Source organism: Lysinibacillus sp. HST-98 (assembly GCF_016757845.1).
Lineage (GTDB): Bacteria > Bacillota > Bacilli > Bacillales_A > Planococcaceae > Lysinibacillus > Lysinibacillus capsici.
Genome location: NZ_JAENHX010000001.1, coordinates 633,317 through 690,987, shown reverse-complemented (window position 1 = coordinate 690,987; position 57,671 = coordinate 633,317). Strand labels below are relative to the sequence as shown.

Genomic DNA, 57,671 nt, shown 5'->3' with positions numbered 1-57,671 from the left:
AAGTTCGTCACCACGATGTAGATGTCACAATCTTTGGCTATGAAATTGGACAAATGGCTGGTATGCCAGCAGCATATAAATCAGATGAGAAATTGATGAAGGTAGCTGAGGAGGCTGTGAAGGCAGTTGGAGAGCATCAGTATGGCGTTGGTTTAATTTGCTCTGGAGATGCTTTTATGAATGATCCTGAACGTGTAGAGGCTGTTCGTCGTCATTTTCCTCAAATGAAAGCTGTAGAGATGGAAGCAGCCGCAGTTGCACAAGTTTGTTATCAATTTGCTACACCTTTTGTAGTCATTCGTGCATTATCAGATATTGCAGGTAAAGAATCGAATATTAGCTTCGATGAATTTTTACCAGTTGCTGCAAAACATTCGACACAAGTCGTATTAAAAGCAATTTCCTCACTATAAACTACACAGAATGGTCAAAATGTGTGGTTTATTCTGTGAGAAAAATCACAGTTAATACAAAAAACAAATGCTACACTGACATTAATAAATCTCTTCATAATAGAATGGGAGGCATTCATGATGTTATTTTTAACAGCAGGTGTAGTCATTATTACAACTTTAATAGGTACATTGATTTCAGCAGAACTCTCTGAATCAGCACATTAGTATGACGGGAAAGCTTCCCTGCGACATAGACATGTTGCAGGGGAGCTTTTTATATGCCATAAAATAGGCATATTCTTCCGCCATTGAAGGATTGAATTTTTTTCATAACCATTTTACAATATATTATTCAATAGTTTTTTGGTCTCGTTTATATAGTTGATAGAGTTTAATAAGTGCCCGTTTTTCAATGCGAGATACATAGCTACGTGAAATATTTAAGCGTGCTGCAATTTCCTTTTGCGTAAGTGCATCCTGTTGATTTAATCCATAACGGAGTGTCACAATTTCGAGCTCACGTTCATCGAGCATATGCAAATAGTGGTATAGTTGTGCTACATGCTCTTTATGTTCTAGCTTCTCTGTGGCACTTTCTTCATCACACTGAAGTAAATCGCGAATTTGCAGTGCGTTCCCATCTTTATCAGTTCCAATCGGCTCAAATAGCGAAACGTCTTTTTGCACTTTCTTTTGGGTGCGTAGATGCATTAAAATCTCATTTTCAATGCAACGAGCTGCATATGTGGCAAGTCTAGTTTTTTTATCAGGGGTATAGCTCTCAACGGCTTTCATTAGTCCAATTGTTCCAATGGAAATATAATCATCGAGTTGCTCATGTTTTGGATGGAATTTTTTAACGACATGCGCGACAAGCCTCATATTACGTTCTATTAGATCAAGACGTGCTTGCTCATCGCCACCTAAAAATCGTTCAATACAAGCAGCTTCCTCTTCTTTTGAAAAGGGTTTATGGAATGTTTGCCCCTTTAAATAGCCAAGCAATGCAGGGATTTCAAGCCATAACTGCAACATCGATGTAAAAATTCCGCTCATTGAATGATTTCATCCTTTCCCCATTTTTCGACAGTATATGTTTAAAAGCAGTGGGAAATGAAAAAAGTGCAACAGCAAATGTGCTGTTACACTTTTTTTAACGTAAATGTACTAATCATGAGTAAAGCTAAAATGGGGAAAAGGAAAAGATAAAATGCCGGATGGAACGTATAAGCTGCGAAATACGTTAAAGTTAAGAACGTACCTGCGGCTGTAATTGGTAAACCTGTGAAATAACCGTTCGCTTCGCTAATATTGAAGCGAGCTAAACGCATAGCGCCACAGACGATAAATAATACGGCCATCATCATGCCGACAAAACCAAAATCAACTAGAACAACTTCATACATTAATAATGCAGGCGCTACACCAAATGATATAATATCACTCATAGAATCTAATTGTTTACCTAATTCTGACACTTGTCCGAGCGCTCTCGCTACCTTACCATCGTAGCGATCAAGAAGAGCTGCTATAAAGATAAACAAGACACTATAGCTATAGTATTCATGTAGAGTGGCCATAATAGCCGCGCCTCCAAAGGACATATTACTAATTGTTATGAAGTTAGCTGCGTGCGATTTCATTTTCTTAACCGTGGTATCCACCAACTTGTGATAAAAAAACAAGGGGGATCACTCCTTTGCACTTAAGATATTGTACCATTATACTTCGAATGCGAAAAAATTGACAGTCTAAATTAATGGATAGGGGTTTTACTGTATGAAAGAAAAACTATATCAACGCTTGATAGAACTAACGAATGGTAAGCAATCTTCCCATCTTTTGCAGACAATTGCAAAAGCGAAGTGGAGTAAACGTATAATTCCAAGCTACATGAAGTTATACGATATTAACCTTGAAGAAGTTTCAAAAAAACAACAACAATTTTCGTGTTTACATGATTTTTTTACAAGAGAACTTATTGAAGAAGCTCGCCCTATTGAAAAAAATCCAACTATATATGCCAGCCCAGTAGATGCAAAAGTGGAGTCCTTTGGACGTATTGAATGGGATATGACATTTCTTGTGAAGGGTAAGCCTTATGCATTACAAGATTTACTCGGCAATACAGAACGAGCTGCACAATATGCAGACGGACATTATATCGTTTTTTATTTAAGTCCGGCTGATTACCATCGTATCCATAGCCCGATAGATGGAGAAGTCTTACGACAATATACACTTGGTCAGAAATCTTATCCTGTGAATCAGTTAGGTCTTACATACGGTAAAAAACCAATTTCTCATAATTATCGTTTAGTGACTGAGCTGAAAACAGCAAATAATCAGCATGTTGCATTTATCAAAGTAGGTGCGACCTTTGTGAATTCCATTGTGCTTACCAATACAACAACGAAATGGCAGAAAGGGCAAGAAGTTGGTTATTTCTCATTTGGTTCTACTGTTGTGATGCTGTTTGAAAAGGATACAATTAAATTTACGGATAATGTTGTAAAAGGAAGTCCAATTCGAATGGGTGAAGCCTTTGCAAATATGCTATAATGGTCGAATAATACGTTAAGATTAGGGGTCGCTATTTTGTATAATTTTTTATTACCGAACGAATTTGTGACGAATATTTTTGAAATTACGCCGGAAAAGTTACAGGAATTAGGGATTAGAGGAATCATTACGGATTTAGATAATACGCTTGTTGAATGGGATCGTCCAGATGCAACAGAAGAGCTAATCATATGGTTACGCATTATGAAAGAATCAGGTATTCGTGTTATTATTGCGTCAAACAACAAGGAAGCTCGTGTAAAGCATTTTGCTGAGCCGTTAGGTATCCCTTATATTCACAAGGCGAAAAAGCCACTTCGTAATGCTTTTTATAATGCACTGATTCAACTAGGCTTGCGTCCAAGTGAAGTAGTAATGGTAGGAGATCAACTCCTTACGGATGTTATGGGAGCAAATCGCTTAGGCTTACACACAGTGCTCGTGAAGCCTGTTGCACAATCAGATGGGCTTGTAACAAAATTAAATCGTTTTATTGAACGTCGCGTATTTAATGATTTGAAACGAAAAGGAATTATAACTTGGGAGGAACAAGAATGATTGAAATGCCAAATTGTATTGGCTGTGGTACAACAATTCAAACAGAAGATAAAACAGCAGTTGGGTATGCACCCCCATCATCATTAGAAAAGGATGTGGTCATTTGCCAGCGTTGCTTCCGTTTGAAAAATTACAATGAAATTCAACCAGTATCGTTAACAGATGATGATTTTTTACGTATTTTAAATGGTCTTGGTACACAGCAAGGCTTAATCGTAAAAATTGTTGATATATTTGATTTTAATGGAAGCTGGCTACCAGGGCTTCATCGTTTTGTAGGGAAGAATCCTGTCCTATTGATTGCCAACAAAGCTGATTTATTACCAAAGTCAGTGAAGCCCAAAAAAGTTATCAACTGGCTGAAACGTGAAGCAAAGGCTCTTGGACTACAGCCTGTCGATGTCCTATTAGTCAGTGCCCATAAAGGCAAAGGGATGGCAGAAGCAATGGAAGCCATCGACGAATATCGTAAAGGACAAAATGTATATGTTGTTGGCTGTACAAATGTTGGGAAATCTACGTTCATTAACCGAATTATTAAGCAGGCAACAGGTGAGGGTGAAGTGATTACAACCTCACACTTCCCAGGTACTACTTTAGACATGATTGACATTCCATTGGATGATGGTAGTGCATTATATGATACGCCAGGTATTATTAATCATCATCAAATGGCTCATCATATTGATTCCAGTGAATTAAAATATATTATGCCGAAAAAAGAAATTAAGCCGAAAGTCTATCAACAAAATGCAGGGCAAACTCTATTTATTGGTGCATTGGCAAGATTTGATTTTATTCAGGGTGACCGTTCTGCCTTTACAATCCATGTGGCAAATGATTTACCAATTCATCGTACAAAGCTTGAGAAGGCAGATGCGTTATATGAAGAGCATAAAGGAGAATTATTGGCACCCCCAACTGCGGACTTTATCGACCAGTTACCGCCATTGGTTCGTCACGAATTTTCCATCAAAGAAGCGAAAACAGATGTTGTATTTTCTGGGCTTGGCTGGATTACCGTTCAACATGCGAATGTAGTAGTAGCAGCTTACGCCCCAAAAGGTGTACAAGTTTCAATTCGTCCTTCGCTGATCTAAATGGAGGACATAGTAGAGAGAGGGACTAGAAAATGAAGAAGTGGTTTGCAGTTATGGGTGATCCAATTGAACATTCAAAATCACCTGCCATGCACAATGCTTGGTTTGAGGACATGTCAATTGATGCGACATATATTCCTTTACATGTAACGCCTGATCAATTAGAATCTGCTGTTGCTGGTTTGAAGACATTAGGGGCAAGTGGCTGGAACGTGACCATTCCTCATAAAACAGCAATCATTCCATATCTAGACGAGCTAGATGAGCTGGCCCAAAAAATGGGCGCAGTGAATACCGTCGTACGAACAACAAAAGGAAAGCTAAAAGGCTATAATACAGATGGTATTGGATTTGTTCGATCACTCGAAGAAGCCGTTGGGGTTTCTCACAAAGACAAGCCTGTATTACTTGTTGGTGCTGGAGGAGCAGCTCGAGGCATTGCCTTTGCTATGCAGCAACAAGGCTATTGTCATGTAACCATTGCCAATCGTACGGTGACGAATGCACAAATGATTATTGATGAAATGGGTATGGGACGTGCCATTTCATTACAACAAGCGGAAGAAACGCTAGCTGATTTCAGCATTATTGTGCAAATGACATCAGCTGGCCTCTCTACGGGCAATTTTTCAATGCCATTTTCATTAGATCGGCTGATGAAAGAAGCAATTGTTGCGGATATTGTGTATAATCCATTAATGACGCCTTTTTTACAAGCGGCTGAAGAAAAAGGAGCAACGATTGTCACTGGCTTAGGAATGTTTGTCCATCAAGGAGCCATCGCTTTTGAACACTGGTTAGGAAACTATCCAAATACAAATTCAATGATTGCGCAACTGAAGGCGCAATTAGGAGGAAACTAATTTTTATGTTAACAGGTAAACAGAAACGTTTTTTACGTGCAGAAGCACACCATTTAACACCTATTTTCCAAGTGGGAAAAGGTGGCGTTAATGATGAAATGACAAAGCAAATTCGCGAGGCATTAGAAGTACGTGAATTGATTAAAGTACGTATTTTAGATAACTGTGAAGATGATAAACATGAAGTCGCTGAAGCATTAGCCAAAGGCGCTCATGCGGAGCTTGTCCAATTAATCGGTCTGACAGTTGTTTTATATAAAGAGTCCCGCAATCATAAAAAGATTGTATTACCAAAAGTAACGAAATAAGGTGAGACGATGAAAAGGGTCGGTTTACTTGGAGGTACATTTAACCCACCACATATGGGTCATCTTTTAATGGCAAATGAAGTTTTTCATGCGCTAGAACTTGATGAAATCCGCTTTATGCCTAATGCCATCCCACCACATAAGCATGCACGTTTTGATGCTAGTAATGTTGAGCGACTTGAAATGGTAAAACGTGCGATTCGTCCATTTCCTTATTTTTCAGTAGAGTCGTATGAGCTTGAGAAGGGTGGCGTATCCTATTCCTATGAGACACTTTCTGCATTGTGTAGAAGAGAGCCGAATGTGAAATTTTACTTTATCATCGGTGGCGATATGATTGATTCGCTACATACATGGCATTGTATAGATGATTTAGTGAAACTTGTTCAGTTTGTTGGAGTAAAGCGTCCAGGGACAGCCGCGGCAACAGAGTACCCTATAAGTATGGTGGAAATACCTCAAATCGATTTATCGTCCACACTGATTCGTGAACGCCTGGCTACAGGAGGAACGGTGACATTTCTACTACCAGAAGCAGTAGAGACGTTCATACGAGAGGAAGGTCTTTATGGAACGCGAACAGTATTTAGCGGCGATTAAGCCAAGAATGCCTGAAAAACGTTATATTCATACAGTCGGAGTGATGGAAACGGCCATCAACCTAGCTTATAAGTATGGCGAGGACGTAAAAAAAGCTGAAACAGCAGCTATCCTCCATGATATTGCTAAATATGCTGACATTGAGTGGATGGAGAATATCGTTCGTGATGAAAAATTAGATGAAAGACTAATTGGATGGGGTAGTGAATTACTCCATGGTCCAGTAGGTGCATATATAGCACAAAGTGAGTTTGGCATCACAGACGAAGAGCTGTTGAATGCTATTCGTTTCCATACAACTGGGCGGGCTAATATGAGCCGTTTAGAAAAAATTATTTTTGTCGCAGATATGATTGAACCGAACCGTCGATTTGAGGGAGTTGATCGACTGCGCAAAAAAGCACAAAAAAATTTGGATAAGGCGATGAGTGCATGTGTACGCCATACTTTGGCATTTTTAATTGACACAAAGCAACCGATTTATCCTTTATCTATAGAATGTTATAACGATATGATGAACAGAGAGGATAGTGAAGGATGACTTCAACTTTATTACAAGCAGCGTACAAAGCAATTGACGACAAACATGGTGAGGATATTGTCGTTTTAAATATGCAAGGAATTTCCCTTTTAGCCGATTATTTTATCATTGCTCATGGTAACTCAGATCGCCAAGTGCAAGCCATTGCACGTGAATTACAGGATGTAGCTGAACAACAAGGTTATGAAATTCGCCGTGTCGAAGGATTCGATGGAGCTCGCTGGGTACTAGTTGACCTAGGCGATGTTGTGGCACATGTATTCCATAAGGATGAGCGTGCTTATTATAATTTAGAGCGTCTTTGGGGCGATGCACCGCAACTAGACATGCCAGAGGCCTAAGTGAGTTACGAACGCTTTGCTCATGTCTATGATGAGCTGCAAACGGATATTCCTTACAATCTTTATGTAGATTGGGTTGTACAGCATGCACCAAGCAACCAGTACCCAAAACTGTTGGATATTGGCTGTGGCACTGGTGTACTTAGCTTGTTATTTGCAAAATCTGGCTATCAAGTCAGTGGAATCGATTTATCTGAAGAGATGCTGTCCATTGCCGCAGAACGCTTTGCTGGTGCAGGCTATCATGCCCCATTATACTGTATGTCTATGGTCGAACTAGATGGCTTTGAGGAAATCGATGTTGTCACAATTACAATTGATTCCTTGAATTATGTGGTAGAGGAGCACTCTGTTTATACGACATTAGAACGTATCTATACGGCGTTGCGTGATGGAGGTCAGCTGTTTTTTGATGTCCATTCGTTATTTAAAATGAATGAGATTTTTTTAGATGGTCCGTTCACATATGATGATGGTGACATTAGTTATATATGGCATACGGAGCCTGCCGACTTTGAACATTCGGTTATTCATCAAATGACATTTTATGTACGAGATGACGCAAGTGAATTATATGAACGCTTTGATGAGGAGCACGTGCAACGTACTTACACTATCGAGCAGTATATGGCTTGGTTGCGTGCCATCGGTTTTAGTCATGTGGAAATTACAGCAGACTTTACAGATGATGCACCTGATGAGGAAAGTGAACGCATTTTTATTCGTGCAGTGAAATAAAGAAAAGGGAGCTACACTGTGTAATTGGCAGTGTGGCTTTTTTGATGGATAGAAAGGTTAAAGTAGCGGATAGAAAACTTGAATAGGCGGATAAAGAGGCTAAATTGTCGGATAAAACCTGTATAGAAGGATAAAAAACCTAAACTCCTGACGATTTTTTATCATTTTCAACCACCCATCCGTAGTGTAAAATATATATAACTCCATATGATGACCTTTCGCAAGGAAAGGATGGTACTGTGCTACAATCTTTATGGCAAAAGTACAAAAAAAGTATGTTATTCCCCAGCATACTAGTCGTCAGTGGACTTTGTTACTTCTATTTTTCGAGTTCTGACTCTTCACCTCCCCAAGAAGAGCTCATCGAAACAATCCAACCTATTGAAGAAAAAAATTTGAGTGAATCTGCTGAGGAAGCGGTTATGCAGCAGGTATTTGTGGAAATAAAGGGTGCTGTAATGTATCCAGGCGTTTATGAACTTGAGCAAGACCAACGTATAAAAGATGTTGTACAGCTTGCTGGTGGCTATACAGAGAATGCTGACACACAATTTATCAATCATGCCCAAAAGGTACAGGATGAAATGGTAATCTATATTCCTATCATGGGCGAACAGCTAGAGGAAGGATCCTCTTCTCTGTTAACGTTACCTACTGAGACGAATAAGGAGCAAAAGATTAATATCAATAAAGCTGATGTAGCAACGTTAGCAACATTGCCAGGAATCGGTCCTTCTAAAGCACAAAGTATCCTTACGTATCGAGAGGAAAATGGGCAGTTTCAATCCATAGATGACTTAAAAAATGTTAGTGGTATTGGTGATAAAACATTTGAAAAGCTAAAGGATGCGATTACTGTAAAGTAATGCTTTTACATGATGGTATATTGACGTCCCTTTTCTAAAAGGGCTACACTATAGTAGAAAAGCAAGAGAAAGTTAATTTGTTAGACAATTTTTGGAGGTAGTCATATGGAGCGAATTACTTGGGATCAATTTTTTATGGCACAAAGCCATTTACTCGCATTACGCAGTACATGTACAAGACTAGCTGTAGGAGCAACTGTTGTACGGGACAAACGCATCATTGCAGGTGGTTATAACGGTTCCATTACAGGGGACGAGCATTGTATCGAAAAAGGGTGCTATGTGGTTGATAATCATTGCGTCCGTACCGTGCATGCTGAAATGAATGCCTTACTGCAATGTGCTAAATATGGAACACCGACAAAAGGTGCTGATTTGTATGTAACACATTTTCCATGTTTACCATGTACAAAATCTATCATTCAAGCTGGCATAGAACGTGTGTATTACGCAACAGATTATAAAAATAATCCATATGCACAGGAGTTATTTGCAAAAGCTGGAGTGGAAGTAGTTCATGTACCCTTTGATGAACGTAAAATTGATTTTTTACGAGATGACAAGCTAGCTTTGTATACAAAAATGCTGCACGAGCTTCGCGAGAGTGGGGTATCTGCTGAAAAATTGCTCCCATATGAACAGAAGGTGAGTGCATTATTTGGCATCAAGCTTTAAAGCATAGATGGATTATGGTAGCTCTTGCTGTACTGATAGCTGCTATTGCAGTATACAAATCAGCATGGCTACTCATTTTTTTACTGCTACTAGTCCTGTGGCTCACCATAAAAGGTGAGTCACGTTTTCTTGCAATTTTTGTACTAACTAGTGGTCTACTAACTTATTTTTTCCTTTCTATCAATCATCTCACGGAACCTTCCCCTTTACCGTCAACCTTCCCTATAACTTGGTCAAGTGACTATAAAATAATCGGGCAAAAACTCCGTGGGTTTGCTACAACAACAAATGGTGAAAAACTTTACGTAGTTTATACCTTTTCTTCGGCACAAGAGAAAAAATTTTATGAAAATACCTCATTAACTGGAATGACGTATTCTGCAAAAGGTGAACTTGTGACTCCCTCTCCAGCTGCACATGCTTATGCTTTTTCCATGTCAAACTATTTAACGAGCAAAGGAGCAACAGGCGTCGTTGAAATCGCAAATTGGAACTATATAGGAAAACAAACCTCCATCTTCACTATTCTTGCCGAAGTAAGACACAATATGAAAAAGCATATAGAGAGAACTTTTCCCAAATCACTTGTAGCAGAGGCTCAAGCACTTTTAATAGGGGTGCAAGATCAGATGGAGGATGAACTGCAACGTGCCTATCAAAAGCTTGGTATTACCCATTTATTTGCGATTTCTGGGCTACATGTCGCGCTGATGTCTTGGCTCTTTTTTGAAGGATTGCTTAGAATAAGAGTTCGCAAGGAAATGGCTACTGTCGTGCTATTGATCCTCTTACCGGTTTATGGATTCATTGCAGGGGGAGCACCTTCCGTATGGCGTGCTGTTTCTGTAGTAGAATTGATGATGTTACTGCGCTTTTTTAAGTGGGTTCTTTCGATGGATGATGCATTAGCTATTAGCTTTATAGGCTTTGTTTTGCTTGAGCCAGGTGTTATTTTCCAAATTGGTTTCCAGCTATCCTATTTAGCAACTGTTAGTCTTCTTTATTCTGGTATTATTTTTAAGCAGACAAGAACTTGGCTAGGTCGTTCTTTTTTTATCACATTCGTGTGCCAACTGCTCGTTTACCCACTATTACTCCATCATTTTTATGAATTATCTTTATCCTCGTTTTTTGTCAATATTGTTTTTGTTCCACTGTTTTCATTTGTTATATTACCCTTTAACATGATTGCCTTTGTACTATCTTATCTTTCTTTACCACTTGCTAATGTCCTATTTGCTGGCTATGAACCACTGCGTAAATGGCTGACCGAAATAATCTTTTCTATGCAAGAGCTTCCTTGGCAATTATGGACACCAGGCAAACCAACTATTTGGCTGAGCTGTGTGGCGATGTTAAGTGTTTTAGTGAGCCTCTATTATTTGGAAATAAAACGATTCAGGAGAGCTATTTTGATCCTTGTCATCCCTGCTATTTGGATTCATTTAGCACCCATGTTGTATAACGAAACAAAGATTACCTTTTTAAATGTAGGACAAGGAGACAGTATTATCATTGAATTGCCTTTTAGACGGGCTGTCTATGTTATAGATACAGGTGGCGTATTGCGCTTTGAGCAGGAATTGTGGAAGAAAGCAGATAGTCCTTATAAGGTAGGGAAGCAAGTTGTCGTCCCATTTTTAAAAGGCAAGGGTATACGTACTATCGATATTTTTATTGCTTCTCATGCGGACGCAGATCATATTGAGGGAGCAGAGGAAGTATTACAAGAGATTAACATGAAGGAAATACACGTTACACCTGGTTCATTGTATGAGCCTTTAATGCATGATTTATTACGAGAAGCCAATAAGCGACATATTCCTATTAAAGAAAAAATGAAGGGGACTTCGTGGCATGTAGGGGAAACATATTTTTATTACTTATGGCCTGATGATGCCATTTATGAGGGAAATGATGATTCTCTTGTCCTGTACATGCAGCAAAAGGCGTTTACAGCGTTATTTACAGGGGATTTGGAGCAATATGGCGAACAACAGCTGATCAATCGTTATGGACCTTTATTGGCCAATCTCACATTACTAAAGGCAGGGCATCATGGGAGTAAGACATCGAGCACAGAAGCCTTTGTCGAGCTGCTACAGCCCCAATTAACGGTTTTTAGTGCAGGTCTCCATAATCGTTATGGTCATCCACATGAAGAAGTAGTACAACGATTTGTCAGTAGACATTTAGTGACATGGACAACAGGGGTGAATGGATCAATCGAAATAAGTATTCGTGATAATCGCTGGTCCGTTAACGGAAAGGAAAAGGGCCTTGTCCAATGACCAAGGCCCTTTTCCTGCATAAGTCCAATTACTGTGATACAAATTCTACTATAGTTGCAATAATAAACATAAGCGTGAAAACGCCAAATGATACACCGAAGCCAACACCAGAATCGATGGCATCGTTACGTCGACATTGTATGTTTTTTCCTTCAAATGGATTCATTGTTATCCCTCCAATTCTGTTATTTATTATAAGACAACATGGTCATAAAAGCTATATCGAAAAGGTGATTTCCCCGTCTGGAAAGGAATCGACACAATTCGGTCAAAGACACAAAGGACTATGAAATCATGTATACTAATAGTATTGCTAGATGGAGGGGAAATTATGATTTCAACGGTTTGGAATACAATAAAAAAAGGTGAGCTTGCACCAGTATATTTGCTTGTTGGTGAAGAAAGCTATTTTATAGATGAAACCATTAAACGTTTAAAAGAGGCAATGGGTCCAGAAGAAGATCTGGAGATGACCACATTTGATTTAGAAGAAGTACCAGTAGATGTGGTCATGGATGAAGCAGATACCATTCCTTTTTTCTCAGAACGTAAGCTTATTATTGCTAAAAATGCTTCGTTTTTAAAGGCAACCGAGAAAGGGAAGGAAAAAATCGATCATGATGTGAAACGATTGGAAACATGGTTGTCGAATCCTTCTGATTTTTCCGTAACGGTTTTTATTGCCCCTTATGAAAAATTGGATGAACGCAAAAAAGTGACTAAAATGATGAAAGAGCATGCATTATTTGTACAAGCAGAAACACCAAAAGAGCAGGATTTAGCCATATGGATTCAAGGCATTGTCAAAACACAAGGTAATAGCATTACACAAGATGCTATTGAATTGCTTGTTACGATGGTCGGAGCCAACATGCTACAATTACAGATGGAAATTGACAAGCTAACCCTTTATTTAGGTGATGGGGGCGAAATTACAACTTCTTTAGTGGAGGATTTGGTGGCAAAGACATTAGAGCAAGATGCCTTTAAAATGCTTAACGCATACTTGGCAAATGACTCTGTCGGAGCCTTGTCCATCTATCATGATTTATTGCGACAAAAACAAGAACCTATTATGTTAGTGGGCTTGCTAGCATCCAATGTTCGTACTATGTCAAATGTTTTTTATTTATTGAAAAAAGGTTATCACCCTCAACAAATTGCTAAAAATCTAAAAATTCATCCGTATCGTGTCAAACTTATGATTGAGCAACGGCATCGGCCTTCAGAAGAAAATTTGCTCCGGGCATTATATCAATTAGCAGAGGTTGATTTACAGCTTAAATCGTCTGGTGGAAATCGAGAGCGCTATCTAGAGCTATTTTTATTGCGCCAACTATAGGAAAAGAAAGCTGTCCAATAAGGGCAGCTTTCTATGTTCTCTATAAAATTAAAAAGATCAGCTACTCCTAATAGAGTATCTGATCCTTTAAACAATTACGCTTTTTTAGCAAGGCGAGACTTTTTACGAGCCGCCGCGTTTTTGTGGATAAGTCCTTTTGAAGCTGCTTTATCTAAAGATTTGAAAGCTGCTTGTAAAAGTTCTTGTTTGTTTTCAGCGTTAGCAGCAACAGCGTTTTCAGCTTTTTTCACTGTAGTACGCATTGCAGATTTAGCTTGAGAATTAGCAATGTTAGCTTTTTCGTTAACTTTTACGCGTTTAATCGCAGATTTAATGTTTGGCATATATTTCACCTCCTAAATTAGGTACGAGATGATATCTTCTCATTGATTTCTTGTGTCAATACAACAAAAATCATTTTAACAAACGCTTGGCCAAATTGCAATAGATAAATGCAAAGAATATTTACTTGACAGTTTGAACAAACTACAGCTTGAGGTGAACTGTATGCAAAATTTTAATTGGCAACGAACAGATTTAATTGATGAATCAGAAGAGGTAGTTGTCCATCAGACCAAAGAGCAAAAAGAAAAGCTTGAACAATCAAGTGGCATTCAAATTGAAGATCGGAATGCTGGTAGAGTAAAAATTACAGATGTTCTTGTAGACGCTGAAGGGGAAAAGCAAATTGGTAAAAAGGAAGGGCAGTATATTACCCTTTCTGTCCCGACACTAACATTAGAAGATCAAGAAGGCTTTGCACAACTTGAACAAGAATTGCTTGTAAATTTCAAAAAAATGCATGACGCACTTTCTTGGCAAGAAGACGATAAAATTTTAATAGTCGGTTTAGGAAATCGCACTATTACACCCGATGCAATAGGTCCCTATTTAATTGACCATTTGCATAGTTTAGATGTCATTGATGAAAAATTTGTTATGTATGCTCCTGGTGTAACAGGACAAACAGGCTACGAAACAGGTGAATTTGTGGCTGCTATTGCTGAACGTCTGCAACCGAAATTAATCATTGTAGTAGATGCACTTGCTACAAGAGCGAGTAATCGACTCTGTAAAACGATTCAATTAACAGATACAGGCATACATCCAGGTTCAGGCGTAGGTAATCAACGGCAAGAGATTTCCTATGAGATGCTTGGCATTCCCGTAACAGCAATAGGGATCCCTACTGTAGTAGATGCACCTGTACTAATTGCAGATGCGGTAGAAACTATGCTCCGTTCGATAGCTGCACGTGTGGCTGAACGCAGTAAACCGTCATCGAAGCTTTCATTATCCTCATGGCAACCAGATATTAACAAGGAACTGGATATGACATTAGTACAACCTATATTTGGAGAATGGGCGACATGGACGAAGGAGGAGCGGCAGCAGCTATTTGAGGAAACCTTCGCTGGCTCCCACACACAATTGATGGTTACACCAAAAGAAGCAGACTATTGGATTGATCGCTATGCAAAATTAGTGGCTTCTATGCTTATGGATTGGGCAAGTGATTTATAAAATAATGAAGAAACAACGGTTAGGGTAGTCCTTCTAAAACACGCTTTTTTATGCGTAAAACAAGAAATTTATTTTCGTTCTAATTAACATCCCCCCTCCATACGATATGGGGAGGAGGGTGTGACTTTGCTAAAAAAACTACAATGGTCATTTGGTATATTATTGTTCTTTTTCGTATTACCTGTCATTGCTGGGCAACTTCCGTTCAACAAGCAAGCATCGACTCCGATCAAACAATCAGAAGATAAGCAAGTCGTGTTTGCTGCTACCAATTTAGCTGAACAAAGTGTACTGGAACAAACGAAAGAACCTGAACCAGATCAAGCCCTAGACCCGGACCCATTTAAAGTGTTAGTGTTATTTACCCATACGCATGAAGCATATGAACCCATGGTGAAAGCAGTGAGTGGTAAGGTAGCGACTTCTCATGAAACGGTCAATATTATGAGCCTGAAGGATAAGATTGTGAATCATTTTAATGTAAATGGTTTAAAGACGGATGTTCTTGATGTAGATATTATGAAGAAACTACAAGAAGAGGGTAAAGGCTATCATGAATCTTATAATGTGATGAGGCCATATTTAAGTAAGCATTTAGAGACAAATAATTATGATCTAATAGTTGATTTACATCGTGACTCATTAAAACATGATCTTACAACGATCTCATATAATGGGGAAAATTATGCGAAAATCGCTATTGTTGTTGGGGCAGAACATGCTAATTACCGCTGGAATACAGCCTATGCTGAAAGTTTATCATCCACACTAAATGCCATCGTTCCCAAAATTTCTAAAGGGGTTATTTCTAAAAGTGGTGATGGGGTTGATGGGCGATACAATCAGGATTTAGCAAAGCAAATGATGATTATTGAGATTGGTGGAATTGGTAATACTGAGGAAGAGGTTAATCGTACGATTGCTGTAATTGGTAAGGCTATTTCAAAAGCGTTTGTCAATGATTCAACAAAATAGACCAATCATATTAAAAAGTGGGACTCTTGTGGGCTCACTTTTTTAATATTGTATGATAATAAAATTTCCAGAAATAATTCTCATTAATTGTCTTTCCATTGCTCCATTCTTGTCTTATAATTTTCAAGTTGGCTCGCGAATTTCATGATAAAACGTTAAATGAAGGCATATGCAAATAAAGCAAACATACTTTTGAAGTATATCCCACTTTTGGGAATGCCTTTTTAAGTCTATAGCAAATATACATATGAATTTTTAGAAGACAAAAAGTGATAACGTTTCATTTTTCTCTCAAACTTTTATCGTATTTCAATCGTCAAACATTTAAGTGAATAAGCAAAAATAATAGAGAGGGGATGGTTATCAATCAAAAGGTTCTATTACGTGACAACAGGTTTTATCTTGATGCAGAAGGGAATACCTTCAAAAAGCGTTACTCCTTGTAGCATTTGGATGTAACTATCATCTATCCATAGCCGTGGGCGGTTATTAGAGATTGTGACAGCGCTTTTAGATTAACTTCTCATTGTATAGCTAGAAAATACCAAAACATTATACCGAAACGAAATTGAGAGATTATTGAAGGAAGGAATAGTATGTCAGGTAAGTCATTAAATCATCGTTATATTCCTGGACTAGACGGGATTCGAGCATTGGCTGTGTTAGCAGTTATTGCTTATCATTTTAACTTTAGTTGGGCTAGAGGTGGCTTTTTAGGAGTAGATATCTTCTTTGTATTATCGGGCTATTTAATCACCTCTACCATCTTACCTTTAAAGGGCAATCAATTAACAGTCAGCCTAAAGAAATTTTGGGTGGGACGATTTAGAAGGCTACTACCAGCGGCCTACGTTATGATTGTTACATCATTTGTTTGGGCAATGCTCTTTCATAAAGAGCTTCTCCATACTTTGCGCGGGGATGCACTGTCCTCCATTTTTTATTCAAGTAATTGGTGGTTCATTTTTCATAAACTCTCTTATTTTGATAGTTTCGGTTCTCCATCACCTTTAAAAAACCTATGGTCATTAGCCATTGAAGAACAATTTTACTTGATTTGGCCATTGCTCTTAATGATTGGACTTTTTGTTGTTAAAAAGCAAAATAAACTAGCAAATATCGTCTTTTGTGGTGCCCTTTGTTCAGCATTCGTAATGGCCTTACTTTATCAGCCTGGCGCTGATCCTAGTCGTGTCTATTATGGAACGGACACACGTTGTTTTGAATTATTAATAGGCTGTTGGCTAGCCCTTGTTTGGCCAATGAAAAGACTATCTTCTCAAAAATTATCAGCGAACCATGTGAAGAAACTAAATACTATGAGTTTCATTGCACTTACTATTTTTTTAGTAAGCATAGTGTATGTGGATGAATATCAATCCTTTCTTTATAGAGGAGGTATGTTTTTATTTTGCTTGAATGCTGCCGTTTTGATTGCATGTATTTCTCATCCAGTTAGCATACTAGGAAAAATATTAGCATGGAAGCCATTATGTTGGATAGGCTCTCGTTCCTACGGCATTTATCTATGGCATTATCCTGTCATGGTTTTAGGGACACCCATTCATGAAATTGGTAATCCCTCCTATTGGCGAATCTTCCTGCAGCTTTTACTAATCCTGATGATTGCAGAGCTATCCTATCGCTTCATTGAAATGCCCATCCGGAAAGAAGGGTTCCGAGTCTATTGTCAAAAATATCTGATTTGTAATAAAAATAAATGGGGAAGCCTTACTTTTCCACGAAAAATATCAACGGTTATGGTTCCACTCTTCCTGCTTGTATTTTTCACAGGCATGACAGGTGTAGTGGGTGAAAGTCAGCAAAACCCATCTAAAATGTTGCCAACAACGATAAAAATTAATGGCGATGACAAGCAGGACAAACAAGCTGAAGCCTCAACCGACAAACCTTCTCAAAGCAAGGATGAGGGAGTAGAGGATGTTCAGGAGATAGAAACGACTAAGCAAGAAGAAAATAACCCCATTATTGAGCCTGAAAAGAATGAGTTTTATCGTGGCATACTAGCCATTGGCGATTCCCTAATGATTGATATTGCACCGAGCTTACATAATATGTATCCGACTATTACAATCGATGGAAAAATAGGGCGTCAAGTTTCACAAGCTGTAAAACTTGCACCAAATTATGCAAGTTTTAATCAACCTAATCATGCAGTCATTCTACAATTGGGGACAAATGGTTATTTTACGACTGACCAAATGGATGCACTCCTTGAAGCTTTTTCAAATGCCGATATTTATTTAGTGAATACACGTGTGCCGCGTTCATGGGAAGCAAAGGTGAATGAAGCTTTACTGCAAAAAGCACAGGAACATGAGCGAATAACACTAATTGACTGGCATGCAGCAGCAATCAATCACCCTGAATACTTTGCCCCAGACGGTGTACATTTAGAGAAAAAAGGGGTAGAAGTTTTAACAAAGCTCATTCAACAATCCTTAAACAAATAAAATAATAAAGTCAGTATACACAGTTTTGTCTGCGTAGCTGACTTTTTCTATATCTTAGAAAGGGAACTATTTGCTCTACCTATATGTATTCTATTAGTTGTTGCTCCTATATGGTAAGCTTGACATTTGACTTGTTCTATTGTGTGGAAGATGGTGCGTTGTTCATTCTTTCTTTTACTAATCATAGTTTAGGTTTATAAAAAGGGAATTGTGTTCACGCTTTTTAGCAATATGGATGATGATATCTTTTGGAGATAGCGTGCTTTTCTTGGTTGATCAGGCGAGAATCTCTCCTCATGTCGAGTGGACGCATTTTTATTTCAACTGCTACACATCGAGTACTACTATAGCTGATTTGTCTGCATTTATATACTTAATATTGTAAAATTTAAAAACGATGTGAAACACTGAAAGTATTGATATTATAGGCTTTCAAGTCTAGTTGCTGTTGTACTTTGCGTTATGTTCATAGTATAATTCATTATAGTTTAATTAGGAGTGGAAAAGATGAACCGAGAAGCACGTTTAAAACGACAAGAGAATATACGAAATTTCTCTATTATTGCACATATTGACCATGGGAAATCAACGCTTGCTGACCGTATTTTAGAGCAAACAAAATCTTTAACTTCCCGTGAGATGAAGGCACAGCTCCTCGACTCAATGGATTTAGAGCGTGAGCGAGGCATTACAATTAAGTTAAATGCAGTTCAATTAAAGTACGAAGCAAAAGACGGCGAAGTGTATACATTCCATTTAATCGACACACCAGGACACGTCGATTTCACATATGAAGTATCACGTAGTTTAGCTGCTTGTGAGGGTGCCATATTAGTTGTGGACGCAGCACAAGGGATTGAAGCACAAACACTAGCAAATGTTTACTTAGCACTTGACAATGACTTAGAAATTTTACCTGTAATCAATAAAATTGATTTACCTGCAGCTGACCCTGAACGTGTACGTCAAGAAGTAGAAGACGTTATTGGATTAGATGCCTCTGAAGCAGTATTAGCTTCTGCAAAAGCAGGAATTGGTATCGAGGATATTTTAGAGCAAATCGTAGAGAAGGTACCAGCGCCAACTGGTGATCCAGATGCACCACTACAAGCTTTAATTTTTGACTCTGTTTACGATGCCTATAAAGGTGTTATCATTTCGATTCGTGTCATCAATGGTACTGTCAAGCCTGGCGATAAAATTCGCATGATGGCAACAGGTGCGGAATTCGAAGTTATTGAAGTTGGGGTACATACACCAAAAGTTGTGCCACAGGCTGAATTAACAGTGGGTGATGTAGGTTATTTAACCGCATCTATCAAAAATGTAGGAGACACACGTGTAGGGGATACTGTAACCTATGCGAATCGTCCTGCAGCTGAGCCATTAGCTGGTTATCGCCGTTTGAACCCAATGGTCTACTGTGGTTTGTATCCAATCGATACAGCCAAATACAACGATTTACGTGAAGCGTTAGAAAAGCTAGAGCTAAATGATTCTGCTCTACAATATGAGCCAGAGACATCGCAAGCACTTGGTTTTGGTTTCCGCTGTGGATTCTTAGGATTACTACATATGGAAATTATTCAGGAGCGTATTGAACGTGAATTTAATATCGACTTAATTACAACAGCACCTTCCGTAATTTACAATGTTCATATGACAGATGGTACTGAGCTTAAAGTCGATAATCCATCCTTTATGCCAGACCCACAAAAAATCGATCGTGTCGAAGAACCATATGTGAAAGCAACAATCATGGTACCAAATGATTATGTGGGAGCGGTTATGGAACTTTGTCAAATGAAGCGTGGTAATTTCATGACGATGGATTATATTGATACATCCCGTGTAAGTATTATTTATGAAATGCCATTATCAGAAATTGTCTATGATTTCTTTGACTATTTAAAATCAAATACAAAGGGCTATGCATCATTCGACTATGAACTTATTGGTTACCAGCCATCAAAATTAGTGAAAATGGATATTTTATTAAATGGTGAGCAAGTCGATGCACTAAGCTTTATCGTACACCGTGACTTTGCCTACGATCGAGGAAAAATCATCGTAGAAAAATTAAAAGAATTAATCCCACGCCAACAATTTGAAGTACCAATTCAAGCAGCAGTTGGACAAAAAATCGTGGCGCGTTCAACAATTAAAGCCATCCGTAAAAACGTATTAGCGAAATGTTACGGGGGAGATATTTCTCGTAAACGAAAACTTCTTGATAAACAAAAAGAAGGTAAAAAACGTATGAAACAAGTAGGCTCAGTCGAAGTCCCTCAAGAGGCATTCATGGCTGTGCTGAAGATGGATGATTCGAAATAATATTGATATAACAGGGTTTATAGGGGTTTTTAATATTTGATTTTATATCAATTTGGTGGGGTTCCCCACCAATTCCCCACCATAAAAAAATAAGTTAGAAATTCTTTTCTTATATATCTTGAGCAAATGAGTCAAAGATGTTAGCCGCATCTCTAGCCATTTTCTCAGTGAGGTGGACATAGCGATCTTCTGTTACGGCAGCTCGACTATGTCCTAATCTTTTTTGTACTGTTTTAACAGGTGGACCATTTTCGATTAAAGTTGTAGCATGTGTGTGGCGTAAGGAATGATCGTTAAAACTAATATTTAACTTTTCGCTTATTTTTCTTGTATTATATTTAATAACACTTGGCGTACAATGTTCGCCATTTTCTTTTTTACATACATAATCATGTTCAGAATCCTTTTGATAAAACTCACTGTATTTTAAACGATTTTCTATTTGTGCTTTTTTAATACGTTTGAGCATTTCTGCGAGCGTATTACCAAATGGAATTGTTCTATAACCAGCCTTTGATTTTGGAGGTCTAGGTTGCCATTGTGCTTTCCCATTTTCATCTTTAATACCAACTAATTGTTGTTCAACCTCCAATGTCATTTCTTCAAAATTTATGTGCTTCCATTCAAGTCCACAAACTTCTCCTACACGTAGCCCGCAATGTAATCCAATGTGAAATGGTAAATAAAAAGGGTGTTCTTCATCTAAAATGCTATTAATAAGTCTTAGATTTTCCTTCGTTTGTAGCTTTAATTCCTCGCGAGTTGGTTTTCGTTTCTTATCCTTCATTAATTCTACATAATGCATTGGATTTTCTTTTATGTATTTGTAGGGGTATACTGCATGATTCAAAGCTTTGCTTAAGATACCTATGATTATACTTAATGTTTGCCGAGCATAGCCTTCACGTGTTTTTAAATTAATAAATTGCTGCAACACGTGAGGAGTTAGTGATTTAACTTTATACTTTCCTAAGTGTGGTGCAATATGGTTTCTAATAGTTGATTCATAGTTATAGTACGTATTTGGTTCTAATTTGAGATCTACATATTCCTTCATCCAAAAATCTAAATAATCATGTAAAGTAATTTCTTGGGGTTTAAAAACAGTTCCTGCATTTTCATATTCTAAAATCTTTCTTCTTAAAATTGCCTAAGCAAGCAGTAGACAAAAAGCTTATTAATAAATCTCATCTTGAATAGTTTGACGTTGGCACACTGACAAACGGAGATTTAAAAGAATTAGAAATTATCATTGCTCAACGTAGAAAATAATGTTAGTTTCAGTAAAATCGCTAAAGCCAGTAAAGCTATTTTAGCTGAACTGGTTTTAATACTTAATATAAAAGTGACAATTCAGTGAAAATTATTATTTGAATATAAGAATGGAACTAAATGAAAATATCAAGTGTTTTAGTGTGAATTCAACTAAAAATGTTGCTTAAGTTATATAAAATAACAATCGAACGCCAAAAAAACGGCGGTATAATTGGCGTGATTTGGCGTATTTTTAAAGAATTTAATTGAACACCGTCAAAAACTGTCGGTGTGTACGCCAGAAATTGGCGTGAATATTCAATTGAATTACCACTTTTGGTAATGATAGGATAATAGTAACTCGAGGTCTTAATATGCTATAGCAGTTAACGTAAGAAATGTTACTTACATACAGTGAGTAACGTAATCTTCAAAAAGAAATAATAATTCACGAATTTTTAGCTATAAATAAAGGAGAATAAGTAAAATGAAGAAGAAAATTTTAAGTTTGCTAACGGCATTTGTATTTGCATTTGGTTTAATTACTTTTAGTGATAGCGCCAGTGCAAAGGAAAGTGTGCTTGAAAGTGCAAGTACTATTGTAGATGGGTATGAAGAATACTTCCGTATAGATGCATTGTTTGCATATAATCCATCTAAGAAATGGTATGTGAGTGCTGAAAATTACACTTATAATAAGGGCGGAGAATACATGATTCGCGTCTATAAGAGTGGAACAAAAACCGTACTATTTGAAGCAAAAGGTTATATCGAAGGAAGAACAGATGGAAGTTTACCATCTAGATCATCTCATTTCTGGTATACACCAAATTCGCAAACTCTTTATTATGATCTTGTGGTTTATCGTAAAGGAGATATCGAAGTCCTAGGAGATGTTAGAGAAGCAGAATAATAAAAAAACCAGGCGCTCAATTGAAAGTGAACTGCACCCCGTCAAGTAGACAGTGGAAATAATAAAAAATGTATTAAGCGGCTTGAGTCCTGAATTCTAACGGACTCAAGCCGCTTAACCTTTTCTGATAACGATAGTAATTATAAAAATGAATATAATCATCAATCGCTAGTTTTAACTCTTCATATGAATCGTACTTATGTAAATAATATTTCTCACACTTCAATGTGCCCCAAAATGATTCAATTGGTCCGTTATCAATACATCAACCAATACTGGACATACTCTGTGTCATATTGGCAGTTTCCACAATTCGCTTAAATTCCTTTGATGTATATTGAAAACCTCGATCACTATGTATTAATGGCTGTTCGCCCGATTGTAATGATTGAATAGCTGATTTTATTGTTTTGAAAACAAGGGAATTATTATTCGAATGACCTAATACATAACTCACAATTGAACCATCATATAAATCGATAATTGCACTTAAATAAGCTTTTTTCCCATTTCCATACTTAAACTCTGTGACATCTGTACACCATTTTTCATTGGGCTTTTTCGATGTAAATGCTCGATTTAATACGTTTTCCACCACATGATGTGCTGGGGATTTACGATAAGGCTTGCGCTTTCTACGAATAACAGACTTCAATCCACTCATCTGCATTAAACGATAAATACGCTTTTCGTTAACCATCGTTTGATTATTTTCTTTTCGCTGACGATTGATTGTCAACGTTGTACGACGATAGCCGTAAATACCATCTACTTGTTGGTAAAGGAGATGAATGTCCTTTAAAATGGCTTCATTTTCAACTTCTCTGTTAGAAGGCTTGCGACTTAGCCACCTATAGTAAGCTGCAAGCGAAACATCAGCTATTTCACATAGTAAAAGAATCGAAAGTTCTTCCTCTCGATGTAATTCTTGAATCGCTAAATAGCGTTGCTGTAGACGTATTTGGCTTAACGATGCCTCCTTTCGATTTCCTCTAACTTTTTTAAAAATAAATTTTCTGCACGTAAACGTTCATTTTCACGTTCAATACGTTGAATCTCTAATTTCAATTTCTCCTCAACGGTTAATTCGACTTCATCTTTTGTGCGACCACGACGATCACGTAATCCCTCTTCACCGTTCGTTTCAAATTTCTTCGTCCATTGATATACCTGTTGATACGAAACACCATAGGTATGCGCTGCCAACTGATAATTTTTCTGGTGCTTCAAACAGTACTCGACAATCTCAATACGTTCTTCAAAAGTTGTCTTTCTTCTTTCGGTCATAGCTTGACTCATTCCTTCACCTGAATCTTTTATTTCACTATGACTAAATAATATTATGATTCTTGGCAATAAATTAGCTTAGCAAGCTGAAAAGAAAAAGGAGTACATGAACGAGTACCAAATGATGCAGTTCGATTTCATGCACTCATTGCCATTAGTTGATGAATTGAAAGACCAACTTCACAAATGTATCTTAGCTACAAAAATGAACGATGTACGTGCCTTCGTGAATGCTAAGGACTTTTAATTAATATCATCCGTGATATTGCGACATTAACGATTACTAGTACATTTAGAGCAGTATTCGTAGGAGCATTTAACAAGACTGTAGAGGCTTTAAAAGTTAAGCCTATTCAATCATCATCTATAGAAAAACCTCCTCCTATTGAGCGTCCTGCACATTTCTATAACTGGTTAAAGGAAATAGGAAGCCTTCCACAATCAATAGTGCATGATGAACCATCATTAGAAAATTGACTGGAATGGTGAATGGAAATATGTATTTAAATTAATTTTTTATGAGGTATGATTAAAATCATAGAGAGGGGAAGTTTAATTTAAATGAGAAAAGTGTACTTGTTATTTGCGATTATCGGCACAGTATTTCCGTATTATTTTTTGTGGCAATTCTTGAACGAAAACGGATTTGATTTAGGGTTATTAATAGATTTATTATTTGCAAACTCGATATCGACCTTCTTTGCTGTTGACTTTTTTATTTCATGCTTTGTTTTTATAATCTTTATGTTTAATGAGTCAAGAAAGTATAACATTAAAGAAAAGTGGATATGTCTATTAACTTTGTTTACAGTTGGTTTATCGCTGGCATTACCGTTATTTTTGTTTTTCAGAGAGCCATACATAAAGAAAGAAGTGTTATTATACTCCAATGTAAGAACGTAAAAATCCTACATTTTTTTTGGTGTAGTGTTGATTTTGCGTTACATGGATGGCCAACGAGAGCTTAATAATTCCTAAGAAGACCACTCCGTAATGAGTGGTTTTTTTGTATTCATTTAGGTGTGATGGACGGAGTATTTGAAAACGAAAGTAGATAGATGGAATAAAACTAGCTATTGCTTAAAACTATTACCTGTAGCTTTAACGTTTATAAAACAAAGTTGTTGAAAAAAAGTTATGATCCAGCCAATGGTATTTTCTCAACTAGATACAATGCTGGTTTAGTTGAGACAGATTTATAAATTTAGCAATACCGTCTGTCACCTCCATTACGAGTTGTTTTTGAGTCGTTCGGCGTAACAAAACGACAGGAATACCAAATTTAATGGCTAATAATTTATAGCCTAAAGTACCTTTTAAATATTCTATAACATCAATTATTTTAAATTCATCGCTATATTTTGCCATATGAAAACACCCCAAAGATTAGATTTTTAAACTCTAATTTTTTGGGTGCAGCACCTGAGGGATCCTAAACTTTCCCTTATCATACCTATAGCAAGGCTGAGGAGTAGTCTAATATTAATGCATTTTATAGAAAAGAAACACTATATAAAAAACGTTAAATACCTTTTTATAATTGGCTAAATATAGACCTAGTTTGGAGGTTGAGCTTTTATAATAAATGGAAATAGTTATCCAAATAAACTTTATTTGAGGTATTATTAAAAGGGTTCTAACAAAATTGAACTAGAGGGAGGAGTATGTAATATGAAAATACGAAGCGTTATTATAACAATTGTCGCACTTTTATTTGTAATTATTGCAGGGTGTAGTTCAGAGACAGAAGAACAGTCTATGGGCGAAGTTGAAAAGGAAATTCATACGCAAGAACTGGTAGAGTCTATGTTCAGTGAGGACAGCCTGGAGGCAGCGAAAGAACGAATAGAGGAACGAGGCGGCTCAGAGTATATGACACCACCACCTGAGTATACTGCTATCGGAGAAAATCAATCAACTGTAGTAGAACTTAAAGAGTCGGACATTTTAGACGGAGAAGATTCTAGTTTTGAAAATTATGACAACGTAGGAGAAATACGTCTTGATACGTTAGAGCTGGACTCTACTTTTGAGGATCAAGATACATATATAAATGTAATGCTTACAGAACTAGGAATGGAGAAAGCTTATTATGCAATGCGTAAAACTTTATTGTGGACAGCCGGTAATCCTCCAGATGGACTCGAAAAACATAGTGATGGCTCACTATCTTTTTATCTAAGTAAATACTCTGAGCTTATAAATTGTCACTTTCAGAGCGCTAACCCTGACGTGAAAGAAAAAATTATCAGAAACATGCAGAACGCTTATAAAAACAATACACCTATAATTGTCTACGGAGAATTTGAGGAGTTTCTAGACGAAGAAGGATACGCTGGCTATCGTCTTATCATACATCGAATAGGCTTTAAAGAAGTCATAAATTAATAAAAGAATTTGATAAAAATCCTGAATTATTCATGGAAATGATGTTTAGAAATTTGCCAATTAAGACTACTCTGTTATGGGTGGTCTTCAATGTTTTCTTCCACCTTCATGCCACCGTGTTCAGAGAATAAACATGACATATTAGGACATAAAGTAAAAATATAATGAGCATTTCTGCGAGCTTATTGAAAATTATGCTGGAAAAGGTAATATGATAAATGTAAATAGAGAGGAACCTTCGGAAGAAAATTTGGTGATTACTTTGATTCCAAAACGAACCATTATTTAACTACTCAAAATGGTATAATACTTTATAGTAAAGCAGGCGCTCATATTGTTCCATCTGCACCTTAAGAAAAGGGGAAGTGGGAAAATGATTTATGATAATGCAGTTTTAAAGCTGCTGGAGTATGGGATATCAAAGCCGAGATTAGAAATTATGTGGAAAGATGGAGAGACTAGTATTTGTGAAATCGACACTTTCTACGACTCTGATAACGGGTTAGAACTTGACGATGGTAGTTATGAAGAATATCATGTAGCACTAGTTAGAGATGTGTTTAATTGTCAATATATTGAAATTGGAACAGGTGAAAATAAACCTATACTTATTAGGATAGAGGAAACAGGAGAAGTAATTTTTAAAAGTGACTGATTTTCTTGCAACTATTGAAGAAAATTATGTCGTAAAAAATGATACACAACGTAGTAATTAGTAATAATAATGCCCAGTTACTAGATTTTATTGTGTACCAGGGCATTTTTGTTTTGGCTACTATCACTTGCTTTCTTTTTAAATAGTTTACTGTGATTCTTTTCAAAGGTCTCGAATCTCCTACTTATAATTAAGTTATCTTTCCCTACTCTTTTTCAATTTTTCTAAATAATAAATAAACTATTGAAATTATAATATAAAGTGTGACAAAATTTAGAAGCACACTATTTTCACTTTTACTGGCTATATATACGTATAACCCTACTACCATCGCTAAAATTAATGATTTGTCTATTGAATTCATATTACTTCCACCTTTTCTCAATATTAGAAATAATTTTATAGTACTTTCATATAATTTTATATTAATAGCCCTTTGTAATTGCAATCTCTTCAATTTTCGGAAAAATCAAATTATTTGTAAAGTGCAATTTAAAGATTTTACGAAACGATCCGTAGCTACTTGCTTTGAAATATGCAGTTCAAATCCCTAACAATACATTTATCTAGATTATTTCTATTACTACGTAGGAGTTTATGACATGACTATTAAATGGAACAGAGAAGAAATACTTTTCGATACTCTATATGAAGCTGACACCTGGGCAGATTCAATTGCAAATGAAATATATGGAAGAATTTATAACGGCTATGATACTCCAGATTACAAAATAGCCTATTCACTTGCTTTTAGATTAGCTTCTATAAAAGAGTGTAGAGTTTATACAGAAAGTGCTATTGAGGGTAGATATAAAGTTTGGGTCAATTTTGAAATTGAATAATAAAGACCAGGTGCTAATTTTAAAATGGAGTAGCTGGTTTTTGGTAATTCGAGTTTCTTCCTTTTCAATTATATAAATGTAAAGGTGTAGAAACTAACGAAGCAACAGTATGTCCTGAGTTTCGCTCACTCTCTCTTTCATTTCCTGGAGCTTTAAGGTATATAGGCACCCACTACTTCAAACGTTAGTTTGTCAGTCACAGTTAAGTAGAGTTATTACTTTGGGATTGTTGGTTTAAATAGTTCATATTTGTTTCATGAATAGATTGAGTGATTGTTTAAATGAAATCAAGCATAGGAATTAGCTTGATGGTCATGTTGAAGAATTTTATAATATCGTTATAGAACAGTATTTGGTAGTTGAGTTTAGATTAGTAAGTCAAGAAAGGTGAGAGGTCGTTGGGACAAATTAAAATTTATGGTGTTAACGGAAGGTTAAATCCCATTAAGGAAACATTATCGAATATTATCCATTCTTGTATGGTAGACGCACTTGAATATCCACTAGATAAGAAATTTCATCGCTTTTTTCCTATGGACAAAGAGGATTTTTATTTTGCAAGTGAAAGAACTGAATCCTATACAATAATAGAAATTAGTATGTTTGAAGGTAGAACGATTCAAGCTAAAAAACAATTAGTAAAGCTACTATTTGAACGCATAAATAACCAATTAAATATTTCACCTCAAGATGTTGAAATTACAATTTTTGAAACGCCTAAACATAATTGGGGAATAAGAGGGTTACCTGGGGATGAATTAGCACTTAATTACAAAGTAAATATATGACATAAAGTCGCTAATTTTTTAGCTAATTCGACTAACGAACACTCTGTGAAAAGTGCTCCCTCTTTATTATTTAACAATTATCTGACCACTAAATAAAGAACCTATAAGGACTAGAATAATCTACATAACTATTATTTTAATGAATGATTCTAAATAATGCTTGAAGCAATGGGTTCGCTTCTATCCACAATTTATTTACTATTTTTTAGGGAGGGGACAATTGAATGAGTTATATCATAGACATTTCACATCATCAAGGAGATATTGATTGGTCTGAAGCTTATAAAGATGTTGATTTGGCTATAATCCGCACTCAATATGGTACAAGCACAATTGACCGTAAATACATTCAAAATATAGAAGCTTGTATTAAGTACAAGGTACCTTTTGGCGTTTATATTTATGTTACCTTTAAAAATGGTACTGAGGCATTGGAACAAGCAAAAGATTTCTATAACAGAGCAAAAAACTATAATCCACTATTTTATGTTGTAGATATCGAAGAAAGCTTTGGTGCTAGTGTCCAAAATATCGTACAAGGCACACAGGTGTTTATAGATTATTTAAAAAGTAAGGCTGTAAAAGTCGGACTATATACAGGCCATCATTTTTTCAAACCTTATCTGATGGATACCGTTAAAAATTATGATTTCTTGTGGATTCCTCGCTATAGTGGCTCTAGTTCACCTGGACTAAAGCCAAACTTTGCTTGTGACTTATGGCAGTACACAGATAAAGGGATTGTAGCAGGGATTAAAGGAACTGTAGATTTAAACCAATTAAATGGATCTAAGTCTTTATCCTGGTTCACAGATACGAATAAGAAGGAGATATCATTGTCTCAGTATGAAGAATTAAAGAAAGAAAATAAGCAACTAAAACAGGAACTTACTGAAATGAAAGAGTTGTTAGTTGGGAAAGCAGAATTACAATCAAATGCTGTGGTATCACCAACACATAAAGAAGATTGGGAATGGGCCATTGAAAAGGGAGTTATACGAGGAGATGGCAAGTGTATGAACCCTACAGATACACTCACAAGACAACAGATGGCAACGATGCTCAAACGTTTCTATGATAAATTTATTAAATAATAGCATTGTCTCGCCCATAAGTACCAGAGAACAAGCAAAAAATATTTTCCTATTATGGAGCGTATTCGTTAATCGTAAAAGGAATCACTGTTTATAGTGATTCCTTTCAAAGTGGGACCAACCTGTTTGAAATTTAATGAAACAATAGGAAAAACTTAGCTAGTAAAAAAATGGGGACTCCTACAATTATTACGCCTGCAAAGAAATAACAAAACAACATAAAAACATCGAAAACCGCACCAGCTAAATCATCAATGAATTTTAACATTTCATTCCCCTCCAAACATAATAAGTATTAGCATTTATAATCTCTTTATTGCGAACCAAGCATCATACTGACCCAAAGTCTTTTTTAGAGTTTTATCCCACTTAATCAAGAGTCCCATAAATTTTTATTAGGATGATTTTCATCAGATGGTAACGCATGAAAGCTAAGTGGAAGTCACACTGAGTATTCATTGTAATTTGTCATACCCTAAACCACGAAGCTTGAGTATATTTCTTAATAACGACCCTGTAAATCTTTTGGAAAGTGTTTTATATTGTATGCATAAAGCATGTTATTGACTAAAGATTTGTTATTTACATAGAGATTTTGTGTTATCTGATAGAGCATTTTTTCCTTCTATAATCGGAATGGTAGTGTTCGCTTCCATATCATATGGTGATTATTTGTTCCCCAATAGTTTTCAAGGACAATATCAGGCTGTCCAAATTTCTTCTGCCAGATCATTTGCGCTTGTTTATATCCACTATCTAAACAAAAACTAGGAATCCTTCGATTTTCTAACGTTAGGAGCATTTTTTGTAGTAGCACGGTGCCAATCCCACGATTTTGATAGTCAGGATGAACAAAAACGGTCCCGACTTCTAGACAATTGAATAGATTCTCTTTGATCGTTTGTTGGATGATTTCGTTGGCTTGACCACATTCGATAGTGCCTATTATTTCATTGGTTTCTTCATTCAAAGCTAACCAGAAAAATCTTTTTTCGCCCTGGCTTTCTAAGTCCATTGCTACGTACTGTTTTTTCGTTTCCCATTCATGCTGTTGATCGTCCACTAGCTCTGCAATTCCTTCTTTTTTATAAGTATCCCGAATGACAAGATCAAAGAATTCGTGTAACGTCTGGATGTCCGATTGTTCTGGACGTCTAATAAGTAATTTCAAGATTGCTTGCTCCTTATAATGGATGTCGTCGGTGGTTTAGTAGGGATCGAGCTCGTTGCACATCCACATCTAGTAAATCATTTAAATCTTGCTGTACTACAGTCAATCGATCAAGTGCCAGCTGTAACCAATGATCGGAGGCATCATATTTTTCAGCGTGCCATAGCAACTCTCCATAACAAATGGCAGCACGAATAAATGTGATATGGTCATTTAGCAGATTTGCTAAATGAGTGGCTTGTTTGAGACATGCTTCCCCTTGTGTTACCTTACCATAATCTAAATAGCGAAGTGCTTTCAAAAATTCCGTGTTGGCTGGCTGTATTGTCTGTTCATTCATATGTTGCATGACAGATCGCTCCCATCCGTTATTTTTGTTTACGTTATGCCTACTATCAGTCTATTTTAATGATTATAACATGTTCCCCTTATTTGGTTAATAATGGGGTATGTTAAAATGCAAGAAAGACACTTGGTCATTAAAAGGAGAGAATTCCATTGAAAGATTTAGAAAAGAAACTCGATGCAGTATTAGAGCAAATGCGTGATTTTATAGATGAGATTCAGGAGCGGGAGTCAGCCTATCCCATGGTTTTTTCTCATCAATCAGAAGAGGATATTAGCCAATTTGTGGATGGTGGGTGGTCATTGCCAGCAGAGTATGTTTATTTTTTGAGACATTATGTTGTTGAAAGGGTCACATGGGCTACAGGTGATTATACTAATCTAATGATCTATAGCGCAAGAGATTTAATACCAGGGCAGGAGGGCTATAATTATAATCCGGTGACAGAAGAGGTGATTGTGGATTGGCCACATGATTATTTAGTCATCGCAACAGATGAAGGCGATCCCTATTGTCTGGATCTATCAAGAGGGGATACAGGGTTTTTACCGCTCTTCATGGGACAGGCAGTTGGCATTTTTCAATGGCTTATGACAATTTAATTTTGTTCCTTGAAAGTGTACTGATTCCACCTGGTTTAGAAGAAATGTTGCCCGAAGAAAGTTCTATAGCGTACTATGAATTAACTATTACTGGGGAAGGAGAAGATAAACTAAAGACATTATTGTTGCTAAAAAAATTATTATCTTATGATTATTCACAAGCGAGAAAGGCTTTAGAACAGCCACCGCTAATAATTTATAGGGGAGTTGAAGCAGGTGCCTTAAAGTTAGAAGCTGAGTTACAGAATATCGGTGCAGATTTTCAAAAAAGGAAAATTAGCTTAGCTGAATTGATTGGATGAGTGAAATTAACAAGAATCATGGACATTCCTCCTCTAAAGTATTTGAATTTTCACAGGAAAGGAAGAGTAAGAATGAAAATTAACAAGGCATTAGCACAACACTATCAATGGGGAGCACAGTGTGATGGCTGGCATCTTGTACAAAATAAGGAGCTTAGTGTGATACATGAGAGGATGCCTGCTCAAACAGCTGAGGTAAATCATTATCACCATCATGCACAGCAGTTTTTCTTTGTTCTTTCAGGCACCGCTACAATAGAACTGAATGACCAAAGAATTGAGTTAAAGCAACTTGAGGGAATTGAAGTACCTCCCAATGTACCACATCAAATGCGAAACGATTCACAAGAAGATGTTGAATTCCTCGTGATATCGCAGCCAAATAGCAGGGGAGACCGAGAGCTGCTTTAACTATACGAAAGTAAACTTCATTCTTTTGCATGAAGCCATTCTTATCAGCTCCTTGTATAGTAGGGGGTGTAAAGGGGTGCTTAAAGATGAAGATTACGAAGGTAAAATTATATGTCCATGATATGCAAAAAATGGAGCAGTTTTATGTTGATCTGTTAGGCTTTACTTTGTTAGAAAGAACAGCTGATTATTTTACAATAGCCTTGGGGGAAAGCAGGATGACATTTGAGAAGATTCCTTCTAAAATGCCAAAGCAGTATCATTTTGCATTAAATATTCCTAGTAACTTATTTCAACAGGCAAAGATTTGGGCAAATGAGCATGTAGGCTTGCTGGATTCAGAGGGGCAGGATGAAGTCTATTTTGATTTTTTAAAAGCATATGCATGCTATTTCTACGATCCTGAAGGCAATATAGTGGAGCTTATTGCAAGACAGGAAATAAATCCAAAAGATGCTGAAGTTAATTTTTCTGTAGAGCAAGTGTTACATATTGGAGAAATCAATTTAACGTCAGATGACATTCGGACAATTGCTGAAAAGTTAAAGGAGTATGCTATTAATCCTATAGCTAACAAGGAAATTCAACTAGATAGCCTTAATTTTCTAGGGAACTATGAAGACGGAGCCAATATCCTTTTAGGACCGAGTGGACGTCTTTGGTATTTTTCTGATAAGAAAGCAGTAATCAGCCCGATTAGTATTGAAATAGATGAAGCTTTACAATTAAATATGGATGAAGAAGGTCAATTAACGCTTCTGCAACTTTGACATCATAAACTTATCGTTGATTAAATATATGTTATTTTGTATATTTATTCAAAATAAGGAGGGTGTTATATGTATATAATCAAAGAAACAAATCCAACGATAGACTCGTATAAAGCATTGCACCAAACAACTGGTTGGAATGCAAAAGGGCTGTATACGTATGAACAATTATACAAGGCTATTTGTAATAACTGGTTCAGTACATCTATATATGAAAAAGAAAATCTAATTGGTTATGGACGTATTATCTCTGATGGTATCTATCAAACATTTATCTGTGATGTGATGGTGCACCCTGATTATCAACGAAAAGGTGTTGGCACAATGGTGATGGATGCTCTTTTAGAGCAATGTCAAAAAGAAAATATAAAATGGGTTCAATTATTTTGTGCTAAAGGTAAACAACCTTTCTATCAGAAGCTTGGATTTAAGGAACGTGAAATAGATGCTCCTGGTATGATGTTGTTTTATACGGAATGAATAAAGGAGCTAGAATCGTTGAAAGTAAAATGCCTAAAAATCTATGAATTTGGAAATCCGCAAGAGGTAATAAGGCTAGAGAATAAAACAATCGAGCCTCCTCAAGGTCAAGAAATTCTTGTTCGTATGCTAGCCAGACCGATTAATCCCTCAGATTTAATCCCAATATGGGGGAAATATGCTCATAGAATCACTTTACCAACTATACCTGGCTATGAGGGAGTAGGAATAATAGAAGCTGTTGGACCGCTTGTTTCACCGAAGATTATTGGTCAGCGCGTATTGCCGTTACGGGGAGAGGGAACTTGGCAGGAAATAGTGAAAACGCAAGTAGATTTTACAGTGACTATTCCTGAAACTATGGATGATTTTACAGCAGCACAAATGTATATTAATCCAATTACAGCCTTCGTAACATGCTCAGAGGTACTTAATTTACAATCAAACGATGTCTTATTAGTAAATGCTTGTGGTTCTGCCATTGGACATCTCTATGCTCAACTTGCGAAATTGCTAGGCTATCAACTTATTGCTGTGACACGAAGTAATCAGCATACTGAAGAATTACTGCAACTTGGGGCAGCTTTTGTCATTGATACCTCTCAAATGCCACTTTACGAAACGGTTATGGCATTAACAAATGGTAAGGGAGCAGATGCAGCAATTGATTCGATTGGTGGAGAGGCAGGCAATCAGCTTGCCTTCTGCGTAAAGCCCGAGGGTATTTTTTTAGCTATTGGTCTTTTATCGGGTATTCAGGTAAATTGGACATATATTGTGAAGGAAGCAAAGGTACAAGCGAAGATGTTTCATTTACGCCATTGGCAACGTCAGACGTCAATTGAAAAATGGCAACAAACGATGCAACAACTTATACACCTTGTACAGGATGGCTCCTTAAAAATGATGAATGTACATGCTCATTTTCCATTATTGGATATCCATAAGGCAATTTATGCTGTTGAGGGAACTAAAAAAGGAAAGATATTTTTAACGAATGTTGATTAAGTAACATACTACCGTCGTAGTTGGGCTACTACGGGTAGTATGTTTTTTTATAGGAAAATGAGTGTTTTTAGCTCTGAAGAAAATAGTTCATACATTGGCCGGCTACAAATAGTCAACAGAAGTGAGCCCCCGCTCCAAAGAGTAAGAAAGCCGCTCAAAGTAAGTGAACCTCCGCCCAGATTAAAGAACTCACTAGCAATAGTAATAACCTATCATTTTATAAAACTAACTAAATTAGTAATTTGAGGTAATAAAGAGGTATGATAAGGTTAGGTGTTTTTAAATAAAGGAGTACAGATGATGGAGAAAATCAACCAACTAAAACAGTCAATACAACGATTGAGTGAAGCTGATGCGAAGTCGATGCTTCTTTTAACTTTAATAAATGAACAATCAAGAGACAGCATGTTACAGTTTTTATTACAGCAAGCTGAGGAGCGGGATCCTTTAAAGGTACAAACAGTGCATATTGTATTCGGTCATTCACCTGGGGGGAACTTGAAAGCAGCCTTTCGTAATCCTGACTATGCTAAGTCCGAGGAAATCATTGTTGTGCCAGGTAATTTTTCTGTTGGTCCTTTGAAAAATGTACATACATGGGACGGGATTGAATCACGTTATCAATGGTTGGAACAGCGCTATACAATAGAAGACGATGGATTGATTATATGTGAGCGGGAGATGAAGGAAGCAATAGAGAAAATTAAAAATATCCCCCCTCATCAGGCTATAATGATTTGGACTTGTCAAAATGCTCATGAGCAAATAGGACTTCGACTCGTTTTGGCGATACTCGAACAGAAAACAAATGCTATCTATGTATTAGATACTTTTCAGTTATTTCATGAGTTATATACTTTACCACAGTTAGCAGAGGATCATTATCCAAGATCGACTGGAGAGGTCAGAACAGAGGATTTACTTTACTTTTATGAACACTTCCAAGGAAGGCCATTAAAAGAAGCATTGAGGCACTTCCTATGCAAAGAAGGGCTAAATCTGTTAATGGATGATTACGATTGCATACATACATGGAAATATCATGAACTCTGGGGCAATAATAATGAAGATAGAGAGGATGACTTGATCATTGCCTGTGCTAAACGTTTACAGGAAGAACAAGAGGAAACTCATTACCAAGTGGCCGCTAGGTTAATTGGAGAGGTGCTGGGGCATATGGAAGAATTGAGAGAGGTTGAATGGATTGACTATCGTCTACGCCAATTAATTCAGCAAGGCATTTTTACTTATGAAGGCGAGTTAAAGGGAATATTACACTATAAAGTAAAGTTAGCAGACGCAACGAACTATAAACCTTGATGATTTTTATGATATAATTTTTTTGATATAGACGGTTAGAAGGAGTGAGGTCATTGTTAAAAACAGAAGTATTTGAACAATTAAAAACGGCAATGAGAGAAAAAGATACATTAGCGAAGGGTGTATTATCTCTTTTAAAATCAGCATTAGATTCAGCTGAAAAAGAAAAGGGAGAGGCTTTAACAGCTGAGGAAGAAATGGCTATTATTAATCGAGAGGTCAAACAAACAAATCAGGCTTTAGAAGGAGCACAAACGGCTGGGCGAGAAGACCTAATTGAAAAAGAGGAAGCCAAATTGACACTTTTGAAATCCTTTTTACCAAAGCAATTATCAGAAGAAGAAATTGCAGACAAATTAGTGGCAGCGGGTGTTGGAAAAGGAATGAACATGGGAGAAGCCATGAAAATTGCAAAACCATTGCTGACAGGTCAGGCTGAAGGTGCCGTTATTTCAAAAGTTGTGAAAAGTATTATTGCCTAAACCTTTACCATTCTGGTAGGAGAGTTTGGAAAGAAGAATCCGCTATGCCGAAAATGGGCATAGCGGATTTCTTATATTTTATAACTGGAATTTTTGAATGATATTGCGGAGCTGTTGAGCCATTTCAGCTAAGTTATTAGAGGAAGCTGTTATTTCTTCGATACTTGCGGATTGCTCCTCAGAGGCAGCTGCTACGTTTTGAATATTGCCTGAAGCTTGTACAGCTACAACTCCCACTTGTTCAACGGAACTAGCGATACTGCTAACACCTTCATTGATATTGGACATCACGTTATTGACATGGTCCATTTCCTTTGTAAGTGCTGTAACGTGGGCATAGATATCAGCAAATGCCTCGCCAGATGCATTGAATGTTGCTGAGCTTTCGGCAAGATTACTGCTACTGATAGCCATTGATTTGACAGCTTGTGCAGATTCCTCTTTAATCGTTTCAATACGTGTACGGATACTGTTAGTAGCCTCTAAAGATTGATCGGCTAATTTACGGACTTCCTCCGCCACAACAGCAAAGCCTTTACCGTGTTCACCTGCACGCGCTGCCTCAATCGAAGCATTTAATGCAAGCAAATTCGTTTGATCCGTAATTTGGGTAATCAATGTCACAATATCCCCAATTTCATTTGTATATGTGCTTAAACGTTCTACTACCACTGCTGACTCTTGAATAGCCTGAGATGTTACGGCCATTTTTTCAGTAGCATCTTGTATGGTAGTGTTGCCCTTTTCTGATATAGCAGATGCTTGGAATGCCTTATCTGTAACATCGGTTACACTTGTCACTACCTCTGACATTTTGTTAGAGATGGTTGTAATATGACTATCCACTTCTTCTATCGAAGAGGTTTGCTTTTCTGAACCCGCTGCCACCTCTTGCATAGAAGAGGTAATTTGCTGAATGGATGCACTTGTCTGTTCGGAGCTTGCTGTTAATTCCTCTGACATTGCGGCCACTTGTTCAGCATTTTGAGCGATTTGTGTAATTAACGAACGCAAATCTTCCGTCATGTTTTCAATGCCTGATGAAAGTTGGGCGATTTCATTGGAACCTTTTATTTGAAGTGGTTCGACAGCTAAATCACCCTGTGCAACTTGACCAACATAGCGCGTCATTTTTTTAATTGGCTTCGTAATGCCCACACTAATAAAGTAAGCAACGATTATACCAAAAATTACAAAGACAATCGTTAAAATAATACAAATCCAAAGTGTCTCCGTTTGTAGCTTAGAAATGAAGGAAGCATCCATATCTAAACCGAAAATAATATCTGTATCTTTAAATGGGATAAAAATGGATTTATGGATACCATACTCATCCTTGTAAATATCGCTTGTTTGTGTGTTGCCAGATGCTACGGCTTCATGCATTTCTTCACTAAATACATAATCTTGCTGATGATTGTCGGTATTACTTAGAGCGACAATATGCTCCTTACCGTTTGCTTTAGAAAGGACATAGGCGTTTTCTACATCATATTTTTTAACCGTTGCATTTAATTGATCCAAAAGCTTTTTGTATTTGTCAGGGCTACCATTATCCGCTGCTTTTACATCATTTTTCTCAATATCTTCAAAAATCGTGGTCGATGTAATCTCTAAAGTAGATTCAAATTGTTTAATAACAAAATTGTCGATAATGCGGTAAGAAACGGCAAATAACACAATACTAAAGAGCAAGGAAATAATCGCTATTGGAATGGTGAAACTGGCAATATATTTGTAGAGTAAAGAACTCTTAAATTTAGTGACGATACGCAATGTGTGACGCCTCCAGTACTTTAAGCTTTTGCTGTAAGAAATGAATCATATTAGAGATATGTTCTGTCTCTGTATAAGGTGAGATAGAGAAAAACTTTGCCGCTGCAACTGGTACTTGCTGTGTGGTATCCCTAGTACTAACCGTGCAAACGCGCGTTGTGTCACCAAAAAATACTTCGTCTCGACCTTCTCCAATAATTTCAAAGAATGAAGCATTGATACCGTTTATGTGTTCTATTTGGTCTTGTGTATAGTGACCAGCTTGTTCAGCTTGCCAATTCATGCCGTCTGGATATAAACGGAACGCTGTGACTGGCCCAATATTGGATTCATTAACCACCTGTAGCATTGGTGTTTTTTCAGCTAATTGAGCACGGAATGCTAAGTTCACACGTACATAATTAGCTAATAGTTGTTGATAGCCTTCCTTACCGAATGCCTGCAATGCAGCAAAAATTGCAATGGAGCTACCCATACGAGAGCATTCTAATGTATAGCCAGTATGATAAGAGCCATAACCACGATTGCCTACATATGGCGTATCAAAGTCCTCCATATCTAGTAGCTGTAAACTTTTACCTTCCTTAATTAAGAATAGACTAGTTAAATAAGGAGTTTGACCAAGCTTTTGGAAGTCAAAGCATAGGCTATCCGCAATGGATAAATGCTGCATACGTTCATGGATTTGTGCTAATCCTTGTAAAACCTCTGCCTCGAATTGGAGTGGATTTTTATTATAATCATAATCATTGAAGAAGGCATAAAAACCACCTAAAGCCGAATCAGCATGAATATGTACTGGTTGTAAGTTGTATTTCTTCTCAAGGGTTGTTGTGACTTCTTTGATGGCTTGGACATCATCAATGCCAAATTGATCAGTAGCACCTGTTGTCGCTACTACATAAACAGGAATACCGCCATTTTCGATGACTTCTGTCATACGTGCACGTAAGTCTTCCACATCCATCGAATGATCTTTACCCGCTTTTACCCGCACTAAATGTTTACTGCCGATACCCACTGCTTCTACTGATTTTAAAAGACTGTAATGGGCATTCTCTGAAGCAAAGCAATATAAATTAGTAGGAACACCATCTTCTTTTGCTTGAGGGAATTGTTTTGCAATGGCAAGACGAAGTCCACTGAAAACAGCACCTTGTCCACCCCACGTTGTATAGCCAAAACTTTTTGTATAGTCATAGCCCACTAATTTAGACATCATTGCTACTACTTTAACCTCACACTCAGCAGCAGCAGGGCCATAAACATCCCATAAATTATTGCCATTTAATAGCGCATTTGTAAACTGTCCTAACACTCCAGGAATACTTGCCATTGGTAAAACATTTGTTACAAAGTTACGTGTATGATAAGGGTGTCCTTGCATTAAATGTGTCAATTCTTGTACAACTTGATCTAGTCCAATCCCAGTTGTTGGCACTTGATGCTCTTGCATAAGCTCTTGATAAAAATTAGCCGATCGCTCTTTCATTGGACCAAGAGTTGTCTTATTTGGGTTCTTTAATTCATCTAATGAGGAAACAATTTTCTCTAATAGGGACAAAAAATTCTCTCTTTGTTGGATATTTCCATCTTCGCTCTGGAATAATTGTTGGATATTCTGCATATTCATCATCCTTTTTATAGTTCATATTTCCTCTATTTTTACTTTAATAAAAATAGGACATTATACTAAAAGTATAATAGCATATTTTAGCAGAGATGGTGATTTTATTTTACTGAAAAAATATTTATAGACATTTCTGAAAAATCTAAGTTTTATTTACAAATTCTAACTATCTTACTGCGGCTTAATTCTTAAAGAAATATCTTGAGATGAAAAAGGATGATAATATTATTATAAGAAAAACTTTAAGCGCTATTACTTTTTATCTATTTGCCTAGTTAAAAGAAAAAATCTGCACAAAGAAAATGCAGATTTTAAGCGTTTTGTTATAGTTGGTTTATTTTGTGGTTTCAAAATTATAGACATGATGTGCTTGTTTTTGAATCATTACTGGAGGTGTTAATTGTAATAACTTATTTCTTAGGCTAATTAAAAAACGATTATTCATCTGAGCCATTTTGCCAATATTCCATGATTGCTTAGAGATTGTATTTATTTTTTCTTTTCGATGGGCATTGCAATTGGCAAATGCTTGAGTGATATTTTCATACTTATTAAGATATTCTGCTAATATTCGGGCATCTTCGATTGCTTGACATGCCCCTTGCCCCATGTTGGGTGTAACAGCATGCGCAGCATCCCCAATAAAAACGGTACGATGATGAAGTAGCGCACTTTATGAGCTAAGTAAGGAAAACAAAGATGCTTATGGTAAAGCACTTGATAAATTAATGAAAGAACATGCGGAATAATATAGTACCATATGGGGTGACTTCCAGTAAGTCCTCTATATAAAAATCCCCTCTAAGTACGTTTTAAACGTCCATAGAAGGGGATTTTTAATTAACTATTAATGGATTAGACATACCATAACATGAGAACCTAAACAACTAGCACAAGCGACAGCACCTACAACATTTCCACCAAATATTACTGACGCACACGCAGCACTACATATTTGTTTTGTCAGTTCAGGTGCATCATACCAATAGTTTTTTAAGCATTCCCATGAATCACTCCAATAACCTGCTTTAGCACTGTTAGTTGATAAAAGGGAAACTTCTGAGTTTTCATCGAAATATACTTGTTTATCAATTACTTTATTTGTACTTGCTTCAATAGTCATACCAAGCATGTCTTCGTTATTCAATGTTGCATAAGTAACATTGATTTCATTATTCTCTACATCTAGAGTTGATTTCATTATGATAAATTCACCAACTTCACCAGTCGTTTTATCATAAGTAGTCAGTAATCGTATATCAAAACTTTCATTGTTCTTTTTATAAGGAATCATTAATCCATCTTTATTTTTACCGTAATCCATATACTCAGTATTTTGCCAATAAAAGTCTTCTCTACTGTATTCACTATGTGTGAAATTCTCTGCAATATCTAAATCCTGTTTCACTTCATTTACAACTACTGAGTCATTAAGGAAACCATTCTTTTCAATTTGCAAAGGTGCTTGTTGTGAGCAACTATTACAATCAGTAGTGTCAGTAGTTTCATTTTTTTCTTTAGCTAAAGCACCTAAATTTACAGATAGGGGTTGAAATGCTAAAAACATAACCATTACAAAAAAGATTAATTTTTTCTTCATTTACTAACCTTCCTAAATTTAAATTTACTTTTTTTGAAAAATTTGTACCACGGGGTACCTATAAAGAAAACAGCAAACAATAGGATAAGAAAATCATAGGTTTGTATCCCATCTGAAAAAAGGATAAGCAATACGGCTATAAATGCCAATACTCTAAGTAGGACTGATTTTTTCATTTAAGACCCCCATTCTTTTCTGATATTTCGGGAACGGTTGATATACAAAAACCATTCATAGAAAATTCTAACATTGAAAATATATAATTACCATAAATATACCAATTGTTTTATTTTCTTTTATACTACGAAGTATATTCTGTTCTACTAAATAGGTGTAACATTAGATATTAACGAAGATGAAGCGGTACAACAAGCACTTTCGATATTAGAAAAAGAATTTGTAACATTTGATGATAAGGATTTCGATAAGTTAGTAAAGCTTATGTATAACTTTTAAATGTGTTCCAAGCAACTAAATTTTTTTAATAGTAGATGTAATATTATTGAATAAAATGAAGTGTTTGGTGAGGTTGTGAGGTCTTATCAAGTGGTTATCCAAGAAGAAAAAGATGGAAAAGAAGAAGTGTTCGAAAATATTAGTCATAGTCAAATGCTTGATTATTTTTCTAAACATCATGATACGGCTTACCGCTTCAAATCATAAGTAGTTAAAAACCATTAAGGGTAAAGGGAGGGCTTTATGTGAAAACACCTTCTAATGATGAAGAATATGTAATTACCTATATTGATTTGGACACAGATAGAGAGCCTCTATTATCTTTTAATTCTAAAAAAGAAGCGGAAGATAAGTTTAAAGAAATAAAAAAGAATAAAAATTATATATCTGAGTTCCTTATGACAAGAAGCCAATATGACCAATTCCAATTGGATGTAATCATAATGGGTGAATCAGATGAAGGAGAATTTTAAAAGGGGGAGTGGAGGTACATTGGGAGAAAAATTCGTTGTAACAACGGAACAGGTAGATGAATTAATCCTTAACTTACATTACATTAGACTTATTAAATAAGCTGAAAATGCTAATGCAAAGATCAGATAAATCCGATTCCACTATAAACTAGTTTCCTTTTCATTCACTGTGTCCTCTCTTTCACCCTTAAGATGTATGATTTTAATGTATGTTATCTGGAAAACAATATCAATGTTGTTACGTATTGAACGTCATTATCTGTTTGAATACTGAAAAAATAACCATACTACAGTGGAGGTGAGAACATGTATAAATTATTATCACATAATGATCTAGACGGAGTAGGGTGTGGGATTTTAGCCAAGCTTGCTTTTAACGATAAGGTGAAAATACGCTACAATTCCATTACAGCACTTGATCGCGAAATCGAATTCTTTTTGGAGAATGATCAACAGAAAACATTTTTGTTTATTACTGACCTTTCTCCAAATGAAGAGAATGAAAAAAGGATTCATGATTATTATCAGGCGACCGGTAATGTGCAATTGTTGGATCATCATAAGACAGCACTTCATTTCAATCAATATGAGTGGGGAAAGGTATTAATTGAGGATGAGCAAGGCTTTTTAACGTCAGCTACATCTTTATATTATCAATACCTCGTTATCCATGGACTATTAGAAAAAACAGAAGCCATTTCTGAATTTGTAGAGTTAGTAAGACAATACGATACATGGGAATGGGAAAAGAACGGCAATTTACAAGCGCAAAGATTAAATGCACTCTTTTTTTTAGTGTCGATTGAAGAGTTTGAAGAGAAAATGCTCGAGCGTTTAAAAACAAGTGATCACTTTGACTTCGATGATTTTGAAAAGAAAATTTTAAGCATGGAAGAAGAAAAAACAGAGCGTTACATTCGACGTAAGAAACGGGAGCTTATTCAAACCACTTTGGGTGAATACTATGCTGGGGTTGTCTATGCAGAATCCTATCTTTCTGAGCTTGGTAATGAATTGGGAAAGGAAAATCCGCATCTTGATTATATTGCGATGATCAATATGGGCAGTAAAAAGATATCCTTTCGAACAATTCATGATCATATTGATGTGTCAGCTATTGCCGCCAAATATGGTGGAGGTGGACATCAAAAGGCTGCTGGCTGCTCATTAACGGTGGAAGCTTACAAGCAGTATGTAGTGGCAACATTCCATATAGAGCCTATTCCAGAGGATGCAAAAAGAAATCGTTATAACATAAAAGGGTCTACGTTTGGGACTTTCTATAAAAATCAGCAAGATGAAATGTTTATGCTCTATTCAAACGATGAGGTTGATTGGATAATTGAAAAAAATAACATGCCACTGACACAATCCTTTGCGGGCTTTAATGAAGCAGAGTGGTTTTTAAAGCGAAATAATCAAGCATGGCTAGTAAGAGATGATCTCTTTGTGGACTATTTAATGCATGAAGTCAATAAAGTTCGTCATCTACATAAAGGGGTGTAATATCCTTTTATACATAATGAATCTTCAACATAGAAGGTTATATAATGCATGATTGAGCACTACAATGAATCATAATGATTTTTATAAAAAATGAGGTGTACGGTTGTCCAATGATATGATTCGAGTTGTGGATTTGGATAAGGAAAATCGGAGAAGTAAGAAATGGCTTATTATTGTGATCCTTTTATTAATGATTGCTAGTGGATCGACGCTGTATTTGTGGTGGGATCAGGATGTGAATTTTGAAGCCTATAAAACGGATGTAGGGAAAACAGCTAGCAATAGCTTAGGAAGGTTAACATTAAATGAAGTGATTATAGATGATAATCAAATTTTACTGAATGCAACTTTCGAACCTGGAAAAGAGTTTAAACTAGACCATCAAGTATTTTTCTTTCCGCAAATTCTCGTCAATGGTCAAGATTATATGGTTCGTAATGGAGGACAGTCCATAGCAAAGTCTGCCAACGTCTATACAATATACAATAGTATTAAAATGGATGATTTTCCGACTGATGAACAATTAGAATTAGTTATTCGTTATAAAGATTGGAATGTTGAAACACCAATTGAGAAGCCATGGGAATTTCAGGTAGATGCTTCACAAGAGCAATTACAACAAGATCGTGAAATCTTTTCTATTGATAAAAAAGTAAAGCATGGTGATCAGCAGGAAATAACCATTGACAAAGTTGTCTCCACACCTATTTCCACAACCATTTATTTTCATGCTGAGGAAAGTGTTGTCAATGATGCGTTACACTTTAAAATCCAATCAAAATCTGGACAATCATGGGCTTTTGCCACACCCTATCCATTAAATAAAGAGGGTACAAGGTGGGGAAGTCGTGTAGATGCACTCTATTTAACAGAAAAAAATTACACTTTAATTCCAATCAATAAAGAGGGTAGTAAAGTAGGTTCTGCAATTAAAATAAAGAAAGATGAATAATGAATTAAATTTTACAAACTCTTAATCTAATAAAAACTGCTTTCCATGTAAAATGAAATAAAAGATATGGAAAGTAGTTGAGAGTTTGCGAAGGCTTTGGGAGATTTTTTTTGTTGCTTTAAAATTGGGCTGTACCTCATTCGGAGGCCCAACAGCTCATCTAGGTTATTTTCAACAGGAATATGTACAGAAGCGTAAATGGCTTTCTGCACATGATTATGGTCAACTCGTTATGTTAAGTCAATTTTTGCCTGGTCCTGCATCTAGTCAGGTGGGGATGGGGGTTGGCTTACTTAGAGGAGGAGTATTAGGAAGCTTTCTATCATTTCTTGGTTTTACCTTACCATCTGTTCTGATACTTATAATTTTTGCCTATTTCTCCAAGTATACAGAGTTTAAGATGGATTGGATTCATGGTTTGAAGTTAGTAGCAGTGGCGATTGTCGCTCATGCTATTTTTGATATGAGCAAAAAATTACTCTCGACAAAATGGCACTGGTTGATTGCTATATTGACATTGTTAACAGTATTGACGTGGCTAAATCCATTTGCTCAAATCGTAGCAATATTGATCGCTGCTTGTTTAGGCTTTCAACTTCTGAAAAAAAGTGACGCGAGTAATACCTCAAAATTAGTTCATATACCTATTTCAAAAACCACGGGCATTGTTTTACTAGTACTTTTTTTCATGCTACTCCTAGGTTTACCTGTATTAGCCGCCTTCTGGCAGCATGAGTGGATTTCCATGATGGAGAAGTTTTATCTTGCAGGTGCCTTAGTATTCGGTGGCGGTCACGTTGTTTTACCTTTACTGGAAACACAATTTGTTCAAAGTGGTCAAATAAGTACTTCAGATTTTTTAGCTGGCTACGGTATGACACAGGCAGTTCCGGGCCCTTTATTTACATTTGCTGCATATATCGGTATGGTCATTGCTGGCGTTCCAGGGGCTATTATTGCTACTTTCGCAATATTTTTACCAGCGTTTTTGCTAGTGGTTGGAGCGCTACCATTTTGGATTAGCCTAAGCCGTATTGCACGTCTTAGAGGTGCGATGGCAGGCGCAAATGCGGCGGTCGTTGGCATTCTAGCCGCTGCTTTTGTACATCCCGTTGTAACACAAACCATCCTCAGCACGTTAGATATTTTCATAGTGGCTGTCTTTTTATGGTGTTTAATTCGATGGAAAATACAACCTTATTTATTGGTGCTTTTAGGAATTGCTGTGGGCGTCATTTTTTATACATGAAAAATCTGCACTTTCGATTGTTAGATTCTAACTAATAATCGGAGGTGCAGTTTGTTTTGTCATTACAGAATCAATATTCATTAAAAGTATCTGTGGGGTTTCATAGCGTTCCTTCTATCGATTCGTTATAATGTAGAAATGGAAAAGACTTAACGCGAAAGAAGGGATTGCTATGGCACGAGGTGTTTACATTCATATTCCTTTCTGTCATCAAATCTGTAATTATTGTGATTTCAATAAATTTTATTTTAAAAATCAACCAGTGGATGAATATATAGAAGCGCTTGGAAAAGAAATGGCCCTGACAACAGAAAAACATTCTGAAAAATTCCGTAACATCGAGACGATTTTTCTTGGTGGCGGAACACCGACAGCTTTATCGCCTGAGCAATTGGACAAACTACTAACGTCTATTCATACGTATATTCCAATGAATAGTGTGACAGAATTTACATCAGAGGCAAATCCAGATGAATTGTCTGCAGCCAAATTGCAGGTGTTGTTCGACGGTGGTGTCAATCGTTTAAGCATGGGGGTACAATCTTTTGACCAGGGATTGCTACAGAAGATTGGACGCACTCATAGTAATGATCATGTCTATGAAACAATCGCCTTGGCTAGGAAAATTGGCTTCCGTAATATCAGCATTGATTTAATGTATGGCTTACCTGGACAAACAATGGCGCAATGGAAGGATTCATTAGCCAAAGCTTTTACTCTTGATTTGCCACATTTCTCTGCCTATTCTCTTATTGTAGAACCCAAAACGATTTTTTATAATCAGTACGCTAAAGGAAAACTGTATTTACCGACAGAAGATTTAGAAGCGGATATGTATGATGTGCTGATGCAACAAATGGCCTTACATGGGCTTCAACAATACGAAATTAGTAATTTTGCAAAGCCTGGGTATCGTTCAGAGCATAACAAGATTTATTGGGATAATGATGAATATGTGGGGTTTGGCGCAGGGGCTCATGGGTATTTAGCAGGTATACGCTATTCCAATCACGGTCCATTAAAAAAGTATATGGAAGCTATTGAGGCAAATGAGCTACCAATTGTCCACGCACATGAAGTATCACAAGTGGAAAAAAGAGAAGAACAAATGTTTTTAGGGCTAAGAAAAACAGAGGGTGTTATGCACTCTATATATGAAGAGAAATTTAAAACACCTATGTCTGCCCATTATGATGTGGTAATAAAAGATCTAGTGTCAAAGGGGCTTTTAGAACAGGATGAGCTTGGGGTACGCTTGACGAGAAAAGGACGTTTTGTGGGCAATGAAGTATTTCAACAATTTTTGCTAGAAGATTGAGCGATATCGTTGACATAAAATGTGGGATTTGATAACTTAATAATAGTATTAGCACTCCTCTTAGTTGAGTGCTAACAGAGGTGATAATCATGCTAACAAATCGGCAGTTACAGATATTGCAAGTCATTGTAGACGACTTTATTGTGTCTGCGCAGCCGGTAGGTTCTCGCCAAATCTCCAAAAAACAAGGGATTACATTTAGTCCAGCCACTATTCGAAACGAAATGGCGGATTTAGAGGAATTAGGCTTTTTAGAAAAAACGCATACCTCCTCTGGTCGAGTGCCTTCGGAAAAGGGTTACAGATTTTATGTAGATCATTTGTTGAGTCCTCAAGGTATTAATTCCAAGGACATTCAACAAATTCAATCAATTTTTAATGATCGACTAGTAGAAGTAGAGCATATTATCCGAAAGTCAGCCAATATTTTATCAGAGCTGACATCGTATACTTCCATACTTTTAGGACCTGATGTCCAAAGGCATCGTGTTAAACGGTTTTCAATTGTCCCTCTCTCAAGCGACACAGCAGTAGCGATTATCGTGACGAATAATGGGCATGTAGAAAACCGCATGTTCAATCTACCACCTGACTTTACCGCTTCTGATTTAGAGAAAATGGTGAATATCTTAAATGATCGCCTTATTGGAGTTTCATTAGAGGATCTCCATAAAAGCCTTGAAGCTGAAGTGCTAGCCGTGTTACAGCAACATGTTCGGTCAGCGGATGATTTTATTCGCGCACTTATCACAGCAACAATGCATAATTCAGAAAGTAAAATTTTCTATGGTGGGAAAACGAATATGTTCAACCAACCAGAATTCCATGACTTAAATAAAGTCCGTATGATTTTGGACTTGATGGAGACGACTAGCCAAGTGCAGTCACTTTTCCATCCGAATGAATCAGGTATTCATATTCGGATAGGCTCAGAAAATAAACAACTAGAAATGGAAAATTGCAGTGTCATTACCACTACCTATTCTATTGGTGATGATCAACAGGGAGCCATTGCTATTATTGGCCCTACACGTATGGATTATAAACGTGTTGTAGCTTTATTAGACGTAATGCGCTTGGATTTAACACAAGCCTTTATGAAGAATCGTAGTGAATGATAATGAGGAGGATTCAAGTGACGGAAACAACGGAAAACAAAGATTTAGTACAAGAAGATGTACAAGCTGAAACGACAACTGAGGAAGTAGAGCAAACAGAAGTTCAGGAAGAAGTAGAGTTATCAATTGAAGAACAGTATGAGGCTAAGCTGGCTGAACTACAAGCAAAGCTGGCTGACGAAGAAAATCGTCACCTACGTTTACGTGCTGACTTCGATAATATGCGCCGTCGTAATCAGTTAGACCGTGAGGCAGCTGAAAAGTATCGCGCCCAAAGCTTACTATCTGATCTATTACCAGTCCTTGATAATTTTGAACGTGCTTTACAAGTAGAGACAACTTCTGAAGAGACTGCATCGATCATTAAAGGAATTGAAATGGTGTATCGCTCTTTAATTGAAGCAACAGAAAAAGAAGGTCTGCAAGTGATTAAAGCTGAAGGTGAGCAATTTGATCCAACAATTCACCAAGCTGTTATGCAAGAACAAGATAGTGAAAAAGAAACGGGTATCGTCTTACGCGAACTACAAAAAGGATATATCTTAAAGGATCGTGTATTACGCCCAACAATGGTATCTGTGAACGAATAGTCTTTGCACTATTTAGTCAATTAAAATTAGTTAGAAAACGCATCCCTTGCGTTGACATAATAGGAGGAAATTTTAATGAGCAAAATTATTGGTATTGACTTAGGAACAACAAACTCTTGCGTTTCTGTACTTGAAGGTGGAGAACCAAAAGTAATTCCAAACCCAGAAGGAAACCGTACAACGCCATCTGTTGTTGCCTTTAAAAATGGTGAACGTCAAGTTGGTGAAGTGGCGAAACGTCAATCAGTAACAAATCCTAACACAATCATTTCTATTAAATCAAAAATGGGTACAGCTGAAAAAGTAACAGTCGAAGATAAAGACTACACGCCACAAGAAGTATCTGCGATGATTCTTCAATACTTAAAAGGCTATGCTGAAGACTACTTAGGGGAAAAAGTGACAAAAGCAGTTATTACAGTTCCTGCTTACTTTAACGATGCACAGCGTCAAGCAACTAAAGATGCTGGTAAAATCGCAGGTCTAGAAGTAGAGCGTATCATCAACGAACCTACTGCTGCAGCTCTTGCTTATGGATTAGATAAACAAGATCAAGATCAAAAAGTATTAGTATTTGACCTTGGAGGCGGTACGTTTGACGTGTCTATCCTTGAGTTAGGTGACGGTGTCTTTGAAGTACTAGCTACAGCTGGTGATAACAAACTAGGTGGAGATGATTTCGATGACGCAATTATAGAATATCTAGTAGCTGAATTCAAAAAAGAAAATGGCATTGACTTATCAAAAGATAAAATGGCGATGCAACGCTTAAAAGATGCAGCTGAAAAAGCGAAAAAAGATTTATCTGGTGTAACATCAACTCAAATCTCTTTACCATTCATTACAGCTGGTGAAGCAGGTCCATTACACTTAGAAATCTCTTTAACTCGTGCAAAATTTGATGAAATTACTTTACCTTTAGTAAATCGTACAGTAGGACCAGTACGTCAAGCATTATCTGATGCAGGTCTGTCAACTTCTGAAATTGACCAAGTTATTTTAGTTGGTGGTTCTACACGTATTCCAGCAGTACAAGAAGCAGTACGCAAAGAAACAGGGAAAGAGCCTCACCGTGGTGTTAACCCTGACGAAGTTGTTGCAATGGGTGCTGCAGTACAAGGTGGCGTATTAACAGGTGATGTGAAAGACGTTGTATTACTTGACGTAACACCTCTTTCACTTGGTATTGAAACAATGGGAGGCGTGTTCACAAAATTAATCGACCGTAACACAACTATTCCTACTTCAAAATCTCAAGTTTTCTCTACAGCAGCTGATAACCAACCAGCAGTAGATATTCATGTTTTACAAGGTGAACGCTCAATGGCAGCTGACAATAAAACATTAGGTCGCTTCCAATTAGCAGATATTCCACCAGCACCACGTGGTGTGCCTCAAATCGAAGTAACATTCGACATTGATAAAAACGGTATCGTATCTGTAAAAGCAAAAGATCTTGGTACGAACAAAGAGCAAACAATTGTGATTCAATCTGATTCTGGTTTATCAGAGGCAGAAATTGAACGCATGGTAAAAGACGCTGAAGCTAATGCGGAAGCAGATGCTAAACGTAAAGAAGAAGCAGATCTTCGTAACGAAGCAGACCAATTAGTATTCCAAGTGGACAAAACAATTGCAGACCTTGGTGAGCAAATTACGGAAGACGAGAAAAAATCTGTTGAAGATGCTCGTGATGAATTGAAAAAAGCGCTTGAAGCTGGTGAATTAGAAGGTATTAAAGCAGCTAAAGAAAAACTAGAAGGCGTATTACAGCCACTAGTGATGAAAGTTTACGAACAAGCGGCAGCAGCTGCTCAAGCAGCTCAAGGCGGCGATGCAGGTGCAGACACTGGCGCTGGTAAAAAAGATGACGGTGTTGTAGACGCTGAATTCGAAGAAGTAAAAGACGATAAATAAGAAGTAACACAGTTAAGTGAAAAAGCCAAAGACCGCTTGCGGCTTTGGCTTTTGTCATGATGTGAGGTCACTTCACGTAAATGCACCATTTATGGGCTAGTTGCATACGTTAGCTGCTAGGAAGTGAGTATCTTCATTATTGGAATTTATAGAACGTTTAATCGAAAAATTAAGGCAGTTTTTTCAACTGCATGTTACAATAGATTTTATGCAAACAGAGCGGAGTGTGAATCATGGAGAAACGCGATTATTACGAGGTGCTTGGTTTAACAAAATCGGCAACAAAAGATGAGATTAAAAAAGCATATCGTAAATTATCAAAGCAATATCACCCTGACCTTAATAAAGAGGCAGGCGCAGATGAAAAATTCAAAGAAATCGCTGAAGCATATGAAGTATTAAGTGACGACCAGAAAAAAGCACGCTACGACCAATTTGGTCATGAGGATCCGAATGCTGGTTTTGGTGGTGGCTTTGGAGGGGGCGGCTTTGGCGGCTTCGAGGATATTTTCAGTTCATTCTTTGGCGGAGGTGGTCGCCGTCAGGATCCAAATGCTCCACGTAAAGGGGATGATCTGCAATATCGTATGAACATCCAATTTGAGGAAGCTATTTTTGGAAAAGAAACAGAAATAGAAATCCCAAAAGATGAAACGTGTGAAACATGTCACGGTTCAGGAGCAAAACCAGGCACGCAACCAGAAACATGTTCGACATGTAAAGGTGCAGGACAAATCAATCAAGCAGTGGATACACCATTTGGTCGTATGATGAACCGTCGTACATGCTCAACATGTCATGGGACAGGTAAAATTATTAAAGAAAAATGTACGACTTGTCGTGGAGAAGGAAAAGTTCAAAAACGTAAGAAAATTAAAGTGACAATCCCAGCAGGTGTGGATGATGGACAGCAAATTCGTGTATCTGGTCAAGGTGAACCAGGTATAAACGGTGGACCTGCAGGGGATTTATATATTATGTTCCGCGTTCAAGGTCACAAGGATTTCGAACGAGATGGAGACGATATTTACTTCGAGTTGAAATTAACATTCCCTCAAGCAGCACTTGGGGATGAAATTGAAGTACCAACAGTCCATGGGAAAGTAAAATTACGTATTCCAGCTGGAACACAGTCAGGTGCTCAATTCCGTCTAAAAGATAAAGGTGTTAAAAATGTTCATGGTTATGGTATGGGTAATCAGTATGTGACAGTAAAAGTGATGACACCAGAAAAATTAACGGAAAGACAAAAGCAATTATTACGAGAATTTGCAGAAATTAGTGGCGATATCCCTGAAGAACAAGGTAGTTCACTATTCGACAAAATTAAGAAAAAATTCCAAGGTGAATAATTAGAGGAGCTGAAGAGCTACGTGAAGTGGTCAGAATTATCCATTCATACAAAAAATGATGCGGTGGAAGCAATTTCGAATATTTTGCATGAAGCAGGTGCAAGTGGTGTTGTCATCGAAGATTCTGCAGAGTTTGCGAAGCCACGTGAAGATCAATATGGTGAAATTTATGCGCTAAATGAAGATGATTTTCCGAAAGATGGCGTGATTGTTAAAGCTTATTTATCGGAGTCTAGTTTTTTAAATGAAACAGTCGAAGAAATAAAAGCAGCTATCACAAATTTAACGAACTTTAACATTGATATCGGTGAAAATGTGGTATCCATTGTCGAAGTCAATGAAGAAGATTGGGCAACTGCCTGGAAGCAATACTACCATCCTGTTAAGATTTCTGAACGCTTTACTATCGTACCGACATGGGAGGAATATACACCTGTTTCAACAGATGAACTAATTATTGAATTAGACCCTGGTATGGCATTTGGTACAGGTACCCACCCAACAACGGTAATGTGTTTACAAGGGCTTGAAAAGGTCATTAAAGAAGGGGATACAGTTGTTGATATCGGTACAGGATCGGGTGTATTGTCTATTGGTGCAGCATTACTTGGTGCCAAAAGTGTGCATGCGCTTGATTTAGATGAGGTAGCTGTACGTTCAGCGCGAGAAAATGTAGCATTAAATAAAGTGGAAGATAAGGTGGCAGTGTTCCATGGTAACTTATTGGATACTGTAAAAGAACCAGCAGATGTAGTAGTCGCTAATATTTTGGCTGAAATCATCATGTCCTTCACAGATGACGCGTATACAATTGTAAAACCAGGTGGATTATATGTCACTTCGGGCATCATCGGAGCAAAGCGAGATGATGTGAAAGTAGCACTTGAAGCTTCAGGCTTTGTGATCGAAGAAGTATTATTAATGGAAGATTGGGTAGCCATTATTGCCCGTCGTCCACTATAACATGACTGAGGAAGCGCCAAATCGTGAGCCGTGTGCTTGTGATTTGGCGTTTTCCTTTCTTGCTAGAAAGGATGTGTGGCATGCAACGTTATTTTATTGAAACAGCTATCGAAAATGCACGTATTAGTGGAGAAGATGCACGGCATATTGAACGAGTGATGCGTATGAAGCAAGGCGACAACATTGTAGTTGTTGCACAAAACACTGCGTATATATGCACAATTGAAGGATTTGAAGGGGATGAGGTCGTCATTGAAGCGACTGGACAAACAATCCCTTCCCCAGAGTTACCCATTCAAGTAACAGTAGCATGTGGTTTACCGAAGGGTGATAAGCTGGAGCTTATTACCCAAAAAGCCACAGAGCTAGGAATGTTTGCTTTATTACCCTTTGAAGCTGAACGCTCCATTGTAAAATGGGACAAGAAAAAAGGTGCAAAAAAGCAAGAAAGATTACAGAAAATTGCCAAGGAAGCTGCGGAACAAGCTCACCGTACGCATATTCCAACAGTTTTTGAACCCATATCATTTAAACAGCTAGTACAACAAATAGATCAATTCGATGCCGTTTTTATTGCTGATGAAGAGGATGCAAAGGCTGAAAAGCGCACAAGGTTTGCGGAGAAGCTAAAAAACGTGTATGATAAGAAGTCGAAATCAATGCTTATTATCTTTGGTCCTGAGGGGGGCATTTCTCGTCAAGAGTCGGAAGCGCTATTACAAGCAGGCGCTCAAACGATGTCATTAGGACCGAGAATTTTACGAGCAGAAACAGCGCCATTATACGCACTGTCTGCCATATCCTATGAATTTGAATGAAAGAGGTGTTCAGCCTTGTCAAAAGTGGCTTTTCACACACTTGGCTGTAAAGTAAATCATTATGAAACAGAAGCAATCTGGCAACTGTTCAAGGAAGAGGGCTATGATCGTACAGAATTTGATCATCAAGCAGACGTCTATGTTATTAATACTTGTACAGTTACCAATACTGGAGATAAGAAATCTCGCCAGGTGATTCGTCGTGCAGTGCGACAAAATCCTGATGCGGTTATTTGTGTAACGGGATGCTATGCACAGACATCCCCGGCAGAAATTATGGCGATTCCTGGCGTTGATATTGTTGTAGGAACGCAGGATCGTACGAAATTGTTGGGCTATATCGAGCAATATCGTGCAGAACGCCAACCGATTAATGCCGTACGTAATATTATGAAAAATCGTGTATATGAGGAATTAGATGTACCTGCATTTACAGACCGTACACGTGCTTCATTAAAAATACAGGAAGGCTGTAACAACTTCTGTACTTTTTGCATTATCCCATGGGCACGCGGCTTAATGCGTTCTCGTGATCCACAGGAAGTATTACATCAAGCACAGCAACTAGTTGATGCTGGCTACCTAGAAATCGTCTTAACGGGTATTCATACGGGTGGCTATGGACAAGACTTAAAAGATTATAATCTTGCACAGCTACTACGTGATTTAGAAGCCAATGTAAAAGGCTTAAAGCGCCTTCGTATTTCATCTATTGAGGCTAGTCAATTGACAGATGAAGTTATTGAAGTTCTTCGAGAATCTAAAATTGTTGTTAATCATTTACACATACCTATCCAATCTGGATCTGATACGGTTTTAAAACGTATGCGTCGTAAATATACAATGGAGTTTTTCGGTGAACGTTTAACGAAACTACATGAGGCCTTACCTGATTTAGCCGTCACATCAGATGTCATTGTTGGTTTCCCAGGTGAGACAGAGGAAGAATTTATGGAAACGTACAACTTTATTCGTGATCATAAGTTCTCTGAACTACACGTATTCCCATTCTCTCCACGTACAGGAACACCAGCTGCACGTATGGAAGATCAAATTGATGAAGATATTAAAAATGAGCGTGTGCATCGCCTTATTTCTTTAAATGATCAATTGGCAAAAGAATATGCCTCTCGTTTTGAAGACCAAGTATTAGAAGTGATTCCTGAAGAATTTGTCCATGATGGCAGTGAAGAAGAAGGGCTTCTAACTGGTTATACAGACAATTACTTAAAAATAGTGTTTGAAGGGCCTGAAAGTCTCATTGGTCAGCTTGTCAAAGTAAAAATTACACAAGCAGGCTATCCACACTCACAAGGTCAATTTGTTCGTGTTTTAGAAACAGTTAATTAATATGAAAAGGATTGCTAACGGTTGGAGGCAATCCTTTTTTTGTTGCTTCAGGAGGAGGGGAATACTCGAATAAATTGGCATATCCATGTCATAGTAGGAATTGAATTGAGCCAAACTAATAAAATAGAAAGATATTAGACGCCAACATGAAAAAGTGGTATGATTCGAAGAGGTACGTACATCTTGTTTAATGAAGGAGCGTTCAACAATGGAAAAAAATTTTGCACGTATGATTGATCATACATTATTAAAGGCTGAGGCAACAAAAGAACAAATTGAAAAATTATGTGCAGAAGCTAAACAATTTAACTTTGCTTCTGTTTGTGTAAATCCTACTTGGGTAAAACGTAGCAGTGAATTACTACAGGGTACAGACGTTTTAGTTTGTACGGTTATCGGCTTCCCACTTGGTGCCAATACGCCAGCAGTCAAAGCATTTGAAGCAAAAGATGCCATTGCTAACGGTGCAAAAGAAGTAGATATGGTTATTAATATCGGTGCATTAAAAGATAAAAACTATGAGCTTGTACAAGCAGATATCGCAGCAGTAGTAGAAGCAGCTAAAGATAGCGCGCTTGTAAAAGTCATTATTGAATCATGCTTACTAACAGATGAGGAAAAAGTGAAAGCATGTGAATTAGCTGTAGCGGCGGGTGCTGACTATGTGAAAACATCTACAGGTTTTTCTACTGGTGGAGCAACAGCAGAGGATATCGCGCTTATGCGTAAAACTGTAGGTCCAGATCTTGGCGTAAAAGCATCGGGTGGTGTTCGTAGCTTAGAGGACATGAAAAAAATGGTAGAAGCTGGTGCGACTCGTATTGGGGCTAGCTCTGGTGTAGCGATTATGAATGGTTTAATTGCCGACTCCAACTATTAATTTTATCTTTTTATAGAGCCATAAGCTCATGTGTACATTGACGTGAGCTTATGGCTTCTTTGTGTTTAATCAGCATAATAATTTTCTATGCACATATACTCCACTGATGAATGTAAATACAGAAAGGAGGATGTCATGTTTACACAGTATAAGTCTTGGAGGCCCTATATTAGTCCCTTTGATCCTTGTAAACCTATAGAAGTTAAGTATTATGCAACACCCCCACAACTATATATGGGTTTTCAACCACCTGGACTTCCACAATTTCCAACCGCAAGAGAAGCGCTAATGGCAGGAACCCTATGGCCACAGTTGTTTAGCCCATACCCATTTCCCCTAAAAGGAGGGAGGAAGCATGACTAAAAAGATGCCGCCCGAATTTTATAAGCAATTAGAAGAAATACAAGCAATTGATTTCGTCATTGTTGAATTAAACCTCTATTTAGACACTCATCCACACGATTATGACGCCATTCAGCAATTTAATGAAAATACAGAGAAAAGTATGAAACTTAAAATTGATTTTGAGCAAAAATATGGACCGCTCATGAATTTTGGGAGAAGCTATTCAAATTATCCTTTTAACTGGATTGATACACCATGGCCATGGCAAGTCTAAACAAAAGACTAGGAGGAAAAATCTTTGTGGTATTATGAAAAGAAACTCCAGTATCCGGTAAAAGTTAGTACATGTAACCCAATGCTTGCAAAGTTTTTAATTGAACAATATGGAGGAGCGGATGGGGAACTGGCAGCCGCTCTACGCTACATGAATCAGCGCTATACGATTCCTGACAAAGTAGTAGGGTTATTGACCGATATAGCAACAGAGGAATTTTCACATTTAGAAATGATTGCCACGATGATTTATAAGCTAACAAAGGATGCAACACCAGAAATGCTGAAAGAAGCTGGTTTGGGTGATCATTATGTAAATCACGATCGGGCTCTATTCTATCAAAACGCCTCAGGTGTACCATTCACAGCAACCTATATTCAAGCAAAGGGTGACCCTATAGCGGATTTGTATGAGGATATTGCAGCTGAAGAAAAGGCGCGTGCCACATATCAATGGATTATTGACTTATCAGATGACACGGATTTAAATGATAGTTTGAAGTTT

64 protein-coding genes and 2 pseudogenes (2 of these 66 running past the window's edge) are annotated in these 57,671 nt (G+C 37.1%); 52 read left to right on the top strand and 14 right to left on the bottom strand.

Translation table 11 applies throughout. The features are described 5' to 3' along the window. Window positions 1-413 carry the 3' portion of a 5'-methylthioadenosine/S-adenosylhomocysteine nucleosidase gene (mtnN, locus tag JIN86_RS03505; RefSeq protein WP_016994157.1) on the top strand. The gene continues 280 nt to the left of window position 1, outside the view, so 413 of the gene's 693 nt are visible here — the last part of the coding sequence; its start codon lies beyond the left edge, outside the window; it ends in the stop codon at window positions 411-413. A 330-nt stretch (window positions 414-743) separates the two neighbouring features. Here mtnN and sigK read toward each other — a convergent pair whose 3' ends face one another. Both sigK and pssA read right to left on the bottom strand, forming a co-directional pair. Beyond that, window positions 744-1,451 carry an RNA polymerase sporulation sigma factor SigK gene (gene sigK, locus JIN86_RS03495; RefSeq protein WP_004226867.1) on the bottom strand — a complete coding sequence of 236 codons (708 nt, stop codon included), beginning with the start codon at window positions 1,449-1,451 and terminating at the stop codon, window positions 744-746. Window positions 1,452-1,537: 86 nt separating this feature from the next. Next, window positions 1,538-2,038 (bottom strand): CDP-diacylglycerol--serine O-phosphatidyltransferase, encoded by a 501-nt coding sequence (gene pssA / locus JIN86_RS03490; RefSeq protein WP_048392670.1) that lies wholly within the window; start codon window positions 2,036-2,038, stop codon window positions 1,538-1,540. A gap of 136 nt (window positions 2,039-2,174) precedes the next feature. On the opposite strand from pssA, the gene JIN86_RS03485 reads away from it, so the two are divergent. From JIN86_RS03485 to JIN86_RS03430, 12 genes are all read left to right on the top strand, one after another. Next, window positions 2,175-2,957, top strand: a complete 783-nt coding sequence (locus JIN86_RS03485) for a phosphatidylserine decarboxylase (protein WP_004226871.1) — start codon at window positions 2,175-2,177, stop codon at window positions 2,955-2,957. A 36-nt stretch (window positions 2,958-2,993) separates the two neighbouring features. Then, window positions 2,994-3,515 carry a YqeG family HAD IIIA-type phosphatase gene (locus JIN86_RS03480; RefSeq protein WP_004226872.1) on the top strand — a complete coding sequence of 174 codons (522 nt, stop codon included), beginning with the start codon at window positions 2,994-2,996 and terminating at the stop codon, window positions 3,513-3,515. Beyond that, a complete protein-coding gene (gene yqeH, locus JIN86_RS03475) occupies window positions 3,512-4,615 on the top strand; it encodes a ribosome biogenesis GTPase YqeH (protein ID WP_004226877.1) in 1,104 nt (367 codons plus the stop codon). Before JIN86_RS03480 ends, yqeH begins: the two co-directional genes overlap by 4 nt. 32 nt (window positions 4,616-4,647) lie before the next feature. Further along, a complete protein-coding gene (gene aroE / locus JIN86_RS03470) occupies window positions 4,648-5,478 on the top strand; it encodes a shikimate dehydrogenase (RefSeq protein WP_004226879.1) in 831 nt (276 codons plus the stop codon). Window positions 5,479-5,483: 5 nt separating this feature from the next. Next, complete coding sequence (gene yhbY / locus JIN86_RS03465; RefSeq protein WP_004226882.1) at window positions 5,484-5,786, top strand: ribosome assembly RNA-binding protein YhbY; 303 nt, start codon at window positions 5,484-5,486, stop codon at window positions 5,784-5,786. Between the two features lie 9 nt (window positions 5,787-5,795). After that, window positions 5,796-6,386 (top strand): nicotinate-nucleotide adenylyltransferase, encoded by a 591-nt coding sequence (locus tag JIN86_RS03460; protein WP_004226885.1) that lies wholly within the window; start codon window positions 5,796-5,798, stop codon window positions 6,384-6,386. After that, window positions 6,355-6,927: a bis(5'-nucleosyl)-tetraphosphatase (symmetrical) YqeK gene (gene yqeK, locus JIN86_RS03455; RefSeq protein WP_004226888.1), complete on the top strand. Its 573-nt coding sequence runs from the start codon at window positions 6,355-6,357 to the stop codon at window positions 6,925-6,927. Before JIN86_RS03460 ends, yqeK begins: the two co-directional genes overlap by 32 nt. Next, entirely contained in the window at window positions 6,924-7,268 is a 345-nt protein-coding gene (rsfS, locus tag JIN86_RS03450; protein WP_004226890.1) for a ribosome silencing factor, read from the top strand. Before yqeK ends, rsfS begins: the two co-directional genes overlap by 4 nt. Next, window positions 7,269-8,006, top strand: a complete 738-nt coding sequence (locus tag JIN86_RS03445) for a class I SAM-dependent DNA methyltransferase (protein WP_004226893.1) — start codon at window positions 7,269-7,271, stop codon at window positions 8,004-8,006. It abuts the gene before it with no gap. 239 nt (window positions 8,007-8,245) lie between these two features. After that, entirely contained in the window at window positions 8,246-8,872 is a 627-nt protein-coding gene (locus tag JIN86_RS03440; protein ID WP_202341272.1) for a helix-hairpin-helix domain-containing protein, read from the top strand. Between the two features lie 105 nt (window positions 8,873-8,977). Beyond that, entirely contained in the window at window positions 8,978-9,547 is a 570-nt protein-coding gene (locus JIN86_RS03435; RefSeq protein WP_202341271.1) for a ComE operon protein 2, read from the top strand. Between the two features lie 14 nt (window positions 9,548-9,561). Then, the gene (locus JIN86_RS03430) at window positions 9,562-11,838 is read left to right on the top strand and encodes a DNA internalization-related competence protein ComEC/Rec2 (protein WP_202341270.1); all 2,277 of its coding nucleotides are present in this window, start codon (window positions 9,562-9,564) and stop codon (window positions 11,836-11,838) included. A gap of 28 nt (window positions 11,839-11,866) precedes the next feature. Here the strand turns inward: JIN86_RS03430 and JIN86_RS03425 are convergent, their stop codons facing one another. Further along, complete coding sequence (locus JIN86_RS03425) at window positions 11,867-12,004, bottom strand: YqzM family protein (protein WP_004226902.1); 138 nt, start codon at window positions 12,002-12,004, stop codon at window positions 11,867-11,869. A gap of 165 nt (window positions 12,005-12,169) precedes the next feature. Between JIN86_RS03425 and holA the strand changes: the two genes are divergently transcribed. Beyond that, on the top strand, window positions 12,170-13,180 hold the full coding sequence (gene holA / locus JIN86_RS03420) for a DNA polymerase III subunit delta (protein WP_202341269.1): 1,011 nt from the start codon (window positions 12,170-12,172) through the stop codon (window positions 13,178-13,180). Window positions 13,181-13,275: 95 nt separating this feature from the next. Here holA and rpsT read toward each other — a convergent pair whose 3' ends face one another. Next, the gene (gene rpsT / locus JIN86_RS03415) at window positions 13,276-13,524 is read right to left on the bottom strand and encodes a 30S ribosomal protein S20 (RefSeq protein ID WP_004226906.1); all 249 of its coding nucleotides are present in this window, start codon (window positions 13,522-13,524) and stop codon (window positions 13,276-13,278) included. A gap of 163 nt (window positions 13,525-13,687) precedes the next feature. Between rpsT and gpr the strand changes: the two genes are divergently transcribed. The 4 genes from gpr (at window position 13,688) to lepA (ending at window position 20,487) form a co-directional block, all read left to right on the top strand. Further along, window positions 13,688-14,704 carry a GPR endopeptidase gene (gpr, locus tag JIN86_RS03410; RefSeq protein WP_004226908.1) on the top strand — a complete coding sequence of 339 codons (1,017 nt, stop codon included), beginning with the start codon at window positions 13,688-13,690 and terminating at the stop codon, window positions 14,702-14,704. A gap of 120 nt (window positions 14,705-14,824) precedes the next feature. Continuing rightward, window positions 14,825-15,679 carry a stage II sporulation protein P gene (gene spoIIP, locus JIN86_RS03405; RefSeq protein WP_225340378.1) on the top strand — a complete coding sequence of 285 codons (855 nt, stop codon included), beginning with the start codon at window positions 14,825-14,827 and terminating at the stop codon, window positions 15,677-15,679. A gap of 596 nt (window positions 15,680-16,275) precedes the next feature. Continuing rightward, window positions 16,276-18,153 (top strand): acyltransferase family protein, encoded by a 1,878-nt coding sequence (locus JIN86_RS03400; protein ID WP_202341268.1) that lies wholly within the window; start codon window positions 16,276-16,278, stop codon window positions 18,151-18,153. Window positions 18,154-18,660: 507 nt separating this feature from the next. Then, window positions 18,661-20,487, top strand: a complete 1,827-nt coding sequence (gene lepA / locus JIN86_RS03395; protein WP_004226914.1) for a translation elongation factor 4 — start codon at window positions 18,661-18,663, stop codon at window positions 20,485-20,487. A 109-nt stretch (window positions 20,488-20,596) separates the two neighbouring features. On the opposite strand, the gene JIN86_RS03390 is transcribed toward lepA, so the two are convergent. Next, the gene (locus tag JIN86_RS03390) at window positions 20,597-21,574 is read right to left on the bottom strand and encodes a tyrosine-type recombinase/integrase (protein ID WP_370568641.1); all 978 of its coding nucleotides are present in this window, start codon (window positions 21,572-21,574) and stop codon (window positions 20,597-20,599) included. A gap of 654 nt (window positions 21,575-22,228) precedes the next feature. On the opposite strand from JIN86_RS03390, the gene JIN86_RS03385 reads away from it, so the two are divergent. Next, the gene (locus JIN86_RS03385) at window positions 22,229-22,654 is read left to right on the top strand and encodes a hypothetical protein (protein ID WP_202341266.1); all 426 of its coding nucleotides are present in this window, start codon (window positions 22,229-22,231) and stop codon (window positions 22,652-22,654) included. Between the two features lie 73 nt (window positions 22,655-22,727). Here JIN86_RS03385 and JIN86_RS23445 read toward each other — a convergent pair. Then, window positions 22,728-23,986 (bottom strand): annotated as a pseudogene (locus JIN86_RS23445) (IS3 family transposase); the annotation flags it as partial. 61 nt (window positions 23,987-24,047) lie between these two features. On the opposite strand from JIN86_RS23445, the gene JIN86_RS03365 reads away from it, so the two are divergent. Together JIN86_RS03365 and JIN86_RS03360 are read left to right on the top strand one after the other, a co-directional pair. Next, on the top strand, window positions 24,048-24,188 hold the full coding sequence (locus JIN86_RS03365) for a hypothetical protein (protein WP_202341263.1): 141 nt from the start codon (window positions 24,048-24,050) through the stop codon (window positions 24,186-24,188). 314 nt (window positions 24,189-24,502) lie between these two features. Beyond that, the gene (locus JIN86_RS03360; protein ID WP_004226958.1) at window positions 24,503-24,844 is read left to right on the top strand and encodes a DUF2834 domain-containing protein; all 342 of its coding nucleotides are present in this window, start codon (window positions 24,503-24,505) and stop codon (window positions 24,842-24,844) included. A 261-nt stretch (window positions 24,845-25,105) separates the two neighbouring features. On the opposite strand, the gene JIN86_RS03355 is transcribed toward JIN86_RS03360, so the two are convergent. Continuing rightward, window positions 25,106-25,309, bottom strand: a complete 204-nt coding sequence (locus JIN86_RS03355) for a hypothetical protein (RefSeq protein WP_202341262.1) — start codon at window positions 25,307-25,309, stop codon at window positions 25,106-25,108. Between the two features lie 303 nt (window positions 25,310-25,612). Here JIN86_RS03355 and JIN86_RS03350 point away from each other — a divergent pair, with 303 nt between their 5' ends. From JIN86_RS03350 to JIN86_RS03325, 6 genes and pseudogenes are all read left to right on the top strand, one after another. Further along, the gene (locus JIN86_RS03350) at window positions 25,613-26,329 is read left to right on the top strand and encodes a hypothetical protein (protein ID WP_202341261.1); all 717 of its coding nucleotides are present in this window, start codon (window positions 25,613-25,615) and stop codon (window positions 26,327-26,329) included. A 249-nt stretch (window positions 26,330-26,578) separates the two neighbouring features. Next, a pseudogene (locus JIN86_RS23925) lies at window positions 26,579-26,683 on the top strand (polymorphic toxin type 50 domain-containing protein); the annotation flags it as partial. 19 nt (window positions 26,684-26,702) lie between these two features. Further along, a complete protein-coding gene (locus JIN86_RS03340) occupies window positions 26,703-26,984 on the top strand; it encodes a hypothetical protein (RefSeq protein WP_202341260.1) in 282 nt (93 codons plus the stop codon). A 602-nt stretch (window positions 26,985-27,586) separates the two neighbouring features. Beyond that, a complete protein-coding gene (locus JIN86_RS03335; protein WP_009373799.1) occupies window positions 27,587-27,826 on the top strand; it encodes a hypothetical protein in 240 nt (79 codons plus the stop codon). A gap of 398 nt (window positions 27,827-28,224) precedes the next feature. Then, window positions 28,225-28,614: a tautomerase family protein gene (locus JIN86_RS03330; RefSeq protein ID WP_004226969.1), complete on the top strand. Its 390-nt coding sequence runs from the start codon at window positions 28,225-28,227 to the stop codon at window positions 28,612-28,614. Between the two features lie 224 nt (window positions 28,615-28,838). Then, on the top strand, window positions 28,839-29,708 hold the full coding sequence (locus JIN86_RS03325) for a GH25 family lysozyme (RefSeq protein ID WP_202341259.1): 870 nt from the start codon (window positions 28,839-28,841) through the stop codon (window positions 29,706-29,708). Between the two features lie 133 nt (window positions 29,709-29,841). Here the strand turns inward: JIN86_RS03325 and JIN86_RS23740 are convergent, their stop codons facing one another. From JIN86_RS23740 to JIN86_RS03315, 3 genes are all read right to left on the bottom strand, one after another. Then, complete coding sequence (locus tag JIN86_RS23740) at window positions 29,842-29,976, bottom strand: hypothetical protein (protein ID WP_004226973.1); 135 nt, start codon at window positions 29,974-29,976, stop codon at window positions 29,842-29,844. A gap of 357 nt (window positions 29,977-30,333) precedes the next feature. After that, window positions 30,334-30,879, bottom strand: coding sequence for a GNAT family N-acetyltransferase (locus JIN86_RS03320; protein WP_237497110.1), 546 nt, complete (start codon window positions 30,877-30,879; stop codon window positions 30,334-30,336). A gap of 13 nt (window positions 30,880-30,892) precedes the next feature. Beyond that, entirely contained in the window at window positions 30,893-31,228 is a 336-nt protein-coding gene (locus JIN86_RS03315) for a hypothetical protein (RefSeq protein WP_004226979.1), read from the bottom strand. Window positions 31,229-31,377: 149 nt separating this feature from the next. Between JIN86_RS03315 and JIN86_RS23440 the strand changes: the two genes are divergently transcribed. The 8 genes from JIN86_RS23440 (at window position 31,378) to JIN86_RS03280 (ending at window position 36,600) form a co-directional block, all read left to right on the top strand. Next, entirely contained in the window at window positions 31,378-31,827 is a 450-nt protein-coding gene (locus JIN86_RS23440) for an SMI1/KNR4 family protein (RefSeq protein WP_237497109.1), read from the top strand. Then, complete coding sequence (locus tag JIN86_RS23435) at window positions 31,809-32,129, top strand: hypothetical protein (protein WP_237497108.1); 321 nt, start codon at window positions 31,809-31,811, stop codon at window positions 32,127-32,129. Before JIN86_RS23440 ends, JIN86_RS23435 begins: the two co-directional genes overlap by 19 nt. 72 nt (window positions 32,130-32,201) lie before the next feature. Beyond that, window positions 32,202-32,540: a cupin domain-containing protein gene (locus JIN86_RS03305; protein ID WP_004226984.1), complete on the top strand. Its 339-nt coding sequence runs from the start codon at window positions 32,202-32,204 to the stop codon at window positions 32,538-32,540. Between the two features lie 86 nt (window positions 32,541-32,626). Beyond that, window positions 32,627-33,310 (top strand): VOC family protein, encoded by a 684-nt coding sequence (locus JIN86_RS03300; protein ID WP_004226985.1) that lies wholly within the window; start codon window positions 32,627-32,629, stop codon window positions 33,308-33,310. A gap of 69 nt (window positions 33,311-33,379) precedes the next feature. Beyond that, window positions 33,380-33,790: a GNAT family N-acetyltransferase gene (locus JIN86_RS03295; RefSeq protein WP_004226988.1), complete on the top strand. Its 411-nt coding sequence runs from the start codon at window positions 33,380-33,382 to the stop codon at window positions 33,788-33,790. A gap of 18 nt (window positions 33,791-33,808) precedes the next feature. Then, on the top strand, window positions 33,809-34,798 hold the full coding sequence (locus tag JIN86_RS03290) for a zinc-dependent alcohol dehydrogenase family protein (RefSeq protein WP_202341258.1): 990 nt from the start codon (window positions 33,809-33,811) through the stop codon (window positions 34,796-34,798). A 300-nt stretch (window positions 34,799-35,098) separates the two neighbouring features. Next, the gene (locus tag JIN86_RS03285; RefSeq protein WP_202341257.1) at window positions 35,099-36,118 is read left to right on the top strand and encodes a DUF1835 domain-containing protein; all 1,020 of its coding nucleotides are present in this window, start codon (window positions 35,099-35,101) and stop codon (window positions 36,116-36,118) included. Between the two features lie 53 nt (window positions 36,119-36,171). Beyond that, a complete protein-coding gene (locus tag JIN86_RS03280) occupies window positions 36,172-36,600 on the top strand; it encodes a GatB/YqeY domain-containing protein (RefSeq protein ID WP_202341256.1) in 429 nt (142 codons plus the stop codon). Window positions 36,601-36,678: 78 nt separating this feature from the next. Here the strand turns inward: JIN86_RS03280 and JIN86_RS03275 are convergent, their stop codons facing one another. The 4 genes from JIN86_RS03275 to JIN86_RS23430 all read right to left on the bottom strand — a co-directional run bounded on the left by JIN86_RS03275 (window position 36,679) and on the right by JIN86_RS23430 (window position 41,606). After that, on the bottom strand, window positions 36,679-38,376 hold the full coding sequence (locus JIN86_RS03275) for a methyl-accepting chemotaxis protein (RefSeq protein WP_202341255.1): 1,698 nt from the start codon (window positions 38,374-38,376) through the stop codon (window positions 36,679-36,681). Beyond that, window positions 38,360-40,003, bottom strand: a complete 1,644-nt coding sequence (locus JIN86_RS03270; protein ID WP_202341254.1) for a pyridoxal phosphate-dependent decarboxylase family protein — start codon at window positions 40,001-40,003, stop codon at window positions 38,360-38,362. Before JIN86_RS03270 ends, JIN86_RS03275 begins: the two co-directional genes overlap by 17 nt. A gap of 337 nt (window positions 40,004-40,340) precedes the next feature. Then, window positions 40,341-40,616 carry a flavin-dependent monooxygenase gene (locus tag JIN86_RS03265; protein WP_202341253.1) on the bottom strand — a complete coding sequence of 92 codons (276 nt, stop codon included), beginning with the start codon at window positions 40,614-40,616 and terminating at the stop codon, window positions 40,341-40,343. Window positions 40,617-40,853: 237 nt separating this feature from the next. Then, on the bottom strand, window positions 40,854-41,606 hold the full coding sequence (locus tag JIN86_RS23430; protein WP_237497107.1) for a hypothetical protein: 753 nt from the start codon (window positions 41,604-41,606) through the stop codon (window positions 40,854-40,856). Window positions 41,607-42,137: 531 nt separating this feature from the next. On the opposite strand from JIN86_RS23430, the gene JIN86_RS23735 reads away from it, so the two are divergent. The 17 genes from JIN86_RS23735 to JIN86_RS03180 form a co-directional block, all read left to right on the top strand. Beyond that, window positions 42,138-42,269, top strand: coding sequence for a hypothetical protein (locus JIN86_RS23735; RefSeq protein WP_255538182.1), 132 nt, complete (start codon window positions 42,138-42,140; stop codon window positions 42,267-42,269). A gap of 38 nt (window positions 42,270-42,307) precedes the next feature. Further along, window positions 42,308-42,535, top strand: coding sequence for a hypothetical protein (locus JIN86_RS03255; RefSeq protein WP_009373817.1), 228 nt, complete (start codon window positions 42,308-42,310; stop codon window positions 42,533-42,535). Between the two features lie 306 nt (window positions 42,536-42,841). Then, the gene (locus JIN86_RS03250) at window positions 42,842-44,041 is read left to right on the top strand and encodes a DHH family phosphoesterase (RefSeq protein ID WP_004227017.1); all 1,200 of its coding nucleotides are present in this window, start codon (window positions 42,842-42,844) and stop codon (window positions 44,039-44,041) included. A 103-nt stretch (window positions 44,042-44,144) separates the two neighbouring features. Beyond that, window positions 44,145-44,993, top strand: coding sequence for a DUF4179 domain-containing protein (locus JIN86_RS03245; protein WP_004227019.1), 849 nt, complete (start codon window positions 44,145-44,147; stop codon window positions 44,991-44,993). An 85-nt stretch (window positions 44,994-45,078) separates the two neighbouring features. Further along, complete coding sequence (gene chrA, locus JIN86_RS03240) at window positions 45,079-46,242, top strand: chromate efflux transporter (RefSeq protein ID WP_237497106.1); 1,164 nt, start codon at window positions 45,079-45,081, stop codon at window positions 46,240-46,242. A 172-nt stretch (window positions 46,243-46,414) separates the two neighbouring features. Continuing rightward, on the top strand, window positions 46,415-47,560 hold the full coding sequence (gene hemW / locus JIN86_RS03235; RefSeq protein WP_004227033.1) for a radical SAM family heme chaperone HemW: 1,146 nt from the start codon (window positions 46,415-46,417) through the stop codon (window positions 47,558-47,560). Window positions 47,561-47,649: 89 nt separating this feature from the next. Beyond that, on the top strand, window positions 47,650-48,678 hold the full coding sequence (gene hrcA, locus JIN86_RS03230; RefSeq protein WP_004227036.1) for a heat-inducible transcriptional repressor HrcA: 1,029 nt from the start codon (window positions 47,650-47,652) through the stop codon (window positions 48,676-48,678). Window positions 48,679-48,695: 17 nt separating this feature from the next. Beyond that, a complete protein-coding gene (gene grpE / locus JIN86_RS03225; RefSeq protein ID WP_004227038.1) occupies window positions 48,696-49,268 on the top strand; it encodes a nucleotide exchange factor GrpE in 573 nt (190 codons plus the stop codon). Window positions 49,269-49,343: 75 nt separating this feature from the next. Then, the gene (gene dnaK / locus JIN86_RS03220; RefSeq protein WP_004227047.1) at window positions 49,344-51,185 is read left to right on the top strand and encodes a molecular chaperone DnaK; all 1,842 of its coding nucleotides are present in this window, start codon (window positions 49,344-49,346) and stop codon (window positions 51,183-51,185) included. Window positions 51,186-51,418: 233 nt separating this feature from the next. Continuing rightward, window positions 51,419-52,537: a molecular chaperone DnaJ gene (gene dnaJ / locus JIN86_RS03215; protein WP_004227049.1), complete on the top strand. Its 1,119-nt coding sequence runs from the start codon at window positions 51,419-51,421 to the stop codon at window positions 52,535-52,537. A gap of 21 nt (window positions 52,538-52,558) precedes the next feature. After that, window positions 52,559-53,500 carry a 50S ribosomal protein L11 methyltransferase gene (gene prmA / locus JIN86_RS03210; protein WP_004227050.1) on the top strand — a complete coding sequence of 314 codons (942 nt, stop codon included), beginning with the start codon at window positions 52,559-52,561 and terminating at the stop codon, window positions 53,498-53,500. Window positions 53,501-53,580: 80 nt separating this feature from the next. After that, window positions 53,581-54,318 carry a 16S rRNA (uracil(1498)-N(3))-methyltransferase gene (locus tag JIN86_RS03205; RefSeq protein ID WP_009373826.1) on the top strand — a complete coding sequence of 246 codons (738 nt, stop codon included), beginning with the start codon at window positions 53,581-53,583 and terminating at the stop codon, window positions 54,316-54,318. A gap of 15 nt (window positions 54,319-54,333) precedes the next feature. After that, window positions 54,334-55,668: a tRNA (N(6)-L-threonylcarbamoyladenosine(37)-C(2))-methylthiotransferase MtaB gene (gene mtaB / locus JIN86_RS03200; RefSeq protein WP_004227055.1), complete on the top strand. Its 1,335-nt coding sequence runs from the start codon at window positions 54,334-54,336 to the stop codon at window positions 55,666-55,668. 208 nt (window positions 55,669-55,876) lie between these two features. Continuing rightward, entirely contained in the window at window positions 55,877-56,548 is a 672-nt protein-coding gene (gene deoC, locus JIN86_RS03195) for a deoxyribose-phosphate aldolase (protein ID WP_009373827.1), read from the top strand. A 135-nt stretch (window positions 56,549-56,683) separates the two neighbouring features. Beyond that, complete coding sequence (locus tag JIN86_RS03190) at window positions 56,684-56,911, top strand: spore coat associated protein CotJA (protein ID WP_004227061.1); 228 nt, start codon at window positions 56,684-56,686, stop codon at window positions 56,909-56,911. Further along, the gene (locus JIN86_RS03185; RefSeq protein WP_016994107.1) at window positions 56,904-57,167 is read left to right on the top strand and encodes a spore coat protein CotJB; all 264 of its coding nucleotides are present in this window, start codon (window positions 56,904-56,906) and stop codon (window positions 57,165-57,167) included. The genes JIN86_RS03190 and JIN86_RS03185 overlap by 8 nt, the downstream gene beginning before the upstream one ends. A 24-nt stretch (window positions 57,168-57,191) precedes the next feature. Beyond that, on the top strand, window positions 57,192-57,671 hold the 5' portion of the coding sequence (locus tag JIN86_RS03180; protein WP_004227065.1) for a manganese catalase family protein. The gene runs 90 nt beyond the window's last position; only the first 480 of its 570 coding nucleotides appear in the window; the start codon lies at window positions 57,192-57,194; its stop codon lies beyond the right edge, outside the window.

What these genes read in the sequence shown, in the direction of transcription:
- sigK (WP_004226867.1), bottom strand. Translation starts at nt 1,451, where the DNA reads ATGAGCGGAATTTTTACATCGATGTTGCAGTTATGGCTTGAAATCCCT.
- pssA (WP_048392670.1), bottom strand. Translation starts at nt 2,038, where the DNA reads ATGAAATCGCACGCAGCTAACTTCATAACAATTAGTAATATGTCCTTT.
- JIN86_RS03485 (WP_004226871.1), top strand. Translation starts at nt 2,175, where the DNA reads ATGAAAGAAAAACTATATCAACGCTTGATAGAACTAACGAATGGTAAG.
- yqeH (WP_004226877.1), top strand. Translation starts at nt 3,512, where the DNA reads ATGATTGAAATGCCAAATTGTATTGGCTGTGGTACAACAATTCAAACA.
- aroE (WP_004226879.1), top strand. Translation starts at nt 4,648, where the DNA reads ATGAAGAAGTGGTTTGCAGTTATGGGTGATCCAATTGAACATTCAAAA.
- yhbY (WP_004226882.1), top strand. Translation starts at nt 5,484, where the DNA reads ATGTTAACAGGTAAACAGAAACGTTTTTTACGTGCAGAAGCACACCAT.
- JIN86_RS03460 (WP_004226885.1), top strand. Translation starts at nt 5,796, where the DNA reads ATGAAAAGGGTCGGTTTACTTGGAGGTACATTTAACCCACCACATATG.
- yqeK (WP_004226888.1), top strand. Translation starts at nt 6,355, where the DNA reads ATGGAACGCGAACAGTATTTAGCGGCGATTAAGCCAAGAATGCCTGAA.
- rsfS (WP_004226890.1), top strand. Translation starts at nt 6,924, where the DNA reads ATGACTTCAACTTTATTACAAGCAGCGTACAAAGCAATTGACGACAAA.
- JIN86_RS03435 (WP_202341271.1), top strand. Translation starts at nt 8,978, where the DNA reads ATGGAGCGAATTACTTGGGATCAATTTTTTATGGCACAAAGCCATTTA.
- JIN86_RS03430 (WP_202341270.1), top strand. Translation starts at nt 9,562, where the DNA reads ATGGTAGCTCTTGCTGTACTGATAGCTGCTATTGCAGTATACAAATCA.
- JIN86_RS03425 (WP_004226902.1), bottom strand. Translation starts at nt 12,004, where the DNA reads ATGAATCCATTTGAAGGAAAAAACATACAATGTCGACGTAACGATGCC.
- holA (WP_202341269.1), top strand. Translation starts at nt 12,170, where the DNA reads ATGATTTCAACGGTTTGGAATACAATAAAAAAAGGTGAGCTTGCACCA.
- rpsT (WP_004226906.1), bottom strand. Translation starts at nt 13,524, where the DNA reads ATGCCAAACATTAAATCTGCGATTAAACGCGTAAAAGTTAACGAAAAA.
- gpr (WP_004226908.1), top strand. Translation starts at nt 13,688, where the DNA reads ATGCAAAATTTTAATTGGCAACGAACAGATTTAATTGATGAATCAGAA.
- JIN86_RS03400 (WP_202341268.1), top strand. Translation starts at nt 16,276, where the DNA reads ATGTCAGGTAAGTCATTAAATCATCGTTATATTCCTGGACTAGACGGG.
- lepA (WP_004226914.1), top strand. Translation starts at nt 18,661, where the DNA reads ATGAACCGAGAAGCACGTTTAAAACGACAAGAGAATATACGAAATTTC.
- JIN86_RS03385 (WP_202341266.1), top strand. Translation starts at nt 22,229, where the DNA reads ATGAAGAAGAAAATTTTAAGTTTGCTAACGGCATTTGTATTTGCATTT.
- JIN86_RS03365 (WP_202341263.1), top strand. Translation starts at nt 24,048, where the DNA reads ATGAACGAGTACCAAATGATGCAGTTCGATTTCATGCACTCATTGCCA.
- JIN86_RS03360 (WP_004226958.1), top strand. Translation starts at nt 24,503, where the DNA reads ATGAGAAAAGTGTACTTGTTATTTGCGATTATCGGCACAGTATTTCCG.
- JIN86_RS03355 (WP_202341262.1), bottom strand. Translation starts at nt 25,309, where the DNA reads ATGGCAAAATATAGCGATGAATTTAAAATAATTGATGTTATAGAATAT.
- JIN86_RS03350 (WP_202341261.1), top strand. Translation starts at nt 25,613, where the DNA reads ATGAAAATACGAAGCGTTATTATAACAATTGTCGCACTTTTATTTGTA.
- JIN86_RS03340 (WP_202341260.1), top strand. Translation starts at nt 26,703, where the DNA reads ATGATTTATGATAATGCAGTTTTAAAGCTGCTGGAGTATGGGATATCA.
- JIN86_RS03335 (WP_009373799.1), top strand. Translation starts at nt 27,587, where the DNA reads ATGACTATTAAATGGAACAGAGAAGAAATACTTTTCGATACTCTATAT.
- JIN86_RS03325 (WP_202341259.1), top strand. Translation starts at nt 28,839, where the DNA reads ATGAGTTATATCATAGACATTTCACATCATCAAGGAGATATTGATTGG.
- JIN86_RS23740 (WP_004226973.1), bottom strand. Translation starts at nt 29,976, where the DNA reads ATGTTAAAATTCATTGATGATTTAGCTGGTGCGGTTTTCGATGTTTTT.
- JIN86_RS03315 (WP_004226979.1), bottom strand. Translation starts at nt 31,228, where the DNA reads ATGCAACATATGAATGAACAGACAATACAGCCAGCCAACACGGAATTT.
- JIN86_RS23435 (WP_237497108.1), top strand. Translation starts at nt 31,809, where the DNA reads ATGGCTTATGACAATTTAATTTTGTTCCTTGAAAGTGTACTGATTCCA.
- JIN86_RS03305 (WP_004226984.1), top strand. Translation starts at nt 32,202, where the DNA reads ATGAAAATTAACAAGGCATTAGCACAACACTATCAATGGGGAGCACAG.
- JIN86_RS03300 (WP_004226985.1), top strand. Translation starts at nt 32,627, where the DNA reads ATGAAGATTACGAAGGTAAAATTATATGTCCATGATATGCAAAAAATG.
- JIN86_RS03295 (WP_004226988.1), top strand. Translation starts at nt 33,380, where the DNA reads ATGTATATAATCAAAGAAACAAATCCAACGATAGACTCGTATAAAGCA.
- JIN86_RS03285 (WP_202341257.1), top strand. Translation starts at nt 35,099, where the DNA reads ATGGAGAAAATCAACCAACTAAAACAGTCAATACAACGATTGAGTGAA.
- JIN86_RS03270 (WP_202341254.1), bottom strand. Translation starts at nt 40,003, where the DNA reads ATGCAGAATATCCAACAATTATTCCAGAGCGAAGATGGAAATATCCAA.
- JIN86_RS03265 (WP_202341253.1), bottom strand. Translation starts at nt 40,616, where the DNA reads ATGGGGCAAGGGGCATGTCAAGCAATCGAAGATGCCCGAATATTAGCA.
- JIN86_RS23430 (WP_237497107.1), bottom strand. Translation starts at nt 41,606, where the DNA reads ATGAAGAAAAAATTAATCTTTTTTGTAATGGTTATGTTTTTAGCATTT.
- JIN86_RS03250 (WP_004227017.1), top strand. Translation starts at nt 42,842, where the DNA reads ATGTATAAATTATTATCACATAATGATCTAGACGGAGTAGGGTGTGGG.
- hemW (WP_004227033.1), top strand. Translation starts at nt 46,415, where the DNA reads ATGGCACGAGGTGTTTACATTCATATTCCTTTCTGTCATCAAATCTGT.
- hrcA (WP_004227036.1), top strand. Translation starts at nt 47,650, where the DNA reads ATGCTAACAAATCGGCAGTTACAGATATTGCAAGTCATTGTAGACGAC.
- dnaK (WP_004227047.1), top strand. Translation starts at nt 49,344, where the DNA reads ATGAGCAAAATTATTGGTATTGACTTAGGAACAACAAACTCTTGCGTT.
- dnaJ (WP_004227049.1), top strand. Translation starts at nt 51,419, where the DNA reads ATGGAGAAACGCGATTATTACGAGGTGCTTGGTTTAACAAAATCGGCA.
- JIN86_RS03205 (WP_009373826.1), top strand. Translation starts at nt 53,581, where the DNA reads ATGCAACGTTATTTTATTGAAACAGCTATCGAAAATGCACGTATTAGT.
- deoC (WP_009373827.1), top strand. Translation starts at nt 55,877, where the DNA reads ATGGAAAAAAATTTTGCACGTATGATTGATCATACATTATTAAAGGCT.
- JIN86_RS03190 (WP_004227061.1), top strand. Translation starts at nt 56,684, where the DNA reads ATGTTTACACAGTATAAGTCTTGGAGGCCCTATATTAGTCCCTTTGAT.
- JIN86_RS03185 (WP_016994107.1), top strand. Translation starts at nt 56,904, where the DNA reads ATGACTAAAAAGATGCCGCCCGAATTTTATAAGCAATTAGAAGAAATA.